The organism is Chloroflexota bacterium, from assembly GCA_026706485.1.
Classification (GTDB): Bacteria; Chloroflexota; UBA11872; order UBA11872; family UBA11872; genus JAJECS01.
On sequence record JAPOYR010000002.1, the window covers coordinates 115,344 to 173,014 of the forward strand.

Below are 57,671 nucleotides of genomic sequence, written 5' to 3' on the forward strand. Positions count from 1 at the left end.
CGTAGACACCATCGTCAGCACGTCCACCAGCTGCCTGGGCGCCATCCGGGATGACTATCCGCGCCTGCTTGCAGACGAGTCCGAGTGGCGGGAGCGAGCGGAGGCGGCAGCGAGCCGCCTGGTCGATTTCGCCAGCTACGTTGAGAAGCATGCGCCGAAGCCGGTCGCGACGCCGGAGCCACGCGGAGTGGTGACCGTCCACGACGCCTGCCAATCGCGCCACGGGCTCGGCCTTGGGGAAGGCACGCGCCGGCTGCTCGAAGCCGCGGGCTACGACGTGCGCGAGGCCCCCTATAGCGGCGAGTGCTGTGGGTTCGGCGGATCGTTCTCGTTCGACTTTCCCGAAGTGGCCGGCCGCATGCGCCAACGCAAGCTGGAGGCCTTCGGGTCCACCGGCGCCACGTTCGTCTGCGGCGACAATCCCGGCTGCCTGCTGCACCTGAACTCGGACGGCGCGACGCCCGACGCCCCGCGCCCGGTGCATCTGGCCGAGCTTCTGCGGGACGCTACGTGACTTTCGACCGACTTCAGCGCCAGCTCGCGTTCATCGTCGAGATCGACAAGGCGAAGTCCATCCTCCGCAACTCCCTGGTCATCGAGGAGGGCCGGCGCGAAAACGACGCGGAGCATGCGTGGCACCTGGGCGTGATGGCGCCGCTGCTCGCCGAGTACGCACGCGAGAAAATCGACGTCGACCGCGTGATCGAAATGCTGCTAGTCCACGACCTGGTCGAGATCGACGCCGGCGACACGTTCATCTACGACACCGCTGCCCGCGAGCAGCAAGCCGAGAAGGAACGCGCCGCGGCCGACCGCATCTTCGGTCTCCTGCCGCCCGATCAGGCCGCCGCGCTGCGCGCGGCGTGGGAGGAATTCGAGGCGCGACAGACGCCCGAGGCCAGGTTCGCCTTCGCGCTGGACCGCCTGCAACCGCTCCTGCTCAACTTCCACACCCGGGGTCACGCCTGGCGCAAGCACGGCGTGCGCCGCGCGCAGGTGATGGCCGTGAATGCCAGCATCGCGGGCAGCGCGCCGGAGCTTTGGGAATTCGCGCGGGGTCTGATCGACGAGGCCGTCCGGCGGGGCTATCTGTCGGAGTAGTTGAGGCCCATAGCGCCTCGATCCGATTCCGCCCTAGGTAGATCGAGTCTCAGGACCGCTCGCGATGCGCTCCACGTGCCAAGGGTGGCGATTGGCGTAATAGGTTTTCGACTCGTGGAAGGCGCGGGCGGGCGGCTCGAGCGCCAGCTCGAACAGGCACAGATCGACCCAGGCGTCTCCGTCGCGGATGCGGTTCGGCAGGCGCGCCGCCTCGGTGAAGCCGGCGGCGCCGGCGATGGCCGCCAGATCGTCATCGGTGGCCGCGATCGGAAACTCGAGCACGCTCACGCCGATCTCGCGAGCCCGGTCGGCCGCGGCGCGAAGCAATGTCACGGCGTGGTCCATGTAGGCCGGCGCCACGCGCAGTGAGAGGGTGGCCACGTGTTGCTGCGGGAACGTATCGCGGCGCACGAAGACCGTCTGCCCGACCACACGGTTCGTGGGCGTCGCCAGAACGAGCATGGCGCCCTGCACGTTCTCGACGCGGAGCTTCAGGCGCGCGAAGTGGTACTCGTAGCGCGTGTCGCGGAGACAGTCGTCCAGGACCTCCTTGAGCAGCCAGGCCGGCTCGCGCATGTTGTAGAGGATGGCCGCGCGCGGCAGATCGCCCCAGACGGCGTCCCGCACGACCGGATCGCCGTCGAACGCCAGATACGTCGCGTCGAAGTCGTCCGCGTCCGCCACCGTGAAGCGCATGCCATCGCCGACGCGGTACCAGAACCCGTGGTTTTCATAGAGATGGCCGGCGACCGGATTGGTCGTGCAGAGATGGAGCGCCTGGCCGCCATTCGCCACGAACTCTTGCAGCATGCGCGACATGAGCGCGTCGGCCACACCCTTGCGGCGGTGCCGGTCCTCGGTCGCCACGAACTCCACGATGCCGACGTCGCGCGTGTCGACAGGGACGTAGTAGCCCAGCGATCCCGCATAGTCACCGTCGATGACTCCCACGAAATAGGGCGTGTAGAGCGTCTCGGCCAGCGCCCCGCTGAACAGGTCGTCCTGCAGAGGTTCCCAGGTGCGGACGCGCCCCCCGAACGTGTCCATCGGCGGGACGAGGGGCTCGATTTGCATGCGCTCGCCGTTCCGCAGCGTGACGTTTTCAGAGGCCATGGCATCGCTCGGCGTGGGCGGACGCGCGATTCTACGCGCGGGCCGGTGGTCCGGGACCGCACGGTGCGCCACTATGGCGGAAAGGGTCCCTTTCTCGGCATCGACCGGAGGATCACCAATGGCGCAGGCAACGGCAGCCAATCCCGAAATGATCGACCAGCTCACGGCGTCGCGGGTCTATGACCTGGGCACGCGCTACGAGATGGACATGCCGGTGCATCCGGCCCATCCGCCCTACATCTTCACGCTGCAGCGGCGCCACGGCGACACCTTCCGTCCCGGCGGCTACAGCTCGTCCAACGAGCTGATCGTCATGTGCGGCCACACGGGGACGCACATCGACTCCCTGGCGCACGTCTCCGAGCACGGGCAGCTCTTCGGCGGCGTGGACGCCAGCTGCAACCAGCAGGGCGGGCGGGGCATGAAATCCATTGGCGTGGACACCATCGAGCCGGTGGTTCGGCGCGGCGTGCTGCTCGACGTGGCCGGCGCGGAGGGCGTAGACATCCTGCCGCCCGACTACGGGGCCGATGCCGAGACGTTGCAGGGCGTGGCCAAGGCCCAGGGGGTAGAAATCCGCGCCGGAGACTGCGTCCTGGTGCGCACGGGATGGATGCGCCACTGGGGCAACCCGCCGGCGTACCTGGCCGAGAGCGAGGGCCAGCCCGGCGTCAACGCCGACGCCGCCGAGTGGCTGGTCGAGCGCGGGATCTTCCTGGGCGGGTCGGACACGGCGGCCTTCGAGCAGGTCATCCCCGGCGCAGCCATGCCGGTGCACCTGATCTTCCTGGCGCGCAACGGCATCCACATCCTCGAAATGGCCGACCTGGAGACCCTGGCCGCGGACGGTGTCTACGAGTTCGGCTTCGTCCTCTCACCGCTCAAGCTCGTGGGCGCCACTGGCTCGCCGGTTCGACCGCTCGCGCTGGTCTAGGAAAAGTGTGAAGTAGGCGTTTTATCAACCTCGATCCGTTCGCCCAGAGCTAGTCGAAGGGATGATCGAACGGATTGGGGTCCATGGATGCCTTGGGGTTTCGCTCTTGCAATTGTTTCCCACGCCACTGCTTCGGGGATCCGGAGTCGGACTCAGCCCAGAAAGAGGTCGTAGGGTCCCGGGATCGGCGACTCGACCGCGGCGCGCTGGAGCAGTTCGCGCGAGGGGCTGAGCGCCCGCGCGGCGATGGCGCGATTGATCTCCGGAACCTTGTCCAGCGCGTCGATCTCCTCCATGGTGAGGAATCGGGCGGCGTCGACCTCGTCACCGGGCGTCGGCTCGCCGGCGACGCGCCGGAGCAGGAACACCACGTAGGTGGAGTGGTCCTCGGCGTGCCGCGAGCGCACCGCCAGCAGCCCCTGAACCTCCGTGGTGAGACCGGCTTCTTCCTGGACCTCACGGACGGCGGCCTCGGGCAGCGTCTCATCGGCCTCGCAGAACCCGCCGGGAATCTGCCAGCTGCCGCGCCCGTAGTCGGTCGCGCGGCGCACGAGCAAAACGCGGTCGCCGTCGACCACGGCGCCGCCCACTCCGACGTTGTAGCCGCTGTTGTAGCGCGCGGGAATCGGGCTCATCGCGCCATAGTACCGGCGCGAATCGCGCCGCCAGGGTTGAAGCCGCCAAAGGAAGTCCCCGGACAGCAGGACATTGAGTCCCCGGCATGCAGCCTCATAGAATCAAGGGCCTCCCCGGATACATAGCGTGCCTTTCGTGCTCTTCGACTTCCATACGCACACGTTCTTCAGCGACGGCGAGCTTTCGCCGATCGAGCTCTTGCGGCGTTGCCACGTCGCGGGCTACACCGCCGTGGCCCTGACCGATCACGCCAGCCCGGCCAACGTCGACACGCTGGTGCCGGCCCTGGCCCGCGATTGCCGCATCGCCGAGGAGGCGTGGGGCATCGTGGCCATTCCGGGCGTCGAGATCACGCACGTGCCGCCGGGCGAGATCGACGCGGTGGCGCGCCGCGCGGCGGAAGCTGGTGCCGAGATTGTGGGCGTCCACGGTGAGACCATCGCCGAGCCGGTCGCCGCCGGCACCAACCGCGCCGCGCTGGAGTCGGACTACGTGCATGCGCTGGTGCACCCCGGCCTGCTGAGCCCGGAACTGGCGCGGTTGGCGCAGCGCAACGGCAAGTGGCTGGAGCTGTCGGCGCGCCGCGGGCACTCGCTCACCAACGGGCACGTGGCCGCACTGGCCCGGGCGTCGGGAGCACGGTTGCTGGTCAACAGCGACGCGCACGCTCCGGGTGACCTGTTGTCGGAGCCCCTGGCGCGCCGCGTCGCGCGCGGGGCGGGACTCAACGCCGACGAAACCGAGATCGTGGTGGCGGACAATCCGCTGGAGTTCCTGCGCCAAATCGGGCGCTCAGTTTCTGAGATCAGCCCGGTCCCGTGACCATCCTCGACCACGAACCGCTACCGCCCGACCTCGAAATCATCGGCCCCGACGATGACGACGCGACCGGGTCCGAGCGCGTGGAGCTGCCGGTGCTGCCCCTGCGCGCCGAATCGCTCTACCCCATCCCCGAGACCATGACCCCCTTCCTCGTGGGACGCGAGGGCTCCGTGTCGGCCATCGAAGACGCGTTGGCCCGCGACCGGCGGATCCTGGCCGTGGCCCAGCGCGAGCCCAACAAGGAGGAGGTCGGCTTCGAGGACCTGCACGAGATGGGAACCGAGGCGCGGATCATCCGCATGCTGCGGCTGCCGGACGGGACAACCAGCGTGCTGGTGCACGGCGCGCGGCGCGTTCGCGTGGTCTCGGTTCTCAGTGAGTACCCCATCGTGCGGGTCGTGGGTCAGGTCGTGGAGGACCTGGACGAAGACCCCGCGGCCTCACGCGCGGCGATGCCGAAGGTGCTGGAGCTCTTCCAGCACGTCGCCCGGCTCAGCGACACCATTTCGGAAGAGGCGCAGATCCGCGCCATGAACGCCGAGACGCCCGGGTTGCTGGCGGACGTGGTGGCGGCGTCGCTCAGCCTCTCCCTGGACGATCACCAGACGCTGCTGGAAATGCGCGATGTGGCGGAGCGGCTGGAGCGCGTGCGCACGTTGCTGGACGAGGAAATCCGCGTCCTCAAGCTCGAGCAGGAAATCCGCGAGAGCACCCGCAACGATGTCGACATCAAGCAGCGCGAGTTCTACCTGCGCGAGCAGATGCGGGCGATCATCAAGGAAATCGGGGAAACCAACGCCCAGAACGCCGAGATCGCCGCCATCCGCGAGCGGCTGGAGTCCGGCGCATACCCCGAGGCGGTCGTGACGCGTGGACTCAAAGAGATCGACCGCCTCAACGCCCTTCCGCATGGATCGCCCGAAACCAGCGTGTTGCGCACCTACCTGGAGTGGCTCACGGAACTGCCGTGGCGGCGCCGCTCGAGGGACAAGACGGACGTGGCGCGGGCGGAAGACATCCTCAACCAGCACCACTATGGGCTCAAGGACGTCAAGGAGCGCCTGCTGGAATACATCGCGGTGCGCCACCTCGCCCGGCGCTCGCGCAGCCCGATTCTCTGCTTCGTGGGACCGCCGGGAGTTGGCAAGACGAGCCTGGGTCGTTCCATTGCCGAAGCCCTGGGCCGAGCCTTCGTCCGGGTGTCATTGGGCGGCGTGCGCGACGAGGCCGAGATTCGCGGCCATCGCATGACCTACGTCGGCTCCATGCCCGGCCGCATCCTGCAGAAGATGCGGGAAGCCGGGACCGTCAACCCCGTCTTCATGATCGACGAGATCGACAAGCTCGGGCTGGATTTTCGCGGCGACCCCGCCGCCGCCCTGCTCGAAGTGCTGGACCCGGAGCAGAATCACACCTTCAGCGATCACTACCTGGAGTTGCCCTTCGACCTGAGCAAGGTGATGTTCATCGCCACCGCGAACACGCTGCACGGCCTGCCGCCCGCGCTGGTCGACCGCATGGAGGTGATCGAGCTCCCGGGCTACGTCGAAGACGAAAAGGTCGCCATCGCGGAGCATTTCCTGGTCGACCGGCAGTTGCACGAACACGGGCTGAGCGCCGATGCGCTCCAATTCGAACGGGACACGCTGCGTCGCATCGTGCAGGCCTACACCCGCGAGGCGGGCGTGCGCGAGCTGGAGCGCGCCATCGCCACCATCGCCCGCAAGCAAGCGCTGGCCCGCGCCGAGGGCCGCGAGGGGCAGCAACGGATTCGACCGGCGGACATACCGGAATACCTCGGCCCGCCGAAATATCGCTATGGCAAGGCCGAAAGCGACGACGCGCACGCCGTAGCCACCGCGGTGTTCACCACGCCGGCCGGCGGCGACCTATTGCCGATCGAGGTATCCATTGCCGAGGGCGCGGGCAAGGTCACGCTGACAGGCTCCCTGGGCGACGTGATCCAGGAGTCCGCCCACGCCGCCATCACCTACGCCCGGGCGCATGCCGACGAGCTTGGCTACGGCGCGTCCAACTTCGACGCCGTGGACATCCACGTGCACGTGCCCCAGGGCGCCCTGCCGAAGGAAGGCCCGGCGTCGGGCGTGGCCATCGCCGCCGCGCTGGTCTCGGCCCTCGCGCAGCGCAAGGTGCGCGGCAGCGCGGCCATGACCGGAGAGATCACGCTGCGAGGGCGCGTGCTGCCGGTGAGCGGAATCAAGGAGAAGGTCCTTGCCGCCCAACGCGCGGGCATTGAGACCTTCGTGCTGCCGCATGGCAATCGGCAAGACCTGGACGAGCTGGACGCGGACACCCGGCGAGGCCTCGAATTCGCCCTCGCGACCACGGTGGACGAGGCGCTCGCGCACGTTCTGGTGGGCTAGCGCGGCGGGATCCGCCGCCAGGGGCGACTCTGGCGACCGAAGGGAGTGGCTATTCTGCGTTACGCGTCCGCGGCGCCGCCCGCGGAATGGGAGAGCTGAGCAAGCGGTCTGATGTTTGGTCCGTTCAACACGCTCCTCGGGCTCTTCTCGCGCGACCTCGGCATCGACTTGGGCACGGCGAACACCCTGGTCTATGTGAAAGACCGGGGCGTCGTCCTCTCAGAGCCGTCGGTGGTCGCGACCGATCAAAACACGATGCGCGTGCTGGCCGTGGGCGCCGAGGCCAAGAAGATGGTGGGCCGAACGCCGTCCAACATCACCGCCATGCGACCGCTGCGCGACGGCGTGATCGCCGATTTCGACACCGTGGAGACCATGCTGCAGTACTTCATCAGCCGCGTGCACGACGAGCTGCCGTTTGCCCCGCGTCCCCGCGTGATCGTCGGCGTGCCCTCCGGCGTCACCGAGGTTGAGAAGCGCGCGGTCCACGAGGCGAGCCTGCAGGCGGGCGCCCGCGAGGTCTACCTGATCGAGGAGCCAATGGCTGCCGCCATCGGCGCCGGACAACCGATTCAGGAAGCGACCGGCAACATGATCGTGGACATCGGCGGCGGCACCACCGAGGTCGCCGTGATCTCGCTGGGCGGCGTGGTGGTGAGCCACAGCATTCGCGTGGCGGGCGACGAGATCGACGAGCAGATCGTGGAGTACTGCCGCAACGAGCACATGCTGCTCATCGGCGAGCGCACGGCGGAGGCTTGCAAGATCGCCGTCGGATCGGCCTACGCCGGTTTGCAGGAAGACACCGTGCTTGTCCGCGGCCGTGACCTGCAGAGCGGGCTGCCGCGCCAGGCCGAGCTGACCTCCGGGCACATCCGCGAGGCGATTGGCGGGCCGGTGACCGAAATCGTTGACAACGTGAAGCTCGCCATCGAGGCTACGCCCCCTGAATTGCTGGCCGACATCATGGAGCACGGCATCTATCTCGCCGGCGGTGGGGCGTTGCTGCGCAATCTGGACAAGCGCATCGAGCAGGAGGCCGACATTCCGGTACACGTCTCGGAGAATCCGCTTGAGGCGGTCGTGCGGGGCACGGGAGCGTGCCTGCACAACCTCGAGGCTTACCACGAAGTCTTCGTCGCCGAGAACAGATCGCCTTACGGCTAGGTGGTCACGAGCATGCGGGGAGGCCAGCGAGCCGCGATCGTGCTGATCGGGCTGATCCTTGCGGCGGTCGTGCTCTCGATGCTGCACAACACGGGCGCCAGCGTTCCGGTGGAGGGCCTCGTCCTGCGCGTGGTGGAACCCGTGCGAAGCGCCTTCACGACGGTTGCCAACGGCGCCTCGCGTGCGCTGGCCGACCTCGAGCGGTTTGGCGAAATGCGCGAGGAGAACGCCGCGCTGCGGATCGAAGTGGCCGAGCTTCGCGCGCGGGCGGCCCGCCTCAGCGACGCCGAACGCGAGAACGAGCGCTTTCGAGAGGCCCTGACCTATCTGGACGAAAACCCTGAGCTGGAGCTGGTGACGGCCCGCATTGTCGGGCGCGACAGCCTCGACATGCTGGACACCATCGTGATCGATCGCGGGGCGTCCTCGGGCATCCGCGTGGGAATGGCGGTGGTGGCCAACGGGGGACTGGCGGGCCGCGTGACCAAGGTGACCGACACCACCGCCGACATCCTGCCCGTGCACAGTCCGCAAAGCACGGTGAGCGTGCTGGCTCAGGGTAACGAAGCCACGGCGGACGGCACGTTGGACGGGACCAATGGGGCCGATCTCGTGATGCGCCACATTGACGCCGAGGCCGCGATCATGGTGGGCGACCCGGTCGTGACCTCCAGCCTTGGCGGCAGCCTCCCGCGCGGAATCCCGGTGGGGCGAATCGTGGCCATCGAGGTTTCGCCCACAAGCGTGCTGCGCCAGGCGATCGTGGAGCCGCTGGTGCAGCCCGAGCATTTGGACGTCGTCCAGGTCATCCTGGGACAGACCGCCGGGGCGTAGGCATGATTTCGCATCTCGGCACGGCCGCGCGCGGTGTGCGCTGGCTTCCATCGCCCGGCACATTGGCGGCGGCGCTGTTCCTGGCGCTGCTGGCGCTGGTGCAAACCTCGGTATTGCCCTACTTCGAGATCATGGGCGCGCAGCCGTCGCTGGTCCTGGTCAGCGTCGTGATCCTGGCCACGATGCAGGTGGGGACGCGGGCCCTCGGCTGGGGCTTCGGCGGCGGGCTGTTGGTCGACCTGTTCTCGGCCGCGCCCCTCGGAACCAACGCCCTGCTGTTCACGTTGATCGCCTATCTGGCCGGCGGCGGCTTCGGCGGCGTCGACCGTGCGAACGTGCTCATCCCGGCCGTCGCGGTCGCGCTCGCAACCGCCGCCTACTACCCAAGCGTGCTGCTGGCCCTGCAGCTGCAGGGCCTCGACATCTCGTGGGAGGCCCATCTGCCCGCCCGCTTGTGGCCGGCGATCGGCGTCAATCTTGGCGCCGCGGCGGTGCTCTACTACCCGGTGCGGGTGCTCGAACGCTGGACGCACGGTCGCCCAATTCCGACGTTTCGAGGAGTACGCTAGAAGCCATGGCGGCGAACGGCGGGCCAAGCGATCAATCGGCGGCGGGGGCGCCTGGAACCAAGAGCGACGGCGGCGCGAGCGCCAATCGCAAGCTCAGGCGCGGCCTGATCCTCGGTGGCGCGGTGGTGGCGGCCAATACGGCTCTGGCGGGACGGCTCTGGCAACTCCAGGTCGTAGAAACCGAGACCTACCAGGAGCAAGCGGCGCGAAATCGTCTGCGAACCGAACCGGTGCGGCCGGTCCGCGGTCTGGTGTTTGACCGCAACCGCGAGCCGTTGGTGCGCAACGTCCCCGTGTTCGGTGTATGGGTCACACCGGCCGACGTGCCCAAGTCTCGCGAAGGCTCAATCATCGCCAGCCTGGCCGCCCTCACGGGGGAGCAACCCGACGACGTGCGCCTCAAGTTGTCGCAAGCCCGCTACGACCCGGGGCGCCCGGTGCAGGTGGCGGCGGACGTGCAGCGGGACTCGGCGCTGGCGATCGAGGAGCGACGCCACGACCTGCCGGGCGTGCAGGTTCGTTCCGGGATTCGTCGGCACTATCTCCACGGCGACATCTTTGGGCACATGCTGGGATTCGTCGGTCCCGTTCCGGCCGAGTCGCTGGAGGAATACCAGGCGCTTGGCGTGGGCTTCGACGAAACGGTCGGGCTGGCGGGCCTGGAACGCCAATTCCAGGGGGCGCTGCGCGGTGCCGACGGCTCGCGGAGAGTCCAGATCGACGCGCTGGGGCGCGAGCTAAGCGAGATCGAATCCGAAGCGCCGGTCGAGGGACGACACCTCGTGCTGACGGTCTCCGTTCGCGAGCAGCGGGCCATCCGCGAGATTCTGGCGCGGCATCTGGCCCTCCGTGACTCCGGCGCCGGGGTCGCCGTCGTCATTCGACCGGAGGACGGATCGATCGTGGCGCTGGCCAGCCTGCCGGACTACGACAACAACGCCTTCGGAGTGGGCGGAGATCCCAGCGTGCTGACGCGGCTGGTCACCGATCCGCGCCGCCCCCTCATCAACCACGCGGTGGCCGGCCTCTACCCGCCCGGATCCAGCTACAAGGTCATTGCGGCCTCGGCGGCGCTCGAAACGGGGATCGTCTTGCCGCAAACCAAGATCCGGTGCGACGGACAGTTGGTGCTGCCGACCGGCTGGGCCTTCAACGACTGGCTGGCGACCGGCCACGGCATGGTGGACCTGCACCGGGGCATTTCGGAGTCGTGCAACATCTACTTCTACAACATCTCCGGCGGCAACCCGTATACCAACCTCACCGGGTTCGGCAACCGGCGGCTGGTGGAGTTCGAGCGAGGGTTCGGATTCGGCGAAGTCAGCGGGATCGACCTTCCCGGCGAGGCGGCCGGCCTTGTCCCAACCGCCGAATGGAAGCAGGGCAACCTGGGACAGCCCTGGGTGACGGGCGACACCTACCACGCGGCCATCGGCCAGGGGCTGGTGCAGGTCACGCCGCTGCAGATCGCCATGATGTATGCGGCCTTGGGCAACGGTGGGCGCCTGCTGCGCCCGCGCCTGGTGGACCGCATCGTGGACTCGCAGGGCAACGTGCTCCAGCGCCTGCCCATCAGCGAGCGGGGGCAATTGCCCGTCTCGGACGAGCACCTGCGCCTGATCCGCAATGCGCTTCTGGAGGCCGTCAACGGTCGCAATGGCACTGGCAAGTGGGCCCGCTCTGAATTCGCCGTCGTGGCCGGAAAAACCGGCACCGCCGAGTACAGCGGAACGCGGGACTCCCAGGGCAAGCTCCCGAGCCATGCGTGGTTTGCGGGCTACGCCCCGGCGGGCAACCCCGAATACGCATTCGCCGTCCTGGTTCGCGACGGCGGCGAGGGCGCATTCGCGGCCGCGCCGATCGCGCGGGACATCATCGACTACTTGATGACGGGTGAAATGCCCCCGCTGCCCCAGGACCGTCCGGACTTCATCCCGCCAACCCGGCGGCTGGCATGACGCACGTCCTGCGGCGCTTCGATCTTGCCGTCATCATTCCGTCGATCGCGCTGGTCTCGGCTGGGATTCTCATGCTCTCCACCACCGGCGATCCCGGCCAAACAGGCCTGGATCACAAGGCGGTGCAGCAGGGCGTATTCGTGGCCATTGGATTCGCCATCGCCCTGGTGATGGCCTTCCTCGACTATCGGCTGCTCAATGCCGTGGCGCTGCCGGCATTCATTCTCGGGACGATCCTGGTTGCCGCCGTGGTGGTATTCGGCGACGCCAGCCTGGGCGCCCAGCGCTGGTTCGTGGTGGGGCCCATCGTGATTCAGCCGTCCGAGATCATGAAGCTCGCCGTCATCGTCTTTCTGGCACGGTTCCTGGCGCGGCGCGGCGAACGCGTCCGTTCCATTCGGACGCTGCTGCTGAGCTTGCTCATCGTGCTGGCGCCCGCGGCCCTGGTATTCATCGAGCCGGATCTCGGTTCGGCGTTGGTATTCGTGGCGATCTGGTTGGCGATGGTGTTCGTCGCCGGCGCGCGCTGGTGGCATGCGCTGATTCCGGCGGGGATAGCCTTGGCCGCCTTCCCCTTCGGCTGGTTCTTTGCGCAGGACTACATGCGTGAGCGCTTCGTCGCGTTCCTCGACCCCGGGAGCGATCCGCTTGGCGCCGGCTATAACGTGCTGCAGGCCCGGATTTCGATTGGCTCGGGCGGCTGGTGGGGGCAGGGCATTGGCCAGGGCACGCAGTCGCAACTCGAGTTTCTGCGCGTCCGCGACACGGACTTCATCTTCGCCGTGCTGGGCGAGCAGCTGGGATTCGTGGGCGCCCTGGGCGTCATCTTGTTCTTCGCCATCCTGCTCATCCAGGCCGTGATCATCTCCATTCGCGCGCGCGACGATTTTGGCCGCTACCTCGCCATCGGCATTGCGGGCATGCTGTTCTTCCAATCGTTCGTCAACATCGGCATGAACGTGGGGCTGATGCCGGTGACCGGCATCACGCTTCCGCTGCTCAGCTTTGGCCGCAACTCGCTCGTGGTCACGCTGGCGGCCATCGGCATCCTGCTCAGCATCAATGCGCACCGCACGGCCGCCCCGCACCGTCAGCAGGGCGTCTGGTGGGTGTCGAGCGTCAGGCGGCTGACGGCCGGCCCCGGGTCTTCGCCGCGGCCGTGAGCGGCCCCGGTTGGGCCGAGGTTGCCGTCCCCGCGTCGTCGGGGAATCTGGGCGCCGGTTTCGACGCGCTTGGCTTGGCGCTGGAACTGCGGAACACCTACAGGTTCGAGCCCAGCAGCCACGACCACATCGAGGCCACCGGAAAGTTCGCCGAATTCGTGCCGCGCGATGTCCGGCGCAATCTGGCCTTTCGCGCGTTCCGGTCCCTGGCGCCGGCGGCGGCCGGTCCCTACCGATTGCACGCTCGGCGGATCATCCCCGCCCAAGGCGGCCTGGGCAGCTCGGCCAGCGCCATCGTTGGCGGACTCGTGGCGGCCACGCTCGCCTTCGACCTTGACGTGCCCCAGGACGACCTGCTGCGGCGGGCGGTCGAGCTCGAGGGGCATGCGGACAACGTGGCGCCCGCGTTGCTGGGCGGCATGGTGGTCACCGTGCCGGACGGACCCGACCTGGCCTGGCTGCGACTCGAGTTCCCGGCAACGGTCGGGATCGTGCTGGTCGTGCCGGGCTACCGGGTGCCTACGCACCGCGCGCGCCAGGCCCTGCCCGACGAAGTCCCGCGGGCCGACGCCGTGGCCAACCTCGCCCGTGCGGCGCTGATGGTGGGCGCCGTGAGCCAGGAGCGTTTCGACCTGTTTCAGGAATCCATGACCGACCGGCTGCACCAGCCGTACCGCGCCACGTTGAATCCGGCGCTGGAACCCTGTATGGCTGCCGCGCGTGAAGCGGGCGCCTACGGCACCGCGCTTAGCGGATCGGGCCCCACGGTCATTGCCTTCGGCCCGCGCGACCGCAACCTCTCGGTCGCCAGCTCGATGGCCGACGCCTGCCTCGACAGCGGCCACTCGTGCGAGACCTACGTGGTCAGCGCCGCGGTTGAGGGCGCACACCCAACCGAGGCCTGGCGAACGCGGACGCGGCCGGCCGACCTATAATCGGCCGTCGGCGTGCACCGTCGCCTGAACGCGCGGCGGGCGCCGCAGGGAGGCCTACTGCTCACCGAATCGAGCGCGCGCGGAGTTGTCCCACGCGCGGACGCGACCGGCGTCGGCGCGGACATCGCTGCATCGGTCGGACACGAGACCATCGCGGTCCTCGACTTCGGGTCGCAGTACAGCCAGCTCATCGCGCGGCGAATCCGCGAAGTCGGCGTCCGCACCGAGCTCCTGGCCCCTGACCAACTGGGCACGGTCGATCGCCGCAACCTGCGCGGCATCGTGCTCTCCGGCGGTCCAGCCAGCGTCTACGCGCCGGGTGCCCCGCAGCTTCCGGCAGACGTGCTCGACGCGGGCGTCCCCATCCTGGGCATCTGCTACGGCATGCAGCTGCTCAGCCACAGCCTGGGCGGCCGCGTGCAAGCCGCGGCACGGCGCGAATACGGTCCGGCGCGCGTGCGCGTCGCCGACGGCGCACACCCGCTGTTCGCCGGCCTGCCGCCGTCTTTTGACGTGTGGATGAGCCATGGCGACGTGGTCGAAGAACTGCCGCCCGGCTTTCGCTCGGTCGCCGCAACCGCACACTCGCCCACGGCGGCCATGTCCAACGGCAACGGCGTGAGCGCGCTGCAGTTCCATCCCGAGGTCCGGCACACGTCGCACGGGCTGGATCTGCTGCGCAACTTCGCGCGCGACATCTGCGGCTGCCGCGGTGACTGGACCCCCGCGTCGCTCGTGCGGGAGGCCATCGGCGACATTCGCCGCCGTGCCGCCGGCGCCCGCGTGATCTGCGGGCTCAGCGGCGGCGTCGACAGCGCCGTCACCGCCGCGCTGGTGCACGCCGCCATCGGCGACCGGCTTACCTGCATCCTGATCGACACCGGCTTGCTGCGCGCGGATGAAGTGGCGCAGGTCCGAGACGCGCTGCACACCAGCCAAAACCTCGACCTCAGTGTCGTTGACGCGGCGGAGGAGTTCCTGCGCGCCCTGCAGGGCGTGACCGACCCGGAGCGGAAGCGCGCCATCATCGGCGAGGCCTTCATTCGCGCCTTCGAGCGCGAGGCCGGCCGCATCGACGACGCGCGCTTCCTGGCGCAGGGCACGATCTACCCCGACGTGATCGAAAGCGGCGGTCGGGTAGGGGCGGCAGTCATCAAATCGCATCACAACGTCGGCGGGTTGCCCGACCGGCTCGGCCTGGAATTGCTGGAGCCGCTGCGCGAGCTCTTCAAGGACGAAGTGCGAGCCGTGGGACGCGAGCTCGGCCTCCCGGGATCGATCGTCGACCGCCAGCCGTTTCCCGGGCCGGGACTCGCCGTGCGCGCGCTCGGCGACCTGACGCCCGCGCGAGTCGAAACCCTGCGGGCAGCCGATGCCATCGTGCTCGAAGAGCTGGAACCGATCGCCGCCGCGCATTCCCTCGCGCAGTACTTCGCCGTGCTGCCGGGCGTGCGCAGCGTCGGCGTGATGGGCGACGAGCGCACCTACGGCGAGCTGGTGGCCGTCCGGGCCGTAACATCCGACGACTTTATGACCGCCGACTGGGCGCGTATCCCCGCCGACGTGCTGGCGCGCATCTCCAGCCGGCTGGTGAACGAAGTCCCAGGCGTCAATCGCGTGGTCTACGACATCACCTCCAAGCCGCCCGGGACCATCGAATGGGAGTAAACGTGCAGCACCCGGACCCGAAGCTCCTGGTCGTGGGCGGCGGCGGCCGCGAGCACGCAATCTGCTGGCGGCTGCGGCAGGACCGCCCACACGCCGAGATCTACTGCGCGCCGGGCAACGCAGGCGCCGCGGAAGTCGCCCGCACGCTCGACATTGGGGCGGGCGACATTGACGACCTCGTCCATTGGGCGCGATCCGAGCGTCCCGACATGGTGGTCGTCGGTCCGGAGGATCCCTTGATCGACGGGCTCGTGGACGAACTGCAAACAATCGGGGTGCCGGCCTTTGGACCGTCGCGGCGCGCGGCGGAGATCGAAGGCAGCAAGGCCTTTTCGAGTGCCCTGGTCACACGGCTCGGCGTGCCGGCGCCCGTCCACGCCACCTTCGTCAACGTCGACGAGGCGCTGGCCTACGTGGAAGACGAGCCCGACGGAGTCGTGGTCAAGGCCGACGGCCCGGCCCTTGGCAAGGGCGTGATCGTCTGCGGCACCCCCGAGGAAGCCGATGCGGCGATTCGCCGGATGATGGTCGACGGCGCGTTCGGCGCCTCGGGATCGCGCGTGGTGGTGCAAGAGCTGCTGCATGGTCCCGAGCTGTCGGTGCTCGCGCTGTCGGACGGCACGACCTTTCGCACCATCGGCGTGGCCCGCGACTACAAGCGGATCGGCGACGGCGATCGAGGACCCAACACCGGCGGCGTGGGCAGCTACACGCCCGTGCCGGACGCGCCCGCGGCGCTCGTGGCGCGCGTCGAGCGCGAGATCATCGCCCCGGTCCTGGCCCGGCTGCGGGCGGAGGGACGACCCTATGTCGGCGTTCTATTCGCGGGACTCATCCTCACGGCCGAGGGCCCCAAGGTGATCGAGTTCAATTGCCGCATGGGCGATCCCGAAACCCAGGTGCTGTTGCCGGTGCTGCCAGGCGACTTTGTTGACCTCATCGACGCCGCGGTGAGCGGCACGCTGGACCGCACGGAAATCCCACCGCCCGAACAGGCGGCGGTCGCCGTCGTGCTGACGTCCAAGGGTTACCCCGGCCCGTCCGAAAGCGGCCTCCCGATCGACGGGCTGGACGCCGTCGACCGCGGACTGATCTTTCACGCGGGCACGGAGCGGCGAGACGGCGCGGTGCGGACCGCAGGAGGTCGCGTCCTCGCCGCCGTGGGCATCGCCGACGACCTCGGCGAGGCACGCGACGAGGCCTATTCCCTCGCCGCCTCGATCCGCTTTCGAGGCGCGGGCTACCGCTCCGACATCGCTGCCGACGCGCTCGGCATGGCGGTCGCGTTGTGATTCCGCGCTACACCCGACCCGAGATGGGCGCCATCTGGGACCGCCAGATGTACTTCGAGTTCCAGCGCCGCGTCGAGCTGGCCGCGGTCAATGCCTGGGCGAAGGACGGCCGCATACCGGCCGACGAGGCCGCGCTGCTGCAGCGCGCCAGCTTCACGCTCGAGCGCATCGACGAACTCGAACGAACCAGCGATCACGAGACCAACGCGTTCGTCGACGCCCTGGCCGAGTCGGTGGGCCCGGAGGGCCGTTGGCTGCATCTCGGGCTCACGTCGTCCGACGTGCTGGACACGGGGTTGGCGCTGCAGCTTGTGGCGTCCGCCCACCAGTTGCTCGCGCGCCTGGACGACCTGTCGCAGGTCCTGACGCGGCTCGCGCTGGAACATCGCCACACGCTGATGATCGGCCGCAGCCACGGCGTACACGCCGAGCCGATCACCTTCGGCCTCAAGCTGCTGATCTGGATCGACGAGGTGCGGCGCCAGCGCCGGCGCCTGTGCGACGCGCAGGCGACCGTGAGCGTGGGCAAATTCTCGGGATCGGTGGGCACGCACGCCCACGTGCCACCACTGGTCGAGGAATGGGCCTGCGCCGAGCTTGGATTGACCGCAGCGCCCGTGACGAACCAGATCGTGCAGCGCGACCGCCACGCCCACTTCATGACCACGCTGGCCGGCATCGCGAGCTCGCTCGACAAGTTCGCCACCGAGATCCGCAGCCTCCAGCGCACCGAAATCCGCGAGGCCGAAGAGCCATTTGAAGAAGGCCGCCACGGCTCATCCTCCATGCCGCACAAGCGCAACCCCTCGCGCTGCGAGCGCGTCTCCGGCCTCGCCCGGCTGGTCCGGTCCAACGCCCAGGCGGCGCTGGAAAACGTGGCGCTGTGGCACGAACGCGACATCAGCCATTCGTCGGCGGAGCGCGTGCTCATCCCCGACTCTTGCATGGCGCTGGATTACATCCTGTGGCTCTTCACCAATGTCATACGCGACCTGCGCGTATACCCGGAACGGATGCGCGCGAACGTGGACATGACCGGCGGCCTCATCTATTCGCAGGGGGTCTTGCTGGCCCTGGTGCGCGCCGGCATGTCGCGCCAGGAGGCCTACGCCATCGTCCAAGACCACGCCGGCACCGCATGGACCAGCGGCGCGTCCTTCCGCGACCTGATCGTCGGGGATTCACGCGTGACGGAGCGGCTAACGTCCGACGCTTTGGACGAAGCATTTAGTCCGGCCCCGCACTTGAAATGGATCGACGCCGCGTACGAGAGACTAGGCTTGAACGAAGACGCCGCGCCGGACGCCTCGGCGCAACAGGCGGAGGTGAGCCCGACATGACGACGAACACGGTTACCCAAACCGATCTGGAGGGCCTGCGGCTCATCAACCGCGGGAAAGTGCGTGACATTTACGACCTCGACGACAAGCTGCTGATCGTCACCACCGACCGCATTTCGGCATTCGACCACGTGCTGCCAACGGCCATTCCGGACAAGGGCGCCGTGCTTACGGGCATGTCGGAGCGCTGGTTCGGTCTCACTGAAGATATCGTGCCGAACCACCTCATCACGACCGACGTGGACGCCATGGGCGACGACGTGCGCCGGCACGCCGACGTGCTGCGCGGCCGGACCATGCTGGTCAAGCGCGCCGAGCGCATCGACGCCGAGTGCGTCGTGCGCGGATACATCACCGGCTCCGGCTGGGTGGATTACCAGCGCACCGGCCAGATCTGCGGCATCGACATCCCGTCCGGGATGAAAGAGGCCGAGCCCTTTGCCGATACGCTGTTCACGCCCGCGACGAAGGCCGAAACCGGCCACGACGAGAACATCAGCTTCGCCCAACTGAGCGAGCTGGTGGGCACCGAGCTGGCCGGGCGCCTGCGGGACGTCAGCATTGCGGTGTATTCCCGCGGCCGCGACTACGCGGGCGAGCGCGGCATCATCCTGGCCGACACCAAGTTTGAGTTTGGCTGGGTCGACGGCGAGCTGACCTTGATCGACGAGGTCCTCACGCCGGATTCGTCCCGGTTCTGGGACGTGGCGGAATACGACGTGGGCCTTTCGCCGCCGAGCTTCGACAAGCAGATCGTGCGCAACCACCTGATCGAGATCGGTTGGGATCGGGAACCGCCGATCCCCGCGCTGCCGGAGGCGATCGTGGAGCGCACCGCCGCGCGCTATCGCGAGATCCGCGAGCGCCTGGCGGCGTGAGCGGCCTGCCCCAGATCTACACCGCGCACGTGTTCGTGCGTCTCAAACCGGGCGTCAACGACCCGCAGGGGGCCACCGTCGCGGCGGGACTGCGCGACCTGGATTTCGACGGCATTCGCGACGTGCGCGTCGGCAAGATCGTCGATGTCGAGCTGGCCGCGCCGGACGCTGTGACCGCGCGCGCGCGTGTCGAGGCCATGTGCGAGCAGCTGCTGACCAATCCCGTGATCGAGGAATTCGAGCTGGAGCTGATCGAGCCACAACCGCTCAAACTCAGCGACACCGCCTGGTAGCCAGCGTGCGCGCGGCGGTCATCGTCTTTCCGGGCAGCAACTGCGACACCGACACGCACCATGCGCTGACGGAAGTGATGGGGGTGCGGACTGATCTCGTCTGGCACGCCACGCCGTCGCTGGACGGCTACGACCTGGTGATCCTGCCGGGCGGATTCAGCTACGGGGACTACCTGCGCACCGGCGCGATGGCGGCGCAGGCCCGTGTGATGCGCGCCGTGCGCGAAGCGGCCAACCGCGGCGTGCCGGTGCTCGGCATCTGCAACGGTTTCCAGATCCTGCTCGAATCGGGCTTGCTCCCCGGCGCGATGCTGCCCAATTCCTGCGTGGAGTTCCGTTGCGAGTGGGTGCACGTGCGGGTGGAGACGCGCCGCACGCCGTTTACGGAATCGGCCGACGTGGGCCAGGTCCTGCGCATGCCCATCGCGCACGGCGAAGGCAACTACGTCGCCGACGCCTCCACGCTCGACGCGCTGCACGACAACGACCAGGTCGTCTGGCGCTACACCGACGCCGACGGCAGCCGCACGGCGGAGGCCAACCCCAACGGCTCGGTCGGCGACATTGCCGGCATCTGCAACGCTCAAGGCAATGTGGTTGGGCTCATGCCCCACCCCGAGCGCTGCAGCGAGACCGCGCTCGGCGGCACCGACGGGCGCATGGTGTGGGAGTCCGTGCTCGCTCGCGTGACCGCGTGACCGCACCCACCGATCGCGCCGTCCCGGACGACGCCACGCTGCGCGAAGTCGCGCTGACGCGCGACGAATTCCACCACGCCTTCGACCTGCTCGACCGCGCCCCGAATGCGGTGGAGCTGGGAATCATTGGCGGCATGTGGAGCGAGCACTGCGGCTACAAGCACTCGCGCCCGCTGCTGCGCCGCTTTCCCGGAACGGGGCCGCAGGTGCTGATCGGCCCCGGCGAGGAGAACGCCGGCGCCGTCGACATCGGCGACGGGCTGGCGATCGTGATGAAGGTCGAGAGCCACAACCACCCGAGCGCGGTCGAGCCGTTTCAGGGCGCGGCCACCGGGGTGGGCGGAATCCTGCGCGACATCTTCACCATGGGTGCCCGGCCCATTGCCATCCTGGACAGCCTGCGCTTCGGCTCGCTCGACGACGCCCGCAGCCGCTTCCTGGCAAACGGCGTGGTCGGCGGCATCGCCTGGTACGGCAACTGCGTGGGCGTGCCCACGGTCGGCGGAGAGATTCAGGTGGCGCCGTGCTACGCGGGTAATCCGCTGGTCAACGCCATGTGCGCGGGGCTGATTCGCCACGAAGACCTGACCAGCGCCGCCGCCTCGGGACCGGGCAATCCCCTGATTTTGGTCGGCACGGATACCGGGCGCGACGGCATTCACGGCGCCACGTTCGCGTCGGTGGAAGACCCGGAGGCCTCTCACCGAGGCGTGGTGCAGGTCGGCAACCCCTTCATGGAAAAGCTGCTGCTCGAGGCATGCCTGGAAGCGCTGACGACGGGCGGCGTGGCCGGCTTGCAAGACCTGGGAGCGACCGGTCTCACCAGCGCCACCATCGAAGCCGCGGAACGCGGCGGCTGCGGCGTCACCATCGACGTGGCGCGAGTTTCGCGACGCGCCGACCGCATGACGCCCTACGAAGTTATGTTAAGTGAGAGCCAGGAGCGCATGCTGGTCGTGGCGCACGCCGGGCGCGAGGACGACGTCCGCGCCGTCTTCACCAGGTGGGGACTGCACAGCGACGTCATCGGTCACGTGGCCGAGGGGCAGGACGTGCGCGTCACCGAGGGTTCGGTCGACGTGGCGCAGCTTCCAGTGTCGATGCTGGTCGATGCCCCGACCTACGAGTTTCCGGTCGAGCGACCGGCCTACCTCGACGACGTGCAGCAGCTCGACGTCGAGGACGTGCCCGAGCCGGAGGATCTCTCTCAGACCTTCCTCAGAATGCTGGCTTCGCCCAACATCGCCAGCCGGCGCGGCGTCTACCGCCAATACGACCACATGGTGGGCACGCACACGATCGGACCGCCCGGAGGCGACGCGGCGGTGATGCGCATCAAGGGAACCGACCGCGCGATCGCGCTGTGCACCGACGGCAACGCGCGGCATTGCTACCTGGACCCATTCCACGGCGGCGCCATGGCGGTCGCAGAGGCCGCGCGCAACGTGTCCTGCACCGGCGCCACGCCGCTCGCGATCACCAACTGCCTCAACTTCGGCTCGCCGGAAGACCCCGCGGTCTACTACCAACTGGCGCGCGTGATCGACGGCATGACCGCGGCCTGCGAAGCGCTCGGCACGCCGGTGGTCAGCGGCAACGTGAGCCTCTACAACGAATCCGGCGACCAGGCCATCTGGCCGACGCCGGTGGTCGGCATGCTCGGCCTGCTCGAACAGGCCGACACGCACTGCGGCACTGGGTTCGGCGCGGCGGGCGACATTGTGGGATTGCTCGGCGACGGGCCGCCGGCGCTCGACGGCAGCGAGTACCTGGCGGTTGTCCACAGTCAGGTCGCCGGAGCGCCAACCATCGATCTCGACGCCGAGGTGGCCGTTCAGTCTTTGCTCCGCGAGCTGATCCAGACCGGGCTGCTGGCGTCGGCCCATGACTGCAGCGACGGAGGCCTGGCCGTGGCCGTCGCCGAGAGCGCCTTCGCGGGCGGCATCGGCGTGAGACTCGAAGTCGATCCATCGGCCGAGCGAGACGACGTGGCGCTTTTTGGCGAAGCTCCGTCCCGAATCGTGATCAGCGCCAAGGCCGCGGCGTGGTCCGACGTCGAACGACGCGCGGCCGCGGCGGGCGTCTCCGTGCGCGCGCTGGGCCACGTTGGCGGCGACCGGCTGCGCATCGGTCGCATCGACGTGGCGCTCGACGACGCTCACCGAGCATGGGATCAGGGCCTGGATGCCGCACTCGCCGGACGCGAGCCGAACGGTTAAGATGCGGCAGGGAGGCACTCCGGGGTAGCCCCGCTGGCATTCACGCGCTCCAGTCCACGCGGGCCGACGCCGTCCAACGCACCGGCGCCGGCGAGGTTCCGAGTCCCATCGCACCCTCTCCCGATGTACGAACCGGCTGCCCCATTGGGGCTGCCTAACCTGCGCGAAGCCTGCGGCGTCGTGGCGGTCTATGGCCCCGACGCCGACGTCGCCGCCCTTGCCTACGTGGGGTTATACGCCGTCCAACATCGGGGGCAGGAAGGCGCGGGCATCACCCTGGGGAACGGCGAGGACCTCTACACCGTCAAGGACGAGGGGCTGGTCTCGCAGGTGTTCCGCGGCGACATCCTGGCGGAAGCCCACGGGCATCTCGCGATCGGGCACTGCCGCTACTCCACCAGTGGCTCGAACACCACACAGAACATTCAGCCAGTACTGCAAGCGACCGAGTTGGGGCCGATATCGGTGGCCCACAACGGCAACATCGTCAACGCCTTGCACCTGCGGGACGCCAACGGCGAAGCGGGCTATCACACCACTGCCACGTCCGACACGGCCGTCATCGCGCAGGCAATTGCCGGCGCGCCCGGCGCCAGCGTGTTCGAGCGGGTGTGCCACACGGTGCCGCGGCTTCAGGGCTCGTTCTGCCTGGCCGTGGCGACCCCCAGCGAAATCATCGTGGCGCGCGACTCCATGGGCAACCGCCCGCTGTGTCTCGGCTCAATCGACGGCGCGTGGATTGTCACCTCGGAAACGTGCGCCCTGGACGCGGTGGGCGCCGAGTTTGAGCGAGAAATCGAGCCGGGCGAGGTCTTGGCCATCGGCGCCAACGGCCTGAGGTCTCAGCACGCGACGCCGCCGCACCGCCACGCCCTCTGCGCCTTCGAGTACATCTATTTCACGCGGCCCGACTCGTCCCTCAGGGGCGAATTGGTCCACTCCGTGCGCCGCGAAATGGGACGCCGGCTCGCGCTGCAGAATCCGGTGGACGCGGACCTGGTGGTGGGCGTGCCGGACTCGGCCATCGCCGCCGCCACTGGGTACGCCGAGGCGAGCGGCCTGCCTTATGCCGACGGCTTCCTGCGCAACCGCTACATCGGGCGCACGTTCATCGAGCCGTCCACCGAGCTGCGCAAGCTCTGGGTGCGCCTCAAGTACAACGCGCTGCCCAGCGTCACGCGCGGCAAACGCGTGGTCATGGTCGACGACAGCATCGTGCGCGGAACATCGCAGCACCAGCTGGTGGACCTCCTGCGTGACCGAGGCGGCGCAAGCGAGGTTCACGTCCGCATCACCGCCCCGCCGATCCGCTGGCCCTGCTTCCTCGGCATCGACATTCCCGACCCCGACGAGCTGATCGCGCACGAGCGGCCGGTGGCGGACGTCTGCCAGGCCATTGGCGCCGACAGCCTGGACTACCTCAGCATTCCGAATTTGGTGGCCGCCACCCGCCAGGCGCACGGCGAGCTGTGCCTGGGATGCTTCACCCGCGACTACCCCATCGACGTGCAGCTGGCCTTCGACAAGTTCGAGCTCGAGCGGCCAACCGAGCTCCAGACCGCGCCGGTGTTCCCTCGGCAGGCCGCGATGTTTCCGCTGGAGGAGTCCGAGGCCGATCCCGCCGAGAACGGCGCATGAGCACGGCGCCGCGCTCGGCCTATGCGGACGCCGGCGTCGACCTCGACCACAACGACTCGCTGAAAGCCGCCCTGCGGACCGCCGTGGCCAGCACGTCGGACGATGCGTCGTTGCCGGGATTTGGAGCCTTTGCCGGTGGCCTGCGGCTGCCTGCGGATCTGAGCGACCCGGTGCTGCTGGCGAGTACGGACTCGCTGGGCACGAAGCTCCTGCTCGCGTTGGATTGGGACCGTCCGGAGCTTGCCGGCGGCGACATCGTGCGCCACTGCATGAACGACCTCGCCGTGCAGAACGTGCGCCCGCTGGCGTTTCTGGACTACGTGGCGGCGGCGCATCTTGAGCGCGACGTGGTGACGCGATTGGTGCGCGGCATCGCCCAGGCCTGCCGCGCCGAGGGCGTGGCGCTCATCGGCGGGGAGTCGGCGCAGTTGCCCGACACCTATCGGTCCGGGGCCTATGACCTCGCCGGCACCGTCATCGGCGTCGCCGAGCAGGCCGACCTCGCAAGTCCCGACAATATTCGCGAGGGTGACGTCTGCGTGGGGCTGCCGGCGGCGGGTCCGCACACCAACGGCTACAGCCTGGTCCGACGCGCCCTGGAGCGCGGGAATCCCATGGCGCCGCTCGGCGAGACCACCGTGATCGAGGCTGCGCTCACGCCCCACGAGTCCTACGTGGCTGCGCTGCTCCGGGCCTTCCAGGTTCCCGGCGTGCACGCGGCCGCCCATATCACCGGCGGCGGACTCATTGACAACCTGCCGCGCGTGCTGCCGGACGGGCTCGCGGCGCGGCTGTCGCCCGCGGCGTGGGCGATTCCGCCGCTGTATGCGTGGATTCAGAAAACCGCCGACGTCACCACCGACGAGATGTATCGGGTCTTCAACATGGGCGTCGGCGTGATCGTCGTGTGCCGGCCCGATGCCGGCGCAACGCTGCTGGCCGAGCTACCCGGCGCATTCGCGGCCGGGACGGTAGCGCCGCGGGACGGCGCGGCGGTGGAGCTCATCGACGCGTGATGCGGCTCGGCATCATGGCCTCGGGTCGCGGGTCCAACGCCCGCGCGATTCTGGAGGCCGTTCGGGACGGTCGGCTGCGCGCGGAAGTGCCGGCGCTGGTGTGCAACCGGGCAGGCGCCGGAGTGCTGGACACCGCCCGAGACTTCGGCGTGCCCGCTCACCTCATCGTCCGCGGCGATTTTCCGACGCGCACGGCGCAGCAGCGGCGGATGCTGGAAGTCCTGCAACACGCGCGGGTCGACACCATCGCGCTCGCCGGGTTCAGCGCGATCTTTCGTCCGTTCTTCCTGGAAGCTTTCCCCAACCGGATTCTGAACATCCACCCATCGCTGCTCCCGGCGTTCGGCGGGACGATGGCGCCCAGACCGCAAGCCGACGCCCTGGCCGCAGGCGTGAAGCTCTCCGGCTGCACCGTGCACCTGGTGACGGAAGACCTGGACAGTGGGCCGATCGTGGCGCAGGCGGCCGTATGCGTGCATCCTGACGACACGGTGGACACGCTTTCGGCGCGCATCCTGGAGCAGGAGCACCGCGTCTATCCCGAAGTGCTGCAATGGTTCGCGGACGGACGGGTTCGCGTGCTCGACGGCATCGCGCGCGTCGACCCGCCGGTGGCCACGGCATGAGCGTCCCGCGCGCCCTCCTCGCGGTCGCCGACAAGCGCGGAATCGAACGCCTGGGCGCCGGTTTGCACGCCCTCGGCTGGGAGATCGTGGCGTCGTCGGGCACCGCCCAGGCGCTGCGGGATGCCGGCGTGCCGGTGGTGTCGATTGACGAGGTGACCGGCTGGCCGGAGATGTTCGACGGCCGCGTAAAGACGCTGCACCCGGCGATTCACGCCGGCCTGCTGGCCAGACGCGATCTTGAATCGGACCACGACCAGCTAGCCGAGCATGGGTTGGCGCCCATCGACCTCGTCGCGGTAAACCTCTACCCGTTCGCGGCGACGCTCGCGCGGACGGACGACCATGCGGAGCTCGTCGAGAACATCGACATCGGCGGGCCGGCCATGATTCGCGCCGCCGCCAAGAATCACGCCGGCGTCTGGACCGTCACCGACCCCGACGACTACGACCGTGTGCTGGCCGCGATCAGCAGCGGGAAGGACGGCGCGGATCTGCGGCGCGAGCTGGCGGCCAAGGCCTTCGCGCTCACGGCCTTCTACGACGCGCACGTGGCCGGGTATTTCCAGGCGGAGGCCGGGGACAACTTTCCACGTCGGCTCACGGTGCCGCTACAGAAAGTCCAGGACCTCCGCTACGGCGAGAATCCCCATCAGCGCGGCGCGTTCTACGCCGCGGGAGATCCGGAACTCGGCCACGGCGCGCTCGCGGGCATCGAGCAACTGCACGGTATGGAGCTCTCCTACGTCAACATCCTCGACCTGCAAGCTGCCTGGGCCGCCGCCAACGACCACGACCGGCCGGCCGTCGCTATCGTCAAGCACACCAATTCGTGCGGCCTTGCGGTGCGGGATTCGCTGCGAGAGGCGTATGTGAGCGCGCGCGCTGGCGATCCGCTGTCTGCCTTTGGCGGCATCGTGGGATTCAACCGCGAGGTCGATATTGAGACCGTTGCGGCGATGAAGGGCCACTTCTATCACGTGGTCGTGGCGCCCGGGTACGCCGACGACGCGCTGCGACGCCTGCGCCGGCGCAAGAACCTGCGCATCATCCGCTGGTCCGAACCACCGGACCGGCGCTCGCTGCGCTTCGAGTCCGCGCACGTGTGGGGCCTCGACCGCGGCTATCTGGTCCAGGACCCCGACCGAAGTCCGGGGGAAGACCTCGAAATGCGCTCGGTGTCGGCCGTGCCTGCCACCGACGCGGACGTCGCGGAGTTGCAGTTTGGGATGCGGGTCATTCGCCACGTGAAATCCAACGCGGTCGTGCTCGTCAAGGACGGCATGCTCGTCGGCGTGGGCGTCGGCCAGATGAACCGCGTCGACGCGGTGCGCCATGCCATCACGCACGCGGGAGCCATGGCCGCCGGCAGCTACCTCGTGTCCGATGCCTTCTTTCCCAAGACGGACGGCCCGGAGGAGGCGCTGGCGGCGGGCGTGCGGGCCATTGCGGCGCCCTCCGGCTCAATCGAGGACGACGCCGTCGTCGCCGCCGTAGACGCTCATGGCGGCGTGATGGTGTTCGTGGGCGAACGGCACTTCAAGCATTGAGTCCAGCCGACGCGCGTCCGCTGCGGGTGCTGATGCTCGCCGCCGAATGCACGCCCTACGCCTGGACCGGTGGCCTGGGCGACGTGGTCGGGTCGCTACCGACGGCTCTCCGCAACCTGGGCGCCGACGTTCGAGTCGCGCTGCCGCACTACGGGTCGATCGATCCCGCGGTGCATCCGATCACCGCGAACGGCGCCGCTCTAGAGGTTTCCATGAATGGGGTCGTCGAAGAGGGCGAGGTCGGGCAGGTTGAGCACAGCCCATTCCCGCTGTACCTGATCGGCAGCGACGACTACTTCGCCGACCGGCCCAATCTGTACGGCTACCCCGACGACGGCCATCGGTTCGTGTTCTTCTCGCGCGGCGCGCTAGAGGCCACGCGCACGCTGGGATGGCGTCCGGACGTGGTCCATTGCCACGACTGGCACTCCGGCCTGGTGCCCAACTGGATTCACGCCGCGCGCTCCAATAGAGCGCACGCCGACGGCCCGGCCACGGTGCTGACGATCCACAACCTGGCCTACCAGGGGCATTTCGGCGAAGAGCTGCTGCACGCGGCGGGGCTTGCGGACGGCGAGTTTCCGGAGCACTCCACGGATTCCGAACCTGCGCCGCGGGTGAACTTCCTCGCGCACGGCATTCGCTACGCCGACGCCGTCAATACCGTGAGCGACACCTATGCGCGCCAGATCCTGACGCCGTCCTACGGGGAGGGACTGGACGCGCTGCTGCGTGAGCGCCAGGACGGCATCGCGGGCATCGTCAACGGCATCGACACCGTCACCTTCGACCCGGCCACCGACCCGCAACTGGCGGCCAACTTCAGCGTGCGAGACGTGGCGCCTCGGGCTCGAAACAAGGCCGCGCTGCAGCGCGAGCTCGGGCTGCCGGTCGAGGCCGATGCGCCCCTGCTCGGCATGGTGTCGCGGTTGGCCGATCACAAGGGGCTGGATCTGCTGGCGCCGGTCGTGCCGCACCTCGTGGAGCGCGGCGCGCAGCTCGTGGTGCTCGGCACCGGCGACCCGCGCCACCACGAACTGCTGTCCCAGGCCGCCGGCCGGCACCCCGATCACGTCGCGGTCGCTCTGCGCTTCGACCCGCCGCTCGCGCAGCGAATCTACGGCGGGTCGGACATGTTCCTCATGCCGTCGCGCCACGAGCCCTGCGGCTTGGGCCAGCTCATCGCCATGCGCTACGGCAACGTGCCGGTCGTGCGCGCCACGGGCGGGCTTGCCGACACCGTGGCGGACTTCGATGCGCGTACCCAGCACGGCACCGGGTTCGTGTTTCATCGCTACGATCCCATCGACTTCTTCGGGGCCGTCGCGCGCGCGTTGGAGACTTATCGCTACCCAGACGCCTGGCGCGCGCTCGTGCGCCAGGGCATGTCGCGCGACTCCTCGTGGGACGCCGCGGCGCGCAGCTATCTCGATCTGTACAGCCGTGCGATCGAGAGCCGACGGACCGCCCGGGTCGGCTAAGCCAGCGTCAATCCAGGTTCGGGTTCGAGGGGGTCAGTCGACACCTCGCCGCGCGACAGCCGCCAGGTTCCGGCGACCGCGATCATGCTGGCGTTGTCCACGCAGTGCTTGAGCGCGGGCACGTGGACAGGAACCGGCGCAGCGGCGGTCAACGCCGCGCGCAGCCGAGCATTGGCCGCCACGCCGCCCGTGAGCGTGATCGAGGCGGCGCGCATCTGCCTGGCCGCCCGCACCGTCTTGGCCACCAGGACGTCAACCACGGAAACCTCGAACGCATAGGCCACGTCCGCCACGAATTCGGGATCGTCGATTCCAGCGGCGCCATCGTGTGCCGCACCGATCTGCGCCGCCTCGACCGGTCCCAACTCGTCGTGGACCAACCGCCGCACCGCCGTCTTGAGCCCGCTGAAGCTGAAGTCGCTGGTGCCCGGGAGCCAGGCGCGCGGCAGCTCGAAGGGGGACCCGTCGCGCCCTGCCGCCGCCCGCTGGATGGCCGGACCGCCCGGATAGGACAGGCCGAGCATCCGCGCCACCTTGTCGAACGCTTCGCCGGCGGCATCGTCGCGCGTGCGGCCAATGACGCGGTATTCGCCGGGCGCGGCGCCGTAGACAAGCTCGGTGTGCCCGCCGGACACGATCAGCGTCATCAGCGGAAACTCCGGCGGGTCGCCGTCGTTGAGCCACGGCGAGGCGAAATGGCCTTCCAGGTGGTTTACGGGAATGAGCGGGCGATCCAGGGCAACCGCCAGACCCTGCGCGAATTCCAGCCCAACCAGCAATGAGCCGGGCAGTCCGGGACCTTGCGTGACGGCCAGTCCGTCGAGCTCGCTTGGGTCAACCCCCGCGTCGGAAAGACACGCGTTCCACACGGCATCGATGGCCTCGACGTGGATGCGGGCGGCGGCTTCCGGCACGATGCCGCCCATCGCGGCGTGCGGCTCGATCTGGGTTTGGCTCTTGAGCGCCAACTCCTCGCGTCCCGCCCGCACCACCGCCACGGAGGTGTCGTCGCAGGAGGTCTCGATGGCCGCGACCAGCGGCCCGTTGGCGTCCGTCATAAACGCGACGCCCAGCTGAGGCGCTCGGCGAGATCGCGCTCATTGCGCGTGAGGCGCGCATGGAAGTCCGGCCCGTGGATGGGCTCGCTCCACATGATCAGCGCGTCTTCCCGATCGTCGCTGTAGTAGCGCGGGCGCACGCCATGGTCCACGAAGCCGTATTTGCGATAGAGGTTTTGCGCCGCTTGATTGCTCATGCGCACCTCGAGCGTGATGCGCGTGGCGCCGCGCAGCCGGCTGAGCTTGGCCATCTCGATGATCAGCGCCTCGGCGAACCCGCGTCGGCGGTATTCGGGATCGACCGCGATGGTCGTGATATGCGATTCGTCGATCATGAGCCACATTCCACCGAACGCGACGACGTCGATGCCCGGCGCCGGGGCGCGCGGCCACAGGTTGAACGGGAACCGTCGCGGCGGAAGTGGCGGCGGCGGCTCCACGCCGGGGCGGCGCGCCACGAAGTACCACGCCCGCTGATTGTTCAAAATCTCCCGTCGATATGAGTCGCGCGGCCACGGAACGGAAAATGACGCCTGCTCGATGCGGCGCACCTGGGGCAGGTCATCGAGCTGCATCGGCTCGATCACGATCTCCGGACCGTCGGTGCGACCGTCAACCATGGCCGGCGGCAGGCATATAGATAGGCCGTGCCACTTCCACGCCAACGATCGACGGATCGCGCTCGCCCGCCAGGCAGCCGACGGCATATGCGACCTCAACGGGCTGAATGCGTTGCAGCCGCAAACCGGCGGCGAGGATTCCCTCCGCCGTGCCGTCGTCCACGTCACCGGCCACGGTCACGCCTGCTCCAAGCTGTGCCGCAAGCTCGGGCGCGCCAATGGCGGGAGTAGGCGGCGCGCCCTGCCCACCGGTCCAGCAATAGACGCGGCCACGGCCGGCGGGAATGACGATCGGCCCGCGGTGTCCGCCGGCGGCGCGAGCCACGGCTGCCGCGGACCGCACGCCGACGAACGGCACGCCCAGTCCGGTCGCCAGGCCCTTGGCAAACGCCACGCCGGCGCGCAGTCGCGCATAGCGTCCCGGCCCCATCGCCCCGGCGACCGTAGTCAGGCGCCCACGCAATTCCCGGAGGGGCAGGTTCCGGCCCGCGACCACGGCGCGCAGGCCGTTGCCGAGCGGCGTCTGCGCGGTGTCGCCCTGCCACGACGCCAGCACATCGTCCCCGTGCAGCAGCGCCATGGCGGGCGCGGAGCCTGTGGTGTCCATCGCGAGTACCATCGTCATCGCGCCGCCATCCGTGCCCCCACGGCCGCGAGGAGTTCCCGACTGCGAGGTCCACCGGCTGAGAGCGTCAGCGTGCGCCGGTTCGTCGACTCGGCCTGGATCGCCACGAGCAAGCAGTCGTCGGGCATTCGATCACCGGCTCGTTCGGACCACTCGACCGCCGTCACCGCCGGTTCGTCGAGCAGGTCCTCCCAGTCGATCGAGTCCAGGTCGAGCGCGCCCGCCAGGCGGTAGAGATCAACATGCTGCAGCCGCAACCGGCCCGACACATAGACCGACACGAGCACGTAGGTCGGCGATGTCACGCCTTCCGCGACGTCAAGCCCCTGGGCCATGCCCTGGGCGACCACGGTTTTGCCCGCGCCCAGCTCGCCATGGAGCGCGACGAGGTCTCCCGGCCGCGCGCACCGACCAATGGCAACGCCGACGGCCCGCGTAGCGTCAGGCCCGTCCGAGACCATTTGGGTGCGGGCAAGCGTACGGAACGTCAAGGCGCGCTCCACGAAAGGCGGCGGCGATGAGCCTGCGCGTCGCCATGATCGCGCCGACGGGCTTCTTCGCGGACTACGGGTGTCACGTGCGGATCCTGGAGGAGGCCCACGCACTCCAAGCGCTGGGCCACGCCGTCACAATTTTTACCTATCCGACCGGCACAACGCCGGACGGACTGCGCGTGGTGCGCCTGCCGGCGTTTCGCCGTCGGTCAGACGCGCACGTCGGCTCGCACCGGCGCAAGCTGCTGCTCGACCCGCTGCTGGCTGGATTGGTGCTCGCTCGCGGCCTGCGTCAACCCATTGACGTGGTGCACGGCCACCTGCACGAAGGCGCCGCGATTGGCTGGCCGCTGGCTCGCGCGCGTCGGGTGCCGCTGATCCTGGACTATCAGGGAAGCCTGACCAGCGAGATGGTCGACCATCGATTCCTCTCGCCGGACGGCCCCGGCGTACAGATATTCGGGGGAATCGAGCGCGTAATCGAGGCCGTGGCCGACTGCATCGTCACGAGTTCGGCGTTTGCCCGAGACCAGCTTGCCGCGCGTAAGTCGTGGTCGGCAGACCGAATCCTCGGCGTCCCCGACGGCGTTGACGTCGGGCGGTTTCGCCCGCGAGCGCCGGACGATGCCCCCGACCTGGCCGCGCTGCGCCGGCAACTCGGCATTCCGCCGAGCCGGCTGGTCGTCGGCTACCTGGGCCTGCTCGCGGAATACCAGGGCACCGGCGACCTCATCCGCGCCGCGCGCCTGGTCGTGGACGCCGAGCCGGGGACGCATTTCCTGATCATGGGCTACCCGAATGCCGCGGAGTACGAGCAGGCGGCCAGGCAGGCGGGCCTGGCCGAGCACGTGACGTTCACGGGCCGGATTCCCTATGCCCAAGCCCCGGCGCACCTGCGGCTCTGCGACCTGGCCGTCGCGCCCAAGCGGTCGGAAACGGAAGGCAACGGCAAAGTGCTCAACTACATGGCCACCGGCCTGCCGACCGTGGCCTACGCGCGCGGAGTGGCCGCCGAGTTCCTGGGGCCGGGGGCCCGGCTGGCCGAGCGAGGGTCGGTGTCGGCGCTCGCCAGTGAGATCCTGCGCCTGGTGCGAGACGCCGATACGCGCCGGACCTACGGCGAGAACCTGCGGGCGCGCGCCGAGCGAGAGTTTTCCTGGCAGCGGCAGGTTGGCAGGATTCTCGACGTATACGCGTCTGTCGGCGCGGAAGCGCGGCACGACTGATTGCTACCGTAACCCTGACGCCCGCCACACGTCGGAGGGTCGCATAGAGCCTGGGTTGGCGATCGGCCTGGCGGCCGGCTTCGCCTTCGTCATTGCCGCGGGGGGCTCTGCCGCGCTTCGACGTCTGTTGCCGCACTTTCGATCGGCCGAGGTCAAGCGCGGGGCGCACCAGATCGCCACACCGCTCGGCGTGTCCGGCAAGCTGCCGCTCGTGGGCGGCATTGCCGCCGCCGTCGCGGCAGTCGTCGTCGCGGCGCTGTTGTCGGCAGGCCCGGCCGCCTCCAGCGCCTGGTGGGTACTGGTCGTCGCGGCCGGGTTCTTTCTTTTCGGGCTCGCCGACGACCTGCGCAAGACGCGCACCGGGCGCGGCGTGCCCGAGGGCGCCTATCTGGTCATCGCTCTGCTACTCAGCGTCGGCGCGACGGCGCTCCTGGTAGGCCCCGGCGCCCACGCGTCCGGCTCGGCATCGCCCTACGCCATGGCGCACTGGCTGGGATCGGGAGCGCATGTGCCGCTGAGCGTCTGGTACCTGGCGCTAATCCTCGGAACGACGCTGGCGACCAGCTTCAGCGACGGCATGGACGGGCTCACACCGGGCACGGTGGCCATCGCGACGGCCGGCGCCGCGCTCGCGGCCGGGCTCGCCGCCGGCGTCGGCCACGCCGGTTGGCCGCTCAGCGTCGCGGCCATTGCCGCCGGGCTCCTGGTCTGGAATCTGCCTTCGGAGTGGTCGCCGGCCAACCGCGGCGCCAACCGTCGAGCCGGCATCTACATCGGCGACAGCGGCGCCCTGATGCTGGGAGCGGCCTCGGCGGCCGCCGCAATCGTGGCGGGCGTGGACCTGCTGTGGCCGCTGGTCGCGGCGCCCCTGCTGCTGGAAGGCCTCTCGTCGCTGCTGCAAGCCAAGATCCTAGTGCCGCTGTACCGACGCTGGCGTGATCCCCGGCTGCCGGACGGGACGCCGGTTCCACATCAGCAATTCCCGCTGCCGCTGCTGGCGTCGCCGCTGCATTACCACTGGGAAATCGTCGGCCTGAACCGGCAGAAGATCGTGCTGGGGTTTTGGGCCGGCACCGCCGCCACCGCGGGCCTGTGCGTCATTGCGGCCGCGATGCTCGAATCGGCGTGGGCCGCGCTGGCGATAGCCCTCGCCGTGGCGGTGGGCGCGGCGTTCTGGGGCGCCGCCACGTGGACCCGTCCGGCATTCGTCACCGCCGACGGCGACTTCTTGCTGCTGTTTCACGGCCGGCCTATCACGCTGCTTGGATGGCTGCTGGCGCGACGGCGACGCGTGGTGGGCGACGCGGATGCGGTGAGGGCGGCCGCGGACAGGGGCCTTCTTGACCAGCCCATGAACGCCCATCTGCTCAATGCGACGCTCCACGAGCTGCTGGGCGATACGAATCGACCGGCGACGTGAGCACATCAGGCGTGAACGAGGACCTGCGTTCCGGACTGCGCGCAATTCTGGCCGCTCGCGGCCAGGCCGGCCCCTGGACGTGGCGCGCCGTCGCCGCCGACGCACGGCACGAAATCTGGCGCCTTCGCGCCGGAGCCGCGTCGCTCATCGTCAAGGTCTACCGGCCGGGGGCTGACCGTTACTACCACCACCGCTGGCGGCGCGAGGAGCGGGCATTGGACCTGCTGAGCCGCCAGGCGCCGGGATTGGCGCCCGAGCCACACGGGGCTCTGCTAGCGTCCGACGCATTCGCCGCCGTGGCCATGGAAGACCTGGGATCGGAGTCCTTGGCCCAAGTGCTCGAAAGGGCGGACTCGGACGAGCGCGCAAGCTTGCTGGCGCGCGCCGTCGAGGCGCTGGCCGCATTCCGCGACGTGGCATCGCGCCACCAGGGCATGCTGCGGGCTCTGGCCTATCAGAGCGATCTGGACCGCATCACGCGCGACACGCTGCGGCGACGCCTCGCCATCGCCGCGGTTCGGCTCCGCGATCCGCTGACCGCGCCGGAGCCCGACGCGGCGCCGCGTGCCCTAGCACCGGGGTTGCCGTGGCGAGACCTCGAGGCCGGCATCGTCAGACTGCTAGTCCGCGCGCCGCGGCGGGTGGTGCACAACGGCTTCTCGCCGCTCAACCTGATGCCGCGTCCCGACGGACGGCTGGCGGTCATCGACTGGGAAACGCTGGCGGCGGCGGCACCGGCACTGGACGCAGCCGACCTCCTCACGTTTCCGAGTTTCGGCCTCTCGGCCAACGCCATCGAGGACGAAGCGGCCCGGCTTGCCGACGCGTCGGACGCCGCCGGTCCAATCCAGGTGTTTTGGGCCGCCGCCGCCGAGCGCAGCTTGACCTACGCCGCCACCGCCGCCGTGCGCGAGCGCCGCGCACAGGCGGCGTCGCAATCCGACCGGGCATCGACCTACGCCGCTCGACGTCGGTGGTATCTCGGCATTTTTGACGACGCCCTGGAGCGCCTGCATCTGGACGATGCCGCGCGCCGTCGCATCCGCGACGCATTGGCCGGGCACCACGGCTGATGTTCACCCTGGCGGACGTGGCCGCCGCCGCCGAGCAGCCGGTCCCACGCGGCGCCGACGATCTCGTCATGACTGCCGCGCACTTCGACAGCCGCCGCATCCAACCGGGCATGCTGTTCGTGGCGCTCCCCGGCGCGCGCGTGGACGGCCACGACTTCATCGGCAACGCCTTCGCCCGCGGCGCCGCGGCGGTGCTGTGCGCCAGGCCCGACCCGGATCAACCCATTGAGCGTCAGGTCATTGCCGCGGAGCCGCAGACTGCATTTGAGCGCCTGGCGGGCGCGTTGCGCTCGCGCTCGTCGGCGACGTTCGTGGGCGTCACGGGCAGCAACGGCAAGACGACCACGAAGGAAGCCGTGGCCGCGGCCCTTGGCGCCGCCGGCCCCACCCTTTCCACCGACCGAAGCGAGAACGCCGAGGTGGGCGTGCCGGCCACCCTGTCGCGGTTGGCGCCCACGCACCGCTACGCGGTTGTCGAGATAGGCGCCCAGGTTGTGGGGGAGATCGCCCACTACTGCAGCTACGCGAAGCCCGATGCCGGCATCATCACCTCCATCGCCGGCGCGCACCTGGGGCTGTTCGGCTCGATGGAGGCCATTGCCACGGCCAAGGGCGAGCTCTTTGAGGCCCTCCCGGAAAACGGGCCGGCCATCGTCAACGCCGACGACCCTTGGACCGAGTCCCTTCGGCGACGCGCGCCGGGACCGGTGGTGTCGTTCGGCCGGTCGGACGCGGCGGACGTGCGGGTGAGCGGCGAGCTTCGGACCGATCCTCCAGGCACCCGCGTGCACATCACGGCCGGGAGCTTTGCCGACAGCGTTGACGTTCCCGGCACGGCGGGCGCCATCGATCTGGCTTTCGGCGCGGCGTTGGCGGCGACCCAGGCGCTGGGGGTGGATCCCGCGACGGCCTGCCGGGGGTTGCGCGAGTTTCGGCCCGCGCCGCACCGCATGCGGCTCCAGGCGCTACCGGGCGGCGGACTGCTGCTCGACGACACCTACAACGCGAACGCCGCCTCGATGAAGGTCGCCCTGGACACGCTTCACGCGGTGTCGGTTCCGGGACGCCGGATCGCCGTGCTGGGCGATATGTTCGAGCTTGGCGGCTTTGCCGCAGCCGCCCATCAGCAGGTGGGACGGGATGCCGCCACCGTGGATCGGTTGCTCTGCGTCGGCGCGCTGGCCGCCGATATTGCTTCGGGAGCTCGCGCGGCGGGCCTGCAAGCCGTGGACCTGATTCCCGCGGATACGGAGGACTCCGCGTCGATCGCGGCGGCCGTGGACGCGGCGGCTGCGTGGCTTCGGCGAGAGCTGGCAGCCGGCGACGCGGTGCTGCTGAAAGCCAGCAACGGCATGGGCTTCGCCCGCCTGCCGGAGGCGGTAACGGAAGCCCCGCAGCTCTCCTCCGGCTGAGTCAGCCCCCGGCGCGTTTGGCCTTGCGCGCCTCTTCGCGAGCCTGCTCGGCGCGGTAGTTGGAGATCCAGCTCATGGAATATTCATCGCGGCCGCGGATCAGGTTGGCGGCCAGCACCGCGTGGCGAATCTCCTTGTGCGTCATATCCAGGATCGCCGCGGTTAACCCGGCCTCCATGGCCATGAGCAGGGTCGCCGCGTTGAGGGAACGTCGGGCCGGCAATCCGAATGACACGTTGCTTAGCCCGATGGACATATTCAGGTCGTCCTCGCGGTGCAGCGTGCGAATCGCGCCGAGCAAGCCGGGGCCGAAGACATCATTGGCCCCAACCGGCAAGCACACCGGGTCAATGACGATCCGGTCGGCGGATATGCCGTGCTCCGCGGCGCTGGCCACCAGCGCGCGCGCGTTCTCGACCCGTTCCTCCGCCGTCTCCGGCATGGCGGCGCCGCCCTTGGTGCACATCCCGATCATGCAGGCGTCGTGCTCGGCAATCGCCGGGAGCAACTCCTGCATGTAGTCCGCCTCGAATGGGACGGAGTTCACCAGCGGGCGTCCCCGCGCGACCTCCAGACCGACCAGCAGCACGTCGATGGTGTACGAGTCGATCGACACGGGCACCTCGACCACGTCCTGCACCGCGCGCACGGCATCGCGCATCTTGCGCGCCTCGATCTCGTGGTGCGGGTCGCCCGTGTTGACGTCGATGACCTTGGCGCCCGCCGCGACCTGTCGCGTCGCGTCGCGCTGGACGTAGGTCCAGTTGCCTTCGTCGTAGGCGCGCTGGAGCCGTGGCTTGTTGGTGGGGTTGAGGCGCTCGCCGATGGGCACGAAGGCCTCATCCGGGCTGATCACCACTTCCAGGCCGTCACGGCCGCGAAGAACCGTACGCACGAAACCTCGACTAACGACGTGGGCGCGGCACCCTGGCATGAGGCGTGCGCAAAGGAGTAGTTGAGCATACGAACGGCGCGGCAGCCTGGCAACGCGTCCAGAACTGCGAAGCCCAGCTTCTACAGATTCGTCATTCCCGCGGAGGAGCGATTCCCATCTCGGCTCGCCCGCCGTCCGCCGGAGCGCCCGCGCGATAGATCGCATCCGCCATCGCCAGCGCGCGCCTGGTGGCCGCCACGTCGTGGACCCGCACCATGTCCGCGCCGTTGGCCACCGCGATCACCGCGGCGGCCAACGAACCCTCCAGCCGCTGATCGGCCGGCAGTCCCAGCACGAAGCCGACGAACGACTTCCGCGACACGCCCACCATGAGCGGGGCCCCAAGCGCCTTGAGTGCTGACATTCCCCGGAGCAGGTCGATGTTCTGCTCGGGCGATTTGCCGAAGCCAAAGCCGGGATCGAAGAGCAGGCGTTCATGCGGAATGCCGGCGCCTTGCGCCCGGTCGAGCAGTCGCTCGCCGTCGCGGTACACGTCGCGCACCAGGTCGTCATAGGCAACGGCTTCGACATGCGGGCCGATTGCGGAGCGCCGCACGTTGCCCCGACGATTGTGGGTGACGACGAAGACGGCCCCGGCCTCGGCGGCGACATTGAGAATCTCGGGATCGTGCGTGCCGCCGGTCACGTCGTTCACCATCGCCGCACCCATTCCGAGCGCCGCGCGCGCCACGGCGGCCTTGCGCGTGTCGATGGACAGCGGCATGTCCGGCGCACGGGAGCGAAGGGCCTCGAGCGCCGGGGCGACGCGTCGAATTTCCTCGTCCACCCAGACCTCCGCCGCACCGGGCCTCGTGGATTCGCCACCCACGTCAATGACGTCGGGCGCCTCCTCCAGCAGCGCGTCAATCCGGCCTTGCAACGCCTCGGCATCGTTCGCCACGCCATCGCCGCTGAAGGAGTCCGGGGTCACGTTCAGCACGCCCATCACGAACGTGCGCGCGCCCCACTCGAGAACGCGAGTGCCGAGCCGCAGCGCGCCGCGGACCACGGCCGGGTCATTCACGTCGGTCGCGCGACATCGCCTTTGGACATGTGACGCACGGTCTTGCCGGAATCGGCGAACGTCCGCATGACCTCCGGCTTGCCGTAGGTCCAGACGATGCGCATCGCCTCCGCGCCCTCGTTCCAGAACCGGTGATGCGAGCCCTCGGCGATCCAGATGTGATCGAACGGCCGGAGTTTCAGCACCTCGCCGTCCACCGAGCACATCGCTTCGCCTTCCACGCAAGTGATGCACTCCTCGGTGTCGTGGAAGTGCATGGGCAGGCCCGCGCCGGGCTCCATGATGGTCATGCCGGACGAGACGTTCTGTGAGCCGCGATCGCCGTTCATCAGCGGGATGCTTCGGACTCCGGATCCGCGATCGAAAACCTGCGCGTCGCTCTCTCGAATCACGACCTTGGGCATCTACTTCTCCCTGCAACGCGCCGGCGCACGCCGGCGCAGCGTCCTTACGCTACCCCACTCGGACCATGTTCGGCGTGGTAGCTTCGGCGACGACAGTGGACGCCTTGAGCCCCACTCGCCCGAGGAAGGCTGCACCATGCCCAAGGTGGCCATGATCGGCGCCGGCAGCACCGTCTTCGCCACGCGCCTGATCGGCGACATGCTGACCTATCCGGAGCTGGCCGACTCGACGATCACGCTCGTCGACGTCGACCAGAAGCGGCTGGCCACCACCCAGGCCCACGCCGAGCGGGCGGTCCAGCAGCTCGGCGCCGGCATGCGCATCGAAGCCCCGGCCACCAGGCGCGAGGCGCTGGAAGACGCGGACTACGTGATCGTGATGGTGATGATCGGCGGCGTGGCGCCATTCGAAGTCGACATCCAGGTGCCCGCCCGATTCGGCATCGACCAGACGGTCGGCGACACGCTGGGTCCCGGCGGGGTGTTCCGCGGCCTGCGGACCATTCCGTTTCTGCTGGAGCTCGCCGACGAGATGGAAGAGGTCTGCCCCGACGCGCTGCTGCTCAACTACGCCAACCCCATGGCCATCAACTGCTGGGCCATGAACGCCGCGACCGACATCGAGACCATCGGCCTCTGCCACAGCGTGCAGGGCACCGCCCGGCAACTGGCCGGGTACTGCAACATCCCCGCCGACGAGGTGACCTACTGGGTCGCGGGAATCAATCACATGGCCTGGTTTTTGCGATTCGAGCATCAAGGCGAAGACGCCTACCCGCGCATTTGGCAGGCCAGCGAAGACCCGGACATCGTGGCGCAGGACCCGATTCGCTTCGACATGTTCAAGCACTTCGACTATTTCGTCACCGAGTCCAGCAACCACATGTCGGAGTACATCCCCTACTACCGCAAGAACGCCGACCTCATAACCCAATACATTCCCGAAAAGTGGGACTACCCGAGCTTCTGGCCCATGGCTCGCGAGGCATCGCAGGAGAAGGTCAGAAAGCAGCTGTCCTCGACGGAGCCGCTGGACCTCTCCCGCAGCCACGAGTACGGCGTGCAGATCATTCACGCCATCGAGACCGACCGGCCGCTCCGCGTGAACGCCAACGTGGAGAACACCGGCCTCATCACCAACTTGCCGGCAGGCGCCTGTGTCGAGGTCCCCTGCCTGGTGGACAAGACCGGCGTGCAGCCGTGCCACGTGGGCGACCTGCCGACGCAGCTTGCCGCGCTGAATCTCTCCAACATCAGCGTGCAGGAGATGTGCGTGACGGCAGCCCTCGCCGGCGACCGCCGCATGGCGATGCAAGCCGTGCTGTTGGACCCCCTGACGGCCGCCATCCTCACCCCGGCGGAGATCGAGCGAATGGTCGAGGAAATGCTCGACTCGCAAACCGACTACCTCGACTACCTGCAGTAAGTGCCAGGGCCGATGTCGCCGTCCTCCGTCCCCCGAGTCAGGAATCACCCATGATCATTGACGCGCACACCCACATCTTCGACCGCTCGGTTGGCGGCGCCAGCGAGAACTTTCCGCTCTGGCCCGGCAACCGCTGGGGCGCAAGCGCCCCGGACTTGATCGAGCAAATGGACCGGGCCGGCATCGACAAGGCCTTCATCATCAGCTATACGGCCGTCGACGTAATGGCCCACTACCGGCCCGAGGAGCGCGACCACAAGCTCGCCGTCTTCCAGCACTATCTGACCAAGGAATACTTCGTGCGGATGTGGCGGCAACATCCGGACCGGTTCGTGTGGATCTCGGATTCCATCGACCCGCGAGTCCCCGGCTACGTCGAGCGGGCGGCGGCGGACCTCGACCTCGGGGCAGCCGGCCTCAAGCTGCTGCCGCTCTTTGTCGACACCGAGATGGGCGATCCCCGCTGGCGGCCGATCTTCGAGCTGCTGCGCGACCGAGGCAAGCCCTGCATCATCGACATCTCGTGGTGGTACGCCCATTTCCCGTGGTTCGCGCCGAGCGTCCTCGGAAAGTACGCCTCGTTCACGGAGTACGTGAAGGGCTTCGGCGAGCTGGTGGCCGACTTCCCCGAGGTCGGGATCCAGCTGGCCCACTACGGCACGCCCGCGCTGCGAGACCGCGACAATCCGTCGGCGCCGTTGCGCTACCACCTGCTCGACGAGGTCATCGAGTTCATGCTGGCCTACCCGAATCTCCATTGCGATTTGGGGGCCTATCAGCACGTGATCGGCGCCGACGAACCGTATCCCTACATGAGCGCGCTGACGATCCTTGAAATCCTGGTGGCCGGCATCGGGACCGACCGCATTCACTGGGGCACCGACTGGCCCTACCTGGGCGTGCAGCCCTACGAGAACCTCATCCGCGCCATCCGCGAGGCGCCGTTCCTCGACCAGGATGGGGCTGACAAGATCCTGGGCCTGAACGCGCAGCGATTCGTCGGAGCCTAGACCTCGGCCCTGTCGAATCCGGTCAGGGCAGCGACGCCTCGATCACCCGCAGCATGTTGCCGCCCAGAATCTTCAGGGTCTCGTCCTCCGTGTAGCCGCGCTCCAGCAACGCCACCGTCACGTTCGGCAGCGTGCTGGTGTCCTCGAAGTCCTTGGCCCAGGTGAAGTCGTCCTCGGCAATCCGCTGATTGAAGCTCACGTTGCGGGTTCGCTGGGTGCCGTCCAGGAGGTAGTCGGGGCCGAGGCCCACGCTCTCGATCCCGCCCGCGTCAACCAGGTAGTCGATGTGCGTCAGCACGTCGTCGATGGTGGCGTGGCCGCTGTCGAGCAGCACCCGCGAGCAGAAGTGGACGGCGGCCACGCCGCCGTTGTCCGCGAGGTCCTTGATCTGATCGTCCCAGAGCAACTGGGTGCTCCTGGGGTTGAGCTCGCGCGCGCCGGTGTGGGAGTTGATGACGGGTCGGTCGGTCATGGCCAGCACGTCGGCAATCGTGGCGACCGACGAGTGCGACACGTCGAGCAGCATCCCCAAGGCGTTCACTTCGGCCACGACGTCGCGGCCAAACGCCGTCAGGCCCGGCTCGTCGGTGTCCGACTGCGCCGTTCCCACCTGGTTGCGGGTGGCCCAATGCAGCTGCAAGTGGCGCATACCGAGGCGGTAGAAAACCCGAAGTGCCGCCAGGCTCCCCTCCAGCAGCTTGGCGCCTTCGGCGCCCAGGATCAGACCCAGGCGGCCGGTGCGCTTGGCCTCCTGGATATCGGCCGCGCGGCGAACCACGAAGACCTTGTCAGGCATGGTCTCGATGGTGGCGAAGATCTCGTCGTAGGCCCCCATGGCATCGCGCATAAAGCCCTCGGTGCTGTAGAGCGACCGCTCGAATTCCGCCCGGCTGTCCGAGAAGGCCCGCCCGGACACCGTGGCCTGCACCACCTTGGCCGTCACGCCGCCGGCAATGTCCCGCCGCAAGTCCTCCGCCCGCACCATGTGGTCGTGCGCCAGCACCACCAGCGCGCGCTCGTGCAGGGCATGCCCGGCCGATTCTTGTGTCTGCACGCGTCCGCTACCCCATCTGACTGAACCCATCCCGCGCCGCCAACGATACCCCTAATGCCCTCGAGTCCCGGCGCCATTCCAAGTCGAGCCGAAACGGCGCTGCGTGGTAGCCTCGCGCCCACCAAACTTCCGGTGCAAGCGGCGCCGTTGAAGACTGCGCAACACATTCGGGCCATGCCCCCTGTGGGTTCGCGGCTGCTCGCCAGCCAGGTGAAGGCCGCCCGCCGCCGGGGCGTTGACGTGCTGCCGCTGATGCCCTACGCCGAGCGGGCCCTGTCGCCGGAAGCGATCGAGGCGGTGGTGCGCGAAATACGTCGCAACCGCGAGGCCCCTTCGCGCGGCCTGCCGGAGCTCCGTGAGGTCGTGGCGGACTGCATCGGCGGCGAAATCGGCCAGCCGGTCGACCCCGAGGCCGGGGTGCTCATCACCAACGGCTCGATGCAGGCGCTCAACCTGGTGTTTCGCGCGATCCTTGACCCCGGCGACGAGGTAATCATCCCCGCGCCCTGCTATTTCTTCGGCGGCTGCGTGGAAATGGCCGGCGGCCGCCCGGTCCACGTGCCCATGGACGAGGCCGCGGAATACGCCTGGGACGTCGAGTGCATCGCCGCCGCCGTCACGCCGCGCACCGTGGCCATCGTCGTCAACACCCCGGTGAATCCCACCGGCGTGGTGCTGGAGAGCGACACGCTGCGCGCCATTGTCGACCTGGCCGAGCGCCACGATCTGCTGATCGTGTCGGACGAGTCGTACGACACCATGGTCTATGACGGACGCCGGCACGTGAGTTGCGCGAGCATCGGGAACGCCGCCTCGCGCACGGCACTGATCCGCAGCTTCACCAAGAGCTACGCCATGCCCGCATGGCGAGTGGGATATATTGTCGGCCCCGCAAGCGTCATCGACGCATGCACCAAGGCGATGGAATGGGAACAGCTCCACGGCAGCCACGTCGCGCAAGCCGGAGCTGCCGCCGCCGTGCGGAACCCGGCGTATCCGGGGGACAGCATGGCCCGGGAATTCCAGCGGCTGCGCGACGTGATCCATCCCTTCGTGGCGCCCGACCGTCCGCTGCACGCCCTGAAGCCGGCCGGGGGGCCATTCGTGTTCATCAATGTGTCCGAAGCGTTCGACTCATCCACGCAGGCGTCGGCCGCCTTGCTGGAGGCCGGAATCCCGACCACCGCGGGACACTTCTGCCGGTCCGACCGGCACGTGCGCATGGCATTCGGTGCGTCGCCGGAAGTCCTGCGCGAAGCCGGGCGCCGCATTGCCGAGGTCGTCGCGGCCACCACCAACGGTCAACCAGTTCGAGCCGAGCAAGCAGCGAATAGGAGGGCCGTACTCAGCAGGACGTAGTCGAGGAACACATTTAGTCGAGATCAGTCCGCTAGGACGTTCCTGGACATGGGCTGATCTGAGACGGGGAGGATGTTTGTGACAGCGAAACGAGCACTATCGAAGGCGCTCAGCCGCCGGATGATTCTGCGTAGCGGAGCCGCGGCCGTCGCGGGCGGCGTCGGCGCTGCCGCGCTCGCCGCGTGTGGCGAGGCTGAGGTTGTCGAAAAGACGGTGACGGTAACCGTCACCGAGGTCAAGGAAGTCGTCAAGGAAGTTCCGGTCGAGACGGTCGTCACCAAGGAAGTCGTCAAGGAAGTTCCGGTCGAGACGGTCGTCACCAAGGAAGTCATCAAGGAAGTTCCGGTCGTCGAGGTCAAAGAGGTCGAAGTCGAGAAGGTCGTAACCCAGGAGAAGGTCGTCGAGGTCCAGGTCGAGAAGGTCGTCGAGCGGGAGAAGGTCGTCGAGGTCATGGCCCAGAACCCCAAGGCCGACAGCCTCGTGATCGCGAATCCTCAGACGCAGAAGGTCGACGACCTCGATGGGTCGCAGGTCTACGAGTTCCAGACCAAGATCCACGCCTTCTGCACGTCGGAGAGCCTGCTGCTCTACGACTATCAGACCCAGACCCTGAAGCCGCGCCTGGCCGAAAGCTGGGAAGTGGCGCCCGACGCCACGTCGGTCACCTTCACGCTGCGTGAAGGCGTCACCTGGCACAACGGCGACCCGTTCACGCCGGAAGACGTGGTCTTCAACTTCAACCGGATCTTCCGGGACGACGATCCGTACCACGCCGAGGGCACCTTCTACTACAACGGGTTCGCGCAGCCGTTCTACGGCGACACCGAGGTGCTGGACGGCCGCACGGTGCGCGTGAACTTGACGCAGCCCGACGCGCTGGCGGCGGAGAAGTTCGGCGCGCTGGACAGCTCGTACATGGCCCATCCGCCCAGCGTGATGGAGCATGGCAACCGCGAGTACTCCACCGACCCGGACAAGTACGTCGGCACGGGGCCCTACATCCCCGTGGAGGTGCGACCAGCCGAATTGGTGCGCATGGTACGCAACGAGAACTGGTGGGGCCCCCAGCCCGACTTCAAGGAGCTGATCTTCCGGATCTTCCCGGGTGGGGCGGCCGGCGCGGACGCGCGGGTGAACGCGCTGCTCGCCGGCGAAGTCGACGTGGCGCTGTACACGCCGGCGACCCGTCGCAACGATCTGTTCCGCACGCCCGGCATCGGCGCCAAGTGGTTCCCCAACTTCGTGCTGGGGTACTTCTACATCAACCACACGTTCCCGCTGTTCCAGGACAACCGGGTGCGGCAGGCCGTGGCGCGATCGTTTGACCGCGTCAGCTACTACGAGGCCACCGCCGGCCCAACCGTGCTGCCGTGGGGCAGGTTCTGGTTCCCCGGCTCGCCGTATCTGAACGACGCGGCGGAGCTGGACTACGACCCGGCGCAAGTCGCGTCGTTGATGCAGGACGCCGGCTTCTCCATGGGCGGCGACGGCGTATGGGCCAACGGCGACATGCGGGCCGAGTTCAAGATCCAGTACCGGGGCGACCCGGGCGCGCCTCCGGACCGCGAGACGTTCTGGATGCAGGGCTTGAACGACCAAGGGTTCTCCGTGGAGCTGGAGGCCTGGGACCCGGCCATCGGCGCCGACTTCGATAACGGCCCCTTCGCCCAGCAGAATCTGCACTTGGGCGGCTGGGGCGTCGGCGTATTCCTGGGCGACCCGGCCTTCGCCTATCAGCGTTGGACGGCGGGCGATCTCTTTTCCCGCAGCTACATGGACAACGCTGAGATGAACCAGCTCTACCAGGACATCCTGGTCGAGGCCGACGCCGACAACCGGACGTCGAAGGTGCATCGGATGCAGGAGATCGCAGCCGATCAGGTCGCCTGGATTCCGGCCACGGTATCCACGCTTGGTGCGGCCTGGCGGGAGGAGAAAGTCACCAACGTGACCTCGGGTGCGACCCAGTACAGCTACCCGTGGCTGTACAAGGTGGCGCCTGTTTAGGAGTTGCCTTGGTGGCGGGGACTCGCGCTCGAGGTCCTAACGGACCGGAGGCGCGGGTCCCCGCCTCCCCGCTTGGCCATCAACTGATCCGCCCACCATGAGCCGATACATCGCGCGCCGTCTTCTGTCCGTCATCCCGCTGCTCATCGCGGTGAGCATCATCGTGTTCGGGATGAGCAAGGCCTTGCCGGGGGATCCGGTCGAAATATTCCTACAGCAAGCCGACATTGCGAATCCGGAATTAGTGAAATCCATGAAGGACAAGTATGGACTCAATGACCCATTGCCGGTGCAGTATTGGACCTGGCTAAGTCTTATGTTTCGAGGTGACATGGGTGAGTCGATTCGGCGGGGTGAACGCGTATCCGACTTGCTCTTCCGAGGAATGCGGAACACGTTCAGCGTCGCAGTCGCCTCGGTCATTCTCGTGGTGGTCGTCGGTTGGACCATGGGTGTCCTGGCCGCCGTCGTCCACAACCGCGCCTGGCCTCAGGTCATTACGCGCTTCCTGGCGCAGTCTCCCGTCTTGATGCTCAGCATTCCCGGCTTCGCCGTCGCCGTGTTCATGGTGCTCATCTTCGGTGTCTCGCTTGGTTGGCTCCCCACCAGCGGCGTCTCCAATCCCCGGGCAGGGGGAGACGACGTCATCGACCTCGCCAAGCACCTCATCCTGCCAACCATCGGCCTGGCGCTCGCCTCGGTCGGCGCAAATTGGCGCTTGGCGCGAAACACCATGATCGAGGTATTGCGTGAGGACTATATTCGCATGGCCCATGCCAAGGGCCTGCCCCTTTGGCGGGTCTACTTTGTGCATGGTCTACGCACCACACTCGTCCCCCTGCTGACGAGTGCCGGGCTCCTATTCGGATCATTGCTAACTGGATCCTTCATCCTCGAATACATCTTCGCTTGGCCAGGAATCGGTTTGCTAGTTGTCGAGTCTACGGTCAACCGCGATGTTCCGGTCGTCATGGGTGCAACGATGTTGATCGCCACGATGTATATCTTCCTCAACCTTGCTGTCGATGTCATTTACGCCCTCGTCGACCCACGTGTCCGCTATGCTTAGCCCTCGAGCGCTCGAAAGCGCCGCCGGCTACCATGCGAGGCGGACCGTGAAGTTCTTGCGTGACCACCCGGTTTTGAGCGTCTCGCTCATCCCCATCCTCATTACCATCATCATCGCCTTGCTCGCACCAATTCTCCCGATTCCCGATCCGAACCGCGGGAGCATTAACGTGCGCTATCTCTCGCCACTAACCGAAGCCTATGTCTTGGGGATCGACAGCTTAGGGCGTGATGTCATATCCGAGGCAAAAAATCCAGATCCTTTCCCATCAAGTGTCGTCGAACGCTATGTGCCACCGGTGCCGAAACCATACATTCTCGGAACAGACAGCCTCGGCCGAGACATGATGTCTCGCCTCATCTGGGGCAGCCGCATCTCGCTGATGATCGGCATTTTCGCCAACGTGGCCGTCACGCTGATCTCGGTGTTCTTTGGGCTGCTCGCCGGCTATCTCGGCGGGCGTGTGGACGGCGTGATCATGCGCCTGGTCGACATTGGGCTTGCGTTTCCGGGCCTTCTCCTTGCGCTCCTGATCCTCACCGTGCTCGGGCCATCGGTGATCAACATGGCGATTGCCGTCATCCTGTCGTCCGTGCCCCTCAACATTCGTTTCTTCCGTGGGCAGGTCCTCACCGTGAGGAATGCCAAATACGTCGAGGCGGCGCGTCTCCTTGGCTACAACAACCTGCGGATCATGTTTCGAGAAGTGCTGCCGAACGTAATGCCGCTCGTCATCACGGTCACCGCCTTGCACGCCACAAGCTTCTTCATCTTCACCGCCGGCTTCAGCCTGATCGGCATGGGACTCAAGCCGCCGGACCCCGATTGGGGAACCATCATGTCGGACGGCCTGCGCGCGCTCTACGAGGCGCCGGCGGTGATCCTAGGCCCGACGATCCTGATCTCGGTGCTGGCGATCTGCTTCAACGTCCTCGGCGACGAAGTGCAGAAGATCCTGAGCCCGCGCGAGAGCCAGCTTTGAAATGAGCGTCTCCGCCGCGACGGAACCGGTGCTGGCCGTGAAGGATCTGCACACGCACTTCTTCACCAAGACGGCGACGGTGCGCGCCGTCAACGGCGTGAGCTTCAGCATCTTTCCCGGCGAAATCGTCGGACTCGTCGGCGAATCCGGCTGCGGCAAGTCGGTAACCGCGATGTCCATCTTGGGACTGGTTGACACCCCGGGACGGGTCGTCAACGGCACCATCACCTTCGATGGCCGTGACATGCGAAAGATGTCCGGGGGCCAGCTTCGCCGTATCAGGGGGCATGAGATCGCCATGATCTTCCAGAACCCCATCGGCGCCTTGAATCCAGTGTTCAGCGTAGGCCGTCAACTCGTCGAGGCGATTCGCACGCACCAGCGCGTCAGCCGCCGCGAGGCATACCGGCAAGCCGTCGGTCTGCTCGACCGCGTCGGGATACCCGACCCCGAGCAGCGGCTGCCGCAATTCCCGCATCAGTTCAGCGGCGGCATGGCGCAGCGGGTGGTCATTGCCATGGCGCTGGCCAACCGGCCCAAGCTGCTCATTGCCGATGAGCCAACGACGGCGTTGGACGTCACCATCCAGGCGCAGATCATCGACCTGCTGGCCGAGCTGAACCAGGAGTTCGGCATGGCCGTCTTGCACATCACCCACAATATGGCGCTGGTGGCCGAGAGCTGCGCGCGGACCATCGTGATGTATGGCGGAAAGATTGCCGAGAGCGGCGAAACGCAGGTCGTGTTCGACGATCCGCAGCATCCCTACACGCAGGCGCTGCTCGGCTCGGTGCCGGACCTCGACCAACCCGAGCAGACCATCGATCCGCTCGAAGGGTTTCCGCCCGACATCACCCGGGAGTGGCCGGGCTGTGAGTTCGAGCCGCGTTGCAGCCAACGCTTCGAGCGCTGCCCGGTCGAGAATCCCCAGCTGCGCGAGGTAGCCCCCGGACACGCCGTCCGCTGCCACCTCTACGAGGCGGCCTCATGAGCGACACCGCCGCCCCCCTCCTGCAATGTGAAGGGCTGGTCAAGGCGTTCAGCCTGCCCCGTACCAAGATCATGGAACGCCGGCGGTCACTGCTCGCGGTTGGCGGGGTCGATCTCACCCTCGACGCCGAGGAAACGCTGGGACTGGTTGGAGAGTCAGGCTGCGGCAAGACCACACTTGGGCGCCTGATCGTCGGCCTCGAGCAACCCACCAGCGGCAGCGTCTCCTTCAGCACGCGCAAGGCGCCATCTGCTGACGCCAATGAGCGTCTCGATCTGGCACGGAACGCCCAAATGGTCTTTCAGGATCCATTGGGGTCGCTCAATCCGCGGAAGCGCATCCGAGACGCAATCGCCGAGCCGCTGAGAATCCATGCCATCGTTCCCGACGCCGAGATTGGCGAGCGCGTCAACGACCTGCTCCAGGAGGTCGGCCTGCCGGTCGAGTTCGGCGCGCGCTTCCCGATGCAGGTGAGCGGCGGACAGCAGCAGCGCGTGGCCATCGCGCGCGCCCTGTCGGTGGAAAGCGAGCTGCTGGTCGCCGACGAGCCGCTATCGTCCCTGGACGTCTCGGTGCAGGCGCAGATCCTGGACCTGCTGCGGCGCATCCGCGACCGGCGACGCCTGAGCGTCATCTTCATTTCGCACGATCTCGCCGTCGTGCAACAGCTCTGCAACCGCGTGGCGGTGATGTACCTCGGCAAGATCGTGGAGGAAGGGGAAACACGCACGCTGTTTCAGCGCCCGCGTCATCCCTATACCACCGCCCTGCTCTCGGCAGTGCCCCGCGTCAAGGCCGCCGCCGGCGACCGCATTCGCCTGTCCGGGGAACCGGCCAGCGCCGCCAACATTCCGCCCGGATGCCCGTTCCATACCCGCTGCTGGAAAGCCCAGGACATCTGCCGCACCGACGTGCCCAAGCTGGAGTCGCTGAACGGCGCCCGGGTGGCCTGCCACTTTCCCGAGTAACGCGCATGAGCCTGCTGCAAGACCGAGTCGCCATCGTCACCGGCGCCGGCGGCTTGCACGGCATCGGACGCGCCATTGCCCTGGCCTACGGGCAGCATGGCTGTCGCGTGGCGGTCGCCGGCGGCAGCGCCGTCGAGCAGGTCGCGGACGAAATCCAAGCGGACGGGGGAACAGCCGTCGCCATCCCCTGTGACGTGTCGATCCCCGGCGATGTCGAGTGCCTGGTGCAGCGCACCGAGGCCGAGCTTGGCCCCATCGACATCCTGTGCAACAACGCCGGCATCCTCCGCCGCGGCCATCTGCACGAGATCACGCTGGACGATTGGAACCGCACCCTCGCGGTCAACCTGACCGGGCTGTTTCTCTGCACGCAACTCGTGGCCGCGCGCATGATTGCCCGCGGCGCCGGCGGCCGCATCGTCAACATTTCTTCGCTGTGCGGTCACCAGGGATGCCCGGGGCAGGTGAGCTACGCCGCCTCCAAGGCCGGGGTCGAGGGCTTCACCAAGTCGATCGCCGAGGACCTCGGGGCACACGGCATCACGGCAAATTGCATCGCCCCCGGCCCGGTCTACACCAACATGACGGGCAAGGACGCCCCGTCCGGCCAAGCGCCGGTGCGCTGGAACGGGGCGCCGATTCCGGACTTCGGGCTGCCGCCCGACGTGGCCGGCGCGGCGGTGTTCCTGGCCAGCGATCTTGCCAGCTGGATCACCGCCGCCACCCTGGTGGTCGACGGCGGGCGGCTGGTGCAGTGACCCGGGCCGTCCCACCGCGAGCGCCCGCGCGCTAGCGAGCCGAAGGCCGCCGTGGCAGCCGTCAAGCTCGTCGTCATCGGGGCCAGCCGCGTCTTCGCCCCCTCCATCGTGGCCGACCTCTGGCACGCCCGCGACGACCTGGCCGGCAGCACCGTCGCCCTCTGCGATGTCGACGCGGACACGCTCGGCGTCACCACGCGCGTCGTCGAGCGCATGGTCGCCGAGCGGGACATGCCCTACCGGATCGAATCGTCCACCGACCGCCGCGACCTCCTGGACGGCGCCGACTACGTCATCGTCGCCATCGCGCTGGACCACCGGCGCCTGTGGACCATCGACCTCGACATCGCCGAGAAGTACGGCATGGTCCTGACCACCGGCGACACGGTTGGCCCAGGCGGATGGTCACGGGCGCTGCGCACGGTGCCGGTGTTCCAGGCCATCGCGCAGGACATAGACGACCTGTGCCCCGCTGCCTGGCTCTTCAACTACACCAATCCCATGTGCGCCATCTGCCGCACCCTGAACAAGACCACGGACTTGAATGTTGTGGGGTTGTGCCACGGTATCGAGGGCACCACGCGGCGCCTGGCGAAGTTCTTGGACCTTCCGGAAGACGACATGTCCGTCCGCGCCGCCGGCATCAACCACCTGCAGTGGATTCTCGACCTGCGCCGCAACGGCACGGACCTCTACCCCGCGCTCAAGGCCGCCCAGCGCCCGCCCGCGAGCGACCGGCTGGACGTGAGCTGGGACCTGATGGAGCTCTACGGCTGCTTCCCGTCCCCCGGCGATCGCCACGTCAGCGAATTCTTCCCCTGGTACTGCCGTCCGGGTGACGACGGCAAGCTGCCGCGAGGCCTGTTCCGCTTCGACATGGATGAGTACTTCGACCGCGGAGCCGAGGTTCAGCAACGGTTCAGCGAGATTGCCACCGGCTCAGATCCGCTGCCCGACTCGCTCTTCAAGCCCACGAGCGAGAAGGCCGTGAAGCTGATCGCGGCGCTGGCGGCCGGCCGCGGCGGCAGCTATCACGTGAACATCCCCAATGAGGACTCGATTGGCAATCTCGCGCCCTGGGCCAACGTGGAGGTTCCGGCCTGGTTCGACGCGAGCGGCATGACCCGCGAGCCGGTCGGCGCGCTCCCCGAACCTGTCGCCGGGACGCTGCGCCCGTGGATTGACCAGCTGGAGCTCCTCACCGACGCCATCATCCAACGCGACCGAGAGCTCGCCCTGCTGGCCCTCCTCGCCGACCGCACCATCGTCGACGTAGACGCCGGCCTCGCCATGGGCCGCGAGCTCATGGACTCGCACGCCGACTACGTGCGCGAATATCACTAGGCTGCCTGGACAGGAGACCATCGCCTATCTCATCGTCATTCCTGCGCAAAGAGAGCTTGGCGTCGCCTCTCCGTCATTCCGGCGGAAGCCGGAATCCAGTCCGGCCAAAACTGGGGGCGCTGAACACTTCGGGTAGGGGCGGGTCTCAGACCCGCCCGTTTGTGCCCTCAGCAGACGTTACGAAAAGGAAAACGCCCAATGCCATTCGTCGACCCGGCCACCGCCAACAACCTGACCCACGACGCCATCGCCGCCATCAAGCAGCGCAACGGCTCGGGGCAATGGCGTGAACGCATCAGCGCCACCGCCGAGCACCGCAGCGTGCTGCTGCACTGGCCGCCGGGATCCGCCCAGGCCGCGCACTATCACCCCGACTGCGAAGAGGTCTTTGTCGTCCACGAGGGCCGCGTCGAATTCACCTTCGACGACGAGCCGCCGGTCGAGGCCGGACCGGGTTCGGTGCTCTATGCGCCTCGAGGCTCCCGGCACTCCCTACGCGTGGTCGGCGACGCCCCCCTGCTGATGATGTGCTTCCTCGCGCCCAACCTCCCGGAAGACGAGGTTCCGGCCTGAGGCGAGCAGCCGGCGGAAGCTAGGCGTACCCCCGTCAGCGGGCGAGCTCGAGCCGCGGGTCGAGGTGGGCGTCCGGGCGGAGCTCGGACAGGCGAATCAGGCCGCGGTGCCAGGGGTAGCCATGCGGCACGCGCTCGGCATTGATCGCCGGGCTGGTCCAGAAATACTGGACCACCGCGTCTTCCGGCGCCGTATACGTCTTGATGTGGTTGCCGGCCAGGTCTTCGAGCACGCCCACCCGCTGGCCCTTGCGCACCTTCTGACCAATTCGCACCACCGACTGCCAATACCCGCTCTCCAGCGATTCCATGCTCCAGCGTCGCGGACCCAGGATCGCCTGCGGCGGAACCTCCACCGGCTCGCCGTCGATCATGTCGAACCGCTTCAAGGCGTTCGCCAGGCACTGGTACTGCAGCTCGATCTCCGCCGGATCCTGGACGCCGTTCTGGCCGATTTCCGTCCAGACGTTCGCCACGCCCTCGCGCAGCAGCGCGAACGGCAGCCCCTGGTCCAGCTTTGAAAACTCGTCCTGAATCTCGGCCTGGCGCGGGTCCAGGTAGGGCACCGGCATGGAACCGGCCAGCCGCCAGGTGTCCCGCCGCAGGCGTTCATTCGTCGTCGGTTCGGCGAAGGCCACCCACGGGTCGAGTGCTTGCACGTACTCGCCCGCGTGCATGTCGACGTGAAAGTCGAGGTCGCGCAGCAGATTGAACATGCAGTCGATCTGGAATTCGGAGTAGGTCCCCTCGGGCCGACCCGCCGGCTGGAAATGCAGCTCGCGCTCGTCGACCGGGGACAGCTGCGTCGACCGGGTGAAGAACGCCCGCGTGCTCATGATGGGAATGATGCGGACCTCGCCGCGAAGCGTCTCCGGATCCAGCTCCTGCCAGAGCCGAATGGCGCCGTGAATGCCGGCGAACTCACCCGCGTGCATGCCCGAGGAGACGCCGAACTTCGGGCCCGACCGCGCACCGACAACCGTGCCGACGGGGATCTCCAGCTCTTCGCCCGAATGGTGGACATACCGCTCGACCCGAGAGGTCTTGGACCCGCCGCGAGCGCTCATGCCGCCTCCCACCCGCACCAGTCGAGGACGAAGGCAATCGCCGTCTTCGTCACCGGCGCCAGATCGTCCAAGTCGAAGAATTCATCCACCGAATGCGCCCCGGCGCCGCCGCCCGGACCAAAGAGGCAGCCGGGCGTTGGGCGTCGCAGGCTGTGCTGGTGCAGGTCGCAGAAGCCGGTGATCGCCACCGGCCCGAGCGGCAGCCCCGTCGTCACCTGGTGCGCCTCGGCCAGATGCTGAACCACGGCGTTGTCGTCGCCCATGTCCAACGGCTCCAGAGCCAGACCTTGAAAGGTGACCTGCGGCGGATGGTCCCGCAGCCATTCGTCCTGCGCGGCCGCCTCGGCCACGGTCGCCTCGATCTCGGCCCGCGCGTCGGCCACCGTCTCGGGCGGCATGAAGCCCAGCGTCGCGTCCAGCACGCAGCGGGCGGCGACGGTTCCGACCCACTCGCCGCCGGTGATGCCATAGACGTTGAAATGAATCGGATGCTCGGTGTCGGCCCAGCGCGGCGGAATGCTCTCGTTCTTCTTCGCCTCCAGCTCCCGCAGCGCCCGGATCACCACCGAGGCCTTTTCGATCGCGTTCACGCCGCGGGTGGCCGCGATGTACGGCACCGGCTTGCCGTGGATGGTGACGCGAAAGGCCACGTGACCCGGATGGGCCACGATCGCGCGCCCTAGGCCGGTGCCGTCCAGCATCAGCACGCCGTCGGCCTCGTAACCCGCCGCAACCAAGGCCAGCGACCCGTTGCCGGAGCACTCCTCGTCGATCGTGGTCTCGAGAATCAGGTCGCCCTTGAGGCGCAGCCCCGCGTCCTGCAGCGCCTGCACCACGAAGAGCATCTCGCAGCAGCCGGCCTTGTCGTCCTGCGCCCCGCGCGCGTAGAGGCGATTGCCCGCGATCTCGCCGCCCCACGGGTCGCGGCTCCACAGCTCGACCGGCTCCGGCGAGGTGGTGTCCACGTGCGCGTTGAGGATCAGCGACCGCCCGCCGCCGGTCCCCGGCCAGCGGCCCGCCACATTTGGCCGGTTCTCGTAGGACCAATCGGTGGGGCTCCAGGTTGGATAGCGGGCCAGCGCGTCGGGATCGCAGTCGATCATCGCCACGTCCAGCCCGAGGTCGCGCATGCGGCGCGCCATCCACTGCTGCGCCGCCAATTCCTCGCCGCGCGCGCTCGGAATCCGGACAAACTGTTGCAGGCTCGCGACATGCTCGCCATGGCGCCGGTCGAAGGCCTCCCACGCCGCCGTCCGCGCGGCGGTGAGATCAAGCGTCGCGGTCATTCCTGACTTGCCTCCGCCACCGTGACCGTGCGTCCAAACCACGGGTCGCCGTCGGCGCCACGGTCGCCGGTGACGGCCATGCTGGTCGTCACCGCCAGGACGCTGCCGTCGAGCGGCGAAACCACCTCCTGCACGGGCTCGCCGAAGTAGTCCCAGATTTGACCCAGCACTTCACCGGCGGCCACCTGCGCCCCCGGCGTGGCTGCCGGCACCCATAGCCCCTCGGAGTCGACCACGTGGCTCCAGATCTCGGGTCCGACGACACGCAGCGGCACCGCGCGGTCCGTCACGACTCCGTCAATCACATCCAGGGCGTCCAGCACGCGCAGTAGGTCGTCCAAGAGAACCTGGGCGTCACCGACGACATCGCTTACGCCGCCGCCACCCGTCACGATGAGCGCCGCCCGGCCTCGAGCCGCCATGCGCCCGGCGGCGCCGAGCTCGATCGCCCTCGGGTCGTCCTGATCCACGGCAACGCGCATGTCGGCGCCGGAGGCCACGGCCATGGCCAGCGACTCGAATTGCGAAGCCGCCGGAGGAACGGCGGCCCAATGTGCGTGCAACTCGGTCAGCTCGCCGCCCCGGACATCGATGTGAACGTCGGCGTCCGCCAGGGATTCGGTCACGGCCTGGGCGATGCGGTCGCTCGCCGAGGGCTCCTCCGCCTGCTCGGCGGCCGCAAATGCTGCGACCACCGCGCGGCCATCGAGCGGGCAGAACCGGGCGACTCGTCCGTAGAACCCCGCCACATCCACAACCGGCACGATGCGCACGCGTCCCCTGGTCAGCAGCCCAGGCAGTCGCTTGGCCAACATGCGGCACGCCGAGATTCCCGGATAGGCCGTGCCCGCCAGGCCGCCGACGATGTTGACGACCGGTCCCGGCGTCGCCGCTGAAAACTCAATCAGCGGAATATCGGCCGAGGGATGCCCGGGCACGGCAATCGCCCTCACCTCTCGCTCGGCCGTCATACGTCAGCCACTCGGCGCCGATCCATGCAACCGGACGAGTTCGGGCGACGCATCGCTCACGCGTAGTCCGGTCGGCAACGCCGGAGCATAAAGATTCCACCAGGATTGCGGCGCCGGAGTCTAGCACTCTGACGAAAAGGGTAATGCTGCTCCGCAGATCAGAGACTGTTCGAACCGCCAATCAATCCTGGCCTGATATCCGTCACTTTACGCAATGACAAATCGAGAATTAGCAGCATACTCATCCCAATGTTTCTCTTGATATTCAAGCCGAATCTGACCGCATGCTATCATTCGCGCCACCATTGCATAGACGCGCATCGGTTCAACACATGGTCACTCCAAGGCTCACAGGCAAGGTCGCCATCGTGACCGGCGCGGCGTCCGGCATCGGACGCGCCAGCGCCATTCGCTTCGCCCGCGAAGGCGCCACGGTGGTGATCGCCGACATCAACGCGTCCGGGGGCGACGAGTCGGCCGACCTCATACGGCAGGAAGGCGGCGAATCGTCGTTCATCCGTTGCGACGTATCCGATACCAAGGACGTGCAGGCGCTCGTCGATGAAACCCAGTCAACACACGGCCACATCGACATCCTGTTTGCCAACGCCGCCTACCTGGACGAGCTTTTCGCCATCGCCGAGACGTCCGAGGAGGTCTGGGACCGGCACATCGGCGTCACCCTCACGGGCGTCTACTTGTGCTGCAGATACGTCATTCCCCACATGATCGAGGCTGGCGCCGGATCGATCCTCGCCACCTCATCGGTGGGCGGCTCGGTCGCCTTCGATCGGCAGGCGGCCTACTGCACCGCCAAGGCCGGCGTGGAGATGCTGATGAAGACCATCGCGCGCGACTATGGCCGCGCCGGCATCCGGGCCAACGCCATCGCGCCCGGCGCCGTGTATACGCCAGTGATGGAGGACGTGAAGCGGCGCAATCCCGACGGGTGGGACCAGGTCCTGCGCGACATGAGCTTGCTCGAGCGCCTCTGGGCCGAGCCCGAGGACATCGCCGCCGCCGCCGCCTACCTCGTCAGCGACGAAGCGGCGTTCGTCACCGGCACCGTGCTCACCGTCGACGGCGGCTGGACGGCCCACTAGCCTCGAGCCCGCCCAGTCGAGCATTACGCCCGCTCGAGAAACACCTGAATGACCCGTCCATCGGTGCGGACCATGACGTTGCCGGCGAGGTCGGTGCGAAAGACCGCCGCGCCACGCTCACGGAGACGGCGCAGGGCGCCATCCCGCGGGTGATCGAAGGCGTTGTACCAACCGGCTGACACCACCGCGATCTGAGGGTCGACGGCATCCAGAAATGCGGCGGTTGACGAGCTGTTGGACCCGTGGTGCGGCACCTTGAGCACGTCGACGGGCGACATGACCCCGGACGCCGCCAGTTCCCCTTCGGTGGACGCCTCGATATCGCCCGTCAATAGCATCGACGATGTCCGATAGGCCAGATGCAGCACGACCGACCGGTCGTTGTCGTCGTCCGGTCCCGGTTCCGGCGGATTCAGCACCGACAGGTCCACGCGTGGGTGCCATGCCAGCGCGTCGCCGCGCTTGACTTCTTTGACCGGCACGCCGGCGTCGACGGCCAGGTCAATTACCTCGCGCATCACCGGATGGCTCAGGTTGGCATCGGCGTGCACCACAGCTCCCACGGCGAATTCGCGCATGACCGTCGGCGCGCCGCCAATGTGGTCACCGTCGGCATGCGTCAAGACCAGGTAGTCGAGGCGCTCCACGCCCAGCCGGCGCAGCTGCGGCACGATCGCCGCGCCCGCGGTCTGCGGGTCCGGTCCCGCATCCACCAGCATGGTCGCGCCGTCGAGCCGTATTAGCAGGGCGTCGCCCTGACCGACATCCAGTGCGCGCAGCTCCAGCTCGCCGTCCGCGAGCGGCGGAAGCGCGGCGCCGTCCGGTTGAGCCCGGATGACGCTGGCGACCACGATAAGCAGCGCCACCAGCAATAGAAGCGCCGCCAGGCGCGGCCTCACGGCCGGACCGACGGGCGGCAGCCCCGCCCGGCGCAGGCGCTCCGCAACGTGCTCGGCCTGCCGCCCAATCCATTGGACTGATGCGGCGCCAAGGACCTTCAAGGGCACGAGGCAGGGCCCTTCCGGCCTAGCCCGTCAGCTAGGGAGACCGGGTTGAGTTGGCCGGAGGCCATGTCGCGGTGTAAGCGAGCACGCCGAAGGCA

53 protein-coding genes (1 of these 53 only partly in view) are annotated in these 57,671 nt (G+C 68.2%); 39 read left to right on the forward strand and 14 right to left on the reverse strand.

The genetic code is table 11. The features are described from left to right. Together OXG79_00885 and OXG79_00890 are read left to right on the forward strand one after the other, a co-directional pair. A protein-coding gene (locus OXG79_00885; protein MCY3782322.1) for an LUD domain-containing protein crosses the window boundary here: on the forward strand, positions 1-514 show its final stretch. 1,616 nt of this gene lie to the left of the window's left edge; 514 of the gene's 2,130 nt are visible here — the last part of the coding sequence; its start codon lies off the left edge, out of view; it ends in the stop codon at positions 512-514. Beyond that, complete coding sequence (locus OXG79_00890) at positions 511-1,101, forward strand: HD domain-containing protein (GenBank protein MCY3782323.1); 591 nt, start codon at positions 511-513, stop codon at positions 1,099-1,101. The genes OXG79_00885 and OXG79_00890 overlap by 4 nt, the downstream gene beginning before the upstream one ends. A gap of 33 nt (positions 1,102-1,134) precedes the next feature. On the opposite strand, the gene OXG79_00895 is transcribed toward OXG79_00890, so the two are convergent. Beyond that, complete coding sequence (locus OXG79_00895; GenBank protein MCY3782324.1) at positions 1,135-2,214, reverse strand: GNAT family N-acetyltransferase; 1,080 nt, start codon at positions 2,212-2,214, stop codon at positions 1,135-1,137. 118 nt (positions 2,215-2,332) lie between these two features. On the opposite strand from OXG79_00895, the gene OXG79_00900 reads away from it, so the two are divergent. Beyond that, the gene (locus tag OXG79_00900) at positions 2,333-3,148 is read left to right on the forward strand and encodes a cyclase family protein (GenBank protein MCY3782325.1); all 816 of its coding nucleotides are present in this window, start codon (positions 2,333-2,335) and stop codon (positions 3,146-3,148) included. Positions 3,149-3,300: 152 nt separating this feature from the next. Here OXG79_00900 and OXG79_00905 read toward each other — a convergent pair whose 3' ends face one another. After that, positions 3,301-3,783 (reverse strand): NUDIX domain-containing protein, encoded by a 483-nt coding sequence (locus OXG79_00905; GenBank protein ID MCY3782326.1) that lies wholly within the window; start codon positions 3,781-3,783, stop codon positions 3,301-3,303. A 127-nt stretch (positions 3,784-3,910) separates the two neighbouring features. Between OXG79_00905 and OXG79_00910 the strand changes: the two genes are divergently transcribed. The 20 genes from OXG79_00910 to OXG79_01005 all read left to right on the forward strand — a co-directional run bounded on the left by OXG79_00910 (position 3,911) and on the right by OXG79_01005 (position 28,312). Next, on the forward strand, positions 3,911-4,606 hold the full coding sequence (locus tag OXG79_00910; protein ID MCY3782327.1) for a histidinol phosphate phosphatase domain-containing protein: 696 nt from the start codon (positions 3,911-3,913) through the stop codon (positions 4,604-4,606). Beyond that, positions 4,603-6,990, forward strand: coding sequence for an endopeptidase La (gene lon, locus OXG79_00915; protein ID MCY3782328.1), 2,388 nt, complete (start codon positions 4,603-4,605; stop codon positions 6,988-6,990). Before OXG79_00910 ends, lon begins: the two co-directional genes overlap by 4 nt. A 111-nt stretch (positions 6,991-7,101) precedes the next feature. After that, positions 7,102-8,157: a rod shape-determining protein gene (locus OXG79_00920; protein MCY3782329.1), complete on the forward strand. Its 1,056-nt coding sequence runs from the start codon at positions 7,102-7,104 to the stop codon at positions 8,155-8,157. A 12-nt stretch (positions 8,158-8,169) separates the two neighbouring features. After that, positions 8,170-8,991: a rod shape-determining protein MreC gene (gene mreC, locus OXG79_00925; protein MCY3782330.1), complete on the forward strand. Its 822-nt coding sequence runs from the start codon at positions 8,170-8,172 to the stop codon at positions 8,989-8,991. A gap of 2 nt (positions 8,992-8,993) precedes the next feature. After that, a complete protein-coding gene (gene mreD / locus OXG79_00930) occupies positions 8,994-9,560 on the forward strand; it encodes a rod shape-determining protein MreD (protein MCY3782331.1) in 567 nt (188 codons plus the stop codon). 5 nt (positions 9,561-9,565) lie between these two features. Beyond that, positions 9,566-11,518: a penicillin-binding protein 2 gene (mrdA, locus tag OXG79_00935; protein MCY3782332.1), complete on the forward strand. Its 1,953-nt coding sequence runs from the start codon at positions 9,566-9,568 to the stop codon at positions 11,516-11,518. Continuing rightward, a complete protein-coding gene (rodA, locus tag OXG79_00940) occupies positions 11,515-12,681 on the forward strand; it encodes a rod shape-determining protein RodA (GenBank protein MCY3782333.1) in 1,167 nt (388 codons plus the stop codon). The genes mrdA and rodA overlap by 4 nt, the downstream gene beginning before the upstream one ends. Continuing rightward, positions 12,678-13,616: a homoserine kinase gene (thrB, locus tag OXG79_00945; protein MCY3782334.1), complete on the forward strand. Its 939-nt coding sequence runs from the start codon at positions 12,678-12,680 to the stop codon at positions 13,614-13,616. The genes rodA and thrB overlap by 4 nt, the downstream gene beginning before the upstream one ends. Before the next feature lie 123 nt (positions 13,617-13,739). Continuing rightward, on the forward strand, positions 13,740-15,284 hold the full coding sequence (gene guaA / locus OXG79_00950) for a glutamine-hydrolyzing GMP synthase (protein MCY3782335.1): 1,545 nt from the start codon (positions 13,740-13,742) through the stop codon (positions 15,282-15,284). Further along, positions 15,275-16,576, forward strand: coding sequence for a phosphoribosylamine--glycine ligase (purD, locus tag OXG79_00955; protein MCY3782336.1), 1,302 nt, complete (start codon positions 15,275-15,277; stop codon positions 16,574-16,576). The genes guaA and purD overlap by 10 nt, the downstream gene beginning before the upstream one ends. Continuing rightward, the gene (gene purB, locus OXG79_00960) at positions 16,573-17,916 is read left to right on the forward strand and encodes an adenylosuccinate lyase (protein MCY3782337.1); all 1,344 of its coding nucleotides are present in this window, start codon (positions 16,573-16,575) and stop codon (positions 17,914-17,916) included. Before purD ends, purB begins: the two co-directional genes overlap by 4 nt. After that, positions 17,913-18,794, forward strand: a complete 882-nt coding sequence (locus tag OXG79_00965; protein MCY3782338.1) for a phosphoribosylaminoimidazolesuccinocarboxamide synthase — start codon at positions 17,913-17,915, stop codon at positions 18,792-18,794. Before purB ends, OXG79_00965 begins: the two co-directional genes overlap by 4 nt. Continuing rightward, positions 18,791-19,087: a phosphoribosylformylglycinamidine synthase subunit PurS gene (gene purS, locus OXG79_00970; GenBank protein ID MCY3782339.1), complete on the forward strand. Its 297-nt coding sequence runs from the start codon at positions 18,791-18,793 to the stop codon at positions 19,085-19,087. The genes OXG79_00965 and purS overlap by 4 nt, the downstream gene beginning before the upstream one ends. 5 nt (positions 19,088-19,092) lie before the next feature. Next, positions 19,093-19,785, forward strand: coding sequence for a phosphoribosylformylglycinamidine synthase subunit PurQ (purQ, locus tag OXG79_00975; protein ID MCY3782340.1), 693 nt, complete (start codon positions 19,093-19,095; stop codon positions 19,783-19,785). After that, positions 19,782-22,004 (forward strand): phosphoribosylformylglycinamidine synthase subunit PurL, encoded by a 2,223-nt coding sequence (gene purL / locus OXG79_00980; GenBank protein MCY3782341.1) that lies wholly within the window; start codon positions 19,782-19,784, stop codon positions 22,002-22,004. The genes purQ and purL overlap by 4 nt, the downstream gene beginning before the upstream one ends. Before the next feature lie 144 nt (positions 22,005-22,148). Beyond that, a complete protein-coding gene (gene purF, locus OXG79_00985; protein ID MCY3782342.1) occupies positions 22,149-23,642 on the forward strand; it encodes an amidophosphoribosyltransferase in 1,494 nt (497 codons plus the stop codon). Further along, positions 23,639-24,658, forward strand: coding sequence for a phosphoribosylformylglycinamidine cyclo-ligase (purM, locus tag OXG79_00990; protein MCY3782343.1), 1,020 nt, complete (start codon positions 23,639-23,641; stop codon positions 24,656-24,658). The genes purF and purM overlap by 4 nt, the downstream gene beginning before the upstream one ends. Next, a complete protein-coding gene (gene purN / locus OXG79_00995) occupies positions 24,658-25,284 on the forward strand; it encodes a phosphoribosylglycinamide formyltransferase (protein MCY3782344.1) in 627 nt (208 codons plus the stop codon). Before purM ends, purN begins: the two co-directional genes overlap by 1 nt. Further along, a complete protein-coding gene (gene purH, locus OXG79_01000) occupies positions 25,281-26,831 on the forward strand; it encodes a bifunctional phosphoribosylaminoimidazolecarboxamide formyltransferase/IMP cyclohydrolase (GenBank protein ID MCY3782345.1) in 1,551 nt (516 codons plus the stop codon). The genes purN and purH overlap by 4 nt, the downstream gene beginning before the upstream one ends. Then, positions 26,828-28,312 (forward strand): glycogen synthase, encoded by a 1,485-nt coding sequence (locus OXG79_01005; GenBank protein MCY3782346.1) that lies wholly within the window; start codon positions 26,828-26,830, stop codon positions 28,310-28,312. Before purH ends, OXG79_01005 begins: the two co-directional genes overlap by 4 nt. On the opposite strand, the gene tsaD is transcribed toward OXG79_01005, so the two are convergent. The 4 genes from tsaD to tsaE are packed head-to-tail and all read right to left on the reverse strand — an operon-like array spanning position 28,309 to position 31,106. Next, complete coding sequence (gene tsaD, locus OXG79_01010; GenBank protein MCY3782347.1) at positions 28,309-29,370, reverse strand: tRNA (adenosine(37)-N6)-threonylcarbamoyltransferase complex transferase subunit TsaD; 1,062 nt, start codon at positions 29,368-29,370, stop codon at positions 28,309-28,311. The two genes, OXG79_01005 and tsaD, sit on opposite strands and share 4 nt — an antisense overlap. Beyond that, positions 29,367-29,990, reverse strand: coding sequence for a ribosomal protein S18-alanine N-acetyltransferase (gene rimI, locus OXG79_01015; GenBank protein ID MCY3782348.1), 624 nt, complete (start codon positions 29,988-29,990; stop codon positions 29,367-29,369). The genes tsaD and rimI overlap by 4 nt, the downstream gene beginning before the upstream one ends. After that, complete coding sequence (locus tag OXG79_01020; GenBank protein MCY3782349.1) at positions 29,983-30,615, reverse strand: hypothetical protein; 633 nt, start codon at positions 30,613-30,615, stop codon at positions 29,983-29,985. Before OXG79_01020 ends, rimI begins: the two co-directional genes overlap by 8 nt. Continuing rightward, positions 30,612-31,106: a tRNA (adenosine(37)-N6)-threonylcarbamoyltransferase complex ATPase subunit type 1 TsaE gene (gene tsaE, locus OXG79_01025; GenBank protein MCY3782350.1), complete on the reverse strand. Its 495-nt coding sequence runs from the start codon at positions 31,104-31,106 to the stop codon at positions 30,612-30,614. The genes OXG79_01020 and tsaE overlap by 4 nt, the downstream gene beginning before the upstream one ends. 26 nt (positions 31,107-31,132) lie before the next feature. Here tsaE and OXG79_01030 point away from each other — a divergent pair, with 26 nt between their 5' ends. The 4 genes from OXG79_01030 to OXG79_01045 are packed head-to-tail and all read left to right on the forward strand — an operon-like array spanning position 31,133 to position 36,240. Then, a complete protein-coding gene (locus OXG79_01030; GenBank protein ID MCY3782351.1) occupies positions 31,133-32,335 on the forward strand; it encodes a glycosyltransferase family 4 protein in 1,203 nt (400 codons plus the stop codon). A gap of 55 nt (positions 32,336-32,390) precedes the next feature. After that, the gene (locus tag OXG79_01035; GenBank protein MCY3782352.1) at positions 32,391-33,755 is read left to right on the forward strand and encodes a hypothetical protein; all 1,365 of its coding nucleotides are present in this window, start codon (positions 32,391-32,393) and stop codon (positions 33,753-33,755) included. Next, positions 33,752-34,828 carry an aminoglycoside phosphotransferase family protein gene (locus OXG79_01040; protein MCY3782353.1) on the forward strand — a complete coding sequence of 359 codons (1,077 nt, stop codon included), beginning with the start codon at positions 33,752-33,754 and terminating at the stop codon, positions 34,826-34,828. The genes OXG79_01035 and OXG79_01040 overlap by 4 nt, the downstream gene beginning before the upstream one ends. Then, complete coding sequence (locus OXG79_01045; GenBank protein ID MCY3782354.1) at positions 34,828-36,240, forward strand: UDP-N-acetylmuramoyl-tripeptide--D-alanyl-D-alanine ligase; 1,413 nt, start codon at positions 34,828-34,830, stop codon at positions 36,238-36,240. Before OXG79_01040 ends, OXG79_01045 begins: the two co-directional genes overlap by 1 nt. Position 36,241: 1 nt before the next feature. On the opposite strand, the gene OXG79_01050 is transcribed toward OXG79_01045, so the two are convergent. The 3 genes from OXG79_01050 to OXG79_01060 all read right to left on the reverse strand — a co-directional run bounded on the left by OXG79_01050 (position 36,242) and on the right by OXG79_01060 (position 38,602). Further along, positions 36,242-37,135, reverse strand: a complete 894-nt coding sequence (locus OXG79_01050; protein MCY3782355.1) for a dihydropteroate synthase — start codon at positions 37,133-37,135, stop codon at positions 36,242-36,244. A 130-nt stretch (positions 37,136-37,265) separates the two neighbouring features. Next, positions 37,266-38,198 (reverse strand): dihydropteroate synthase, encoded by a 933-nt coding sequence (folP, locus tag OXG79_01055; GenBank protein ID MCY3782356.1) that lies wholly within the window; start codon positions 38,196-38,198, stop codon positions 37,266-37,268. Continuing rightward, positions 38,195-38,602 (reverse strand): cupin domain-containing protein, encoded by a 408-nt coding sequence (locus tag OXG79_01060; protein ID MCY3782357.1) that lies wholly within the window; start codon positions 38,600-38,602, stop codon positions 38,195-38,197. The genes folP and OXG79_01060 overlap by 4 nt, the downstream gene beginning before the upstream one ends. A gap of 136 nt (positions 38,603-38,738) precedes the next feature. Here OXG79_01060 and OXG79_01065 point away from each other — a divergent pair, with 136 nt between their 5' ends. Both OXG79_01065 and OXG79_01070 read left to right on the forward strand, forming a co-directional pair. Then, positions 38,739-40,028: an alpha-glucosidase/alpha-galactosidase gene (locus OXG79_01065; GenBank protein ID MCY3782358.1), complete on the forward strand. Its 1,290-nt coding sequence runs from the start codon at positions 38,739-38,741 to the stop codon at positions 40,026-40,028. A gap of 50 nt (positions 40,029-40,078) precedes the next feature. After that, on the forward strand, positions 40,079-41,038 hold the full coding sequence (locus OXG79_01070) for an amidohydrolase family protein (protein ID MCY3782359.1): 960 nt from the start codon (positions 40,079-40,081) through the stop codon (positions 41,036-41,038). Positions 41,039-41,060: 22 nt separating this feature from the next. Here OXG79_01070 and OXG79_01075 read toward each other — a convergent pair whose 3' ends face one another. Beyond that, the gene (locus OXG79_01075; protein MCY3782360.1) at positions 41,061-42,092 is read right to left on the reverse strand and encodes a membrane dipeptidase; all 1,032 of its coding nucleotides are present in this window, start codon (positions 42,090-42,092) and stop codon (positions 41,061-41,063) included. A 147-nt stretch (positions 42,093-42,239) separates the two neighbouring features. On the opposite strand from OXG79_01075, the gene OXG79_01080 reads away from it, so the two are divergent. The 9 genes from OXG79_01080 (at position 42,240) to OXG79_01120 (ending at position 52,143) form a co-directional block, all read left to right on the forward strand. Further along, on the forward strand, positions 42,240-43,451 hold the full coding sequence (locus OXG79_01080; protein ID MCY3782361.1) for a pyridoxal phosphate-dependent aminotransferase: 1,212 nt from the start codon (positions 42,240-42,242) through the stop codon (positions 43,449-43,451). A gap of 78 nt (positions 43,452-43,529) precedes the next feature. Beyond that, positions 43,530-45,458: an ABC transporter substrate-binding protein gene (locus OXG79_01085; protein MCY3782362.1), complete on the forward strand. Its 1,929-nt coding sequence runs from the start codon at positions 43,530-43,532 to the stop codon at positions 45,456-45,458. 97 nt (positions 45,459-45,555) lie between these two features. Next, positions 45,556-46,527 (forward strand): ABC transporter permease, encoded by a 972-nt coding sequence (locus OXG79_01090; GenBank protein MCY3782363.1) that lies wholly within the window; start codon positions 45,556-45,558, stop codon positions 46,525-46,527. Between the two features lie 46 nt (positions 46,528-46,573). Next, a complete protein-coding gene (locus OXG79_01095) occupies positions 46,574-47,509 on the forward strand; it encodes an ABC transporter permease (protein ID MCY3782364.1) in 936 nt (311 codons plus the stop codon). Between the two features lies 1 nt (position 47,510). Then, positions 47,511-48,500, forward strand: coding sequence for an ABC transporter ATP-binding protein (locus OXG79_01100; protein MCY3782365.1), 990 nt, complete (start codon positions 47,511-47,513; stop codon positions 48,498-48,500). Continuing rightward, complete coding sequence (locus OXG79_01105) at positions 48,497-49,468, forward strand: ATP-binding cassette domain-containing protein (protein MCY3782366.1); 972 nt, start codon at positions 48,497-48,499, stop codon at positions 49,466-49,468. The genes OXG79_01100 and OXG79_01105 overlap by 4 nt, the downstream gene beginning before the upstream one ends. Before the next feature lie 5 nt (positions 49,469-49,473). Next, positions 49,474-50,226: a 3-oxoacyl-ACP reductase FabG gene (locus tag OXG79_01110; GenBank protein ID MCY3782367.1), complete on the forward strand. Its 753-nt coding sequence runs from the start codon at positions 49,474-49,476 to the stop codon at positions 50,224-50,226. Positions 50,227-50,277: 51 nt separating this feature from the next. Next, the gene (locus OXG79_01115) at positions 50,278-51,570 is read left to right on the forward strand and encodes a hypothetical protein (GenBank protein ID MCY3782368.1); all 1,293 of its coding nucleotides are present in this window, start codon (positions 50,278-50,280) and stop codon (positions 51,568-51,570) included. Between the two features lie 198 nt (positions 51,571-51,768). Next, positions 51,769-52,143, forward strand: coding sequence for a cupin domain-containing protein (locus OXG79_01120; protein MCY3782369.1), 375 nt, complete (start codon positions 51,769-51,771; stop codon positions 52,141-52,143). A gap of 34 nt (positions 52,144-52,177) precedes the next feature. On the opposite strand, the gene OXG79_01125 is transcribed toward OXG79_01120, so the two are convergent. From OXG79_01125 to OXG79_01135, 3 genes are read right to left on the reverse strand one after another with little or no spacing between them, the layout of a single operon-like run. Beyond that, complete coding sequence (locus OXG79_01125; protein MCY3782370.1) at positions 52,178-53,209, reverse strand: hypothetical protein; 1,032 nt, start codon at positions 53,207-53,209, stop codon at positions 52,178-52,180. After that, positions 53,206-54,495 carry an ArgE/DapE family deacylase gene (locus tag OXG79_01130; protein ID MCY3782371.1) on the reverse strand — a complete coding sequence of 430 codons (1,290 nt, stop codon included), beginning with the start codon at positions 54,493-54,495 and terminating at the stop codon, positions 53,206-53,208. Before OXG79_01130 ends, OXG79_01125 begins: the two co-directional genes overlap by 4 nt. Next, complete coding sequence (locus OXG79_01135) at positions 54,492-55,466, reverse strand: succinylglutamate desuccinylase/aspartoacylase family protein (GenBank protein ID MCY3782372.1); 975 nt, start codon at positions 55,464-55,466, stop codon at positions 54,492-54,494. Before OXG79_01135 ends, OXG79_01130 begins: the two co-directional genes overlap by 4 nt. Before the next feature lie 332 nt (positions 55,467-55,798). Between OXG79_01135 and OXG79_01140 the strand changes: the two genes are divergently transcribed. Further along, the gene (locus OXG79_01140; GenBank protein MCY3782373.1) at positions 55,799-56,569 is read left to right on the forward strand and encodes an SDR family NAD(P)-dependent oxidoreductase; all 771 of its coding nucleotides are present in this window, start codon (positions 55,799-55,801) and stop codon (positions 56,567-56,569) included. Positions 56,570-56,592: 23 nt separating this feature from the next. Here OXG79_01140 and OXG79_01145 read toward each other — a convergent pair whose 3' ends face one another. Continuing rightward, entirely contained in the window at positions 56,593-57,576 is a 984-nt protein-coding gene (locus OXG79_01145; protein MCY3782374.1) for a ComEC/Rec2 family competence protein, read from the reverse strand. Between the last annotated feature and the right edge of the window lie 95 nt (positions 57,577-57,671).

What these genes read in the sequence shown, in the direction of transcription:
- purH (MCY3782345.1), top strand. Translation starts at nt 25,281, where the DNA reads ATGAGCGTCCCGCGCGCCCTCCTCGCGGTCGCCGACAAGCGCGGAATC.
- OXG79_01110 (MCY3782367.1), top strand. Translation starts at nt 49,474, where the DNA reads ATGAGCCTGCTGCAAGACCGAGTCGCCATCGTCACCGGCGCCGGCGGC.
- OXG79_00920 (MCY3782329.1), top strand. Translation starts at nt 7,102, where the DNA reads ATGTTTGGTCCGTTCAACACGCTCCTCGGGCTCTTCTCGCGCGACCTC.
- OXG79_01090 (MCY3782363.1), top strand. Translation starts at nt 45,556, where the DNA reads ATGAGCCGATACATCGCGCGCCGTCTTCTGTCCGTCATCCCGCTGCTC.
- OXG79_01045 (MCY3782354.1), top strand. Translation starts at nt 34,828, where the DNA reads ATGTTCACCCTGGCGGACGTGGCCGCCGCCGCCGAGCAGCCGGTCCCA.
- OXG79_01070 (MCY3782359.1), top strand. Translation starts at nt 40,079, where the DNA reads ATGATCATTGACGCGCACACCCACATCTTCGACCGCTCGGTTGGCGGC.
- OXG79_01135 (MCY3782372.1), bottom strand. Translation starts at nt 55,466, where the DNA reads ATGACGGCCGAGCGAGAGGTGAGGGCGATTGCCGTGCCCGGGCATCCC.
- OXG79_01125 (MCY3782370.1), bottom strand. Translation starts at nt 53,209, where the DNA reads ATGAGCGCTCGCGGCGGGTCCAAGACCTCTCGGGTCGAGCGGTATGTC.
- OXG79_00895 (MCY3782324.1), bottom strand. Translation starts at nt 2,214, where the DNA reads ATGGCCTCTGAAAACGTCACGCTGCGGAACGGCGAGCGCATGCAAATC.
- OXG79_01105 (MCY3782366.1), top strand. Translation starts at nt 48,497, where the DNA reads ATGAGCGACACCGCCGCCCCCCTCCTGCAATGTGAAGGGCTGGTCAAG.
- OXG79_01020 (MCY3782349.1), bottom strand. Translation starts at nt 30,615, where the DNA reads ATGACGATGGTACTCGCGATGGACACCACAGGCTCCGCGCCCGCCATG.
- OXG79_01030 (MCY3782351.1), top strand. Translation starts at nt 31,133, where the DNA reads ATGAGCCTGCGCGTCGCCATGATCGCGCCGACGGGCTTCTTCGCGGAC.
- OXG79_01130 (MCY3782371.1), bottom strand. Translation starts at nt 54,495, where the DNA reads ATGACCGCGACGCTTGATCTCACCGCCGCGCGGACGGCGGCGTGGGAG.
- rimI (MCY3782348.1), bottom strand. Translation starts at nt 29,990, where the DNA reads ATGGTTGACGGTCGCACCGACGGTCCGGAGATCGTGATCGAGCCGATG.
- OXG79_01065 (MCY3782358.1), top strand. Translation starts at nt 38,739, where the DNA reads ATGCCCAAGGTGGCCATGATCGGCGCCGGCAGCACCGTCTTCGCCACG.
- purD (MCY3782336.1), top strand. Translation starts at nt 15,275, where the DNA reads ATGGGAGTAAACGTGCAGCACCCGGACCCGAAGCTCCTGGTCGTGGGC.
- purN (MCY3782344.1), top strand. Translation starts at nt 24,658, where the DNA reads ATGCGGCTCGGCATCATGGCCTCGGGTCGCGGGTCCAACGCCCGCGCG.
- tsaD (MCY3782347.1), bottom strand. Translation starts at nt 29,370, where the DNA reads ATGACGGACGCCAACGGGCCGCTGGTCGCGGCCATCGAGACCTCCTGC.
- purM (MCY3782343.1), top strand. Translation starts at nt 23,639, where the DNA reads ATGAGCACGGCGCCGCGCTCGGCCTATGCGGACGCCGGCGTCGACCTC.
- OXG79_00965 (MCY3782338.1), top strand. Translation starts at nt 17,913, where the DNA reads ATGACGACGAACACGGTTACCCAAACCGATCTGGAGGGCCTGCGGCTC.
- OXG79_00905 (MCY3782326.1), bottom strand. Translation starts at nt 3,783, where the DNA reads ATGAGCCCGATTCCCGCGCGCTACAACAGCGGCTACAACGTCGGAGTG.
- OXG79_01060 (MCY3782357.1), bottom strand. Translation starts at nt 38,602, where the DNA reads ATGCCCAAGGTCGTGATTCGAGAGAGCGACGCGCAGGTTTTCGATCGC.
- OXG79_01100 (MCY3782365.1), top strand. Translation starts at nt 47,511, where the DNA reads ATGAGCGTCTCCGCCGCGACGGAACCGGTGCTGGCCGTGAAGGATCTG.
- mreD (MCY3782331.1), top strand. Translation starts at nt 8,994, where the DNA reads ATGATTTCGCATCTCGGCACGGCCGCGCGCGGTGTGCGCTGGCTTCCA.
- mreC (MCY3782330.1), top strand. Translation starts at nt 8,170, where the DNA reads ATGCGGGGAGGCCAGCGAGCCGCGATCGTGCTGATCGGGCTGATCCTT.
- rodA (MCY3782333.1), top strand. Translation starts at nt 11,515, where the DNA reads ATGACGCACGTCCTGCGGCGCTTCGATCTTGCCGTCATCATTCCGTCG.
- OXG79_01140 (MCY3782373.1), top strand. Translation starts at nt 55,799, where the DNA reads ATGGTCACTCCAAGGCTCACAGGCAAGGTCGCCATCGTGACCGGCGCG.
- OXG79_01120 (MCY3782369.1), top strand. Translation starts at nt 51,769, where the DNA reads ATGCCATTCGTCGACCCGGCCACCGCCAACAACCTGACCCACGACGCC.
- OXG79_00900 (MCY3782325.1), top strand. Translation starts at nt 2,333, where the DNA reads ATGGCGCAGGCAACGGCAGCCAATCCCGAAATGATCGACCAGCTCACG.
- mrdA (MCY3782332.1), top strand. Translation starts at nt 9,566, where the DNA reads ATGGCGGCGAACGGCGGGCCAAGCGATCAATCGGCGGCGGGGGCGCCT.